Source organism: Nonomuraea sp. NPDC001636, assembly GCF_040298265.1.
Classification (GTDB): Bacteria; Actinomycetota; Actinomycetes; order Streptosporangiales; family Streptosporangiaceae; genus Nonomuraea.
In genome coordinates, this window is the sequence record NZ_JBEOZT010000002.1 from 112871 (window position 1) to 168973 (window position 56103).

At 72.4% G+C, this 56103-nt stretch carries 57 protein-coding genes (2 of these 57 only partly in view); 35 read left to right on the top strand and 22 right to left on the bottom strand.

Translation table 11 applies throughout. The features are described from left to right. Positions 1-409 carry the 3' portion of a MarR family winged helix-turn-helix transcriptional regulator gene (locus ABT158_RS04240; RefSeq protein WP_352350725.1) on the top strand. The gene continues 20 nt to the left of window position 1, outside the view, so only the last 409 of its 429 coding nucleotides appear in the window; its start codon lies beyond the left edge, outside the window; its stop codon occupies positions 407-409. Between the two features lie 48 nt (positions 410-457). Here the strand turns inward: ABT158_RS04240 and ABT158_RS04245 are convergent, their stop codons facing one another. Next, complete coding sequence (locus ABT158_RS04245; RefSeq protein ID WP_352350727.1) at positions 458-676, bottom strand: hypothetical protein; 219 nt, start codon at positions 674-676, stop codon at positions 458-460. A 200-nt stretch (positions 677-876) separates the two neighbouring features. Between ABT158_RS04245 and ABT158_RS04250 the strand changes: the two genes are divergently transcribed. Together ABT158_RS04250 and ABT158_RS04255 are read left to right on the top strand one after the other, a co-directional pair. Then, positions 877-1374, top strand: coding sequence for a hypothetical protein (locus ABT158_RS04250; RefSeq protein WP_352350729.1), 498 nt, complete (start codon positions 877-879; stop codon positions 1372-1374). A 2-nt stretch (positions 1375-1376) separates the two neighbouring features. Beyond that, entirely contained in the window at positions 1377-1643 is a 267-nt protein-coding gene (locus tag ABT158_RS04255; RefSeq protein ID WP_352350731.1) for a hypothetical protein, read from the top strand. 511 nt (positions 1644-2154) lie between these two features. Here ABT158_RS04255 and ABT158_RS04260 read toward each other — a convergent pair. Together ABT158_RS04260 and ABT158_RS04265 are read right to left on the bottom strand one after the other, a co-directional pair. After that, on the bottom strand, positions 2155-2772 hold the full coding sequence (locus ABT158_RS04260) for an ATP-dependent Clp protease proteolytic subunit (protein ID WP_352350733.1): 618 nt from the start codon (positions 2770-2772) through the stop codon (positions 2155-2157). 2 nt (positions 2773-2774) lie between these two features. Beyond that, positions 2775-3338 (bottom strand): ClpP family protease, encoded by a 564-nt coding sequence (locus tag ABT158_RS04265; protein WP_352350735.1) that lies wholly within the window; start codon positions 3336-3338, stop codon positions 2775-2777. Between the two features lie 144 nt (positions 3339-3482). Here ABT158_RS04265 and ABT158_RS04270 point away from each other — a divergent pair, with 144 nt between their 5' ends. Continuing rightward, on the top strand, positions 3483-4823 hold the full coding sequence (locus ABT158_RS04270) for a sensor histidine kinase (protein WP_352350737.1): 1341 nt from the start codon (positions 3483-3485) through the stop codon (positions 4821-4823). Positions 4824-4978: 155 nt separating this feature from the next. Continuing rightward, on the top strand, positions 4979-5617 hold the full coding sequence (locus ABT158_RS04275) for a response regulator transcription factor (RefSeq protein ID WP_352350739.1): 639 nt from the start codon (positions 4979-4981) through the stop codon (positions 5615-5617). Here the strand turns inward: ABT158_RS04275 and ABT158_RS04280 are convergent. After that, a complete protein-coding gene (locus ABT158_RS04280; protein ID WP_352350741.1) occupies positions 5587-6459 on the bottom strand; it encodes a DUF2268 domain-containing putative Zn-dependent protease in 873 nt (290 codons plus the stop codon). The two genes, ABT158_RS04275 and ABT158_RS04280, sit on opposite strands and share 31 nt — an antisense overlap. Positions 6460-6502: 43 nt before the next feature. Further along, positions 6503-7264: a hypothetical protein gene (locus tag ABT158_RS04285; protein WP_352350743.1), complete on the bottom strand. Its 762-nt coding sequence runs from the start codon at positions 7262-7264 to the stop codon at positions 6503-6505. A 55-nt stretch (positions 7265-7319) separates the two neighbouring features. On the opposite strand from ABT158_RS04285, the gene ABT158_RS04290 reads away from it, so the two are divergent. From ABT158_RS04290 to ABT158_RS04320, 7 genes are all read left to right on the top strand, one after another. Beyond that, a complete protein-coding gene (locus ABT158_RS04290) occupies positions 7320-8321 on the top strand; it encodes an AAA family ATPase (protein WP_352350745.1) in 1002 nt (333 codons plus the stop codon). Further along, positions 8318-9250 carry a DUF58 domain-containing protein gene (locus tag ABT158_RS04295; RefSeq protein WP_352350747.1) on the top strand — a complete coding sequence of 311 codons (933 nt, stop codon included), beginning with the start codon at positions 8318-8320 and terminating at the stop codon, positions 9248-9250. Before ABT158_RS04290 ends, ABT158_RS04295 begins: the two co-directional genes overlap by 4 nt. After that, positions 9247-10194: a VWA domain-containing protein gene (locus ABT158_RS04300; RefSeq protein WP_352350749.1), complete on the top strand. Its 948-nt coding sequence runs from the start codon at positions 9247-9249 to the stop codon at positions 10192-10194. Before ABT158_RS04295 ends, ABT158_RS04300 begins: the two co-directional genes overlap by 4 nt. A gap of 11 nt (positions 10195-10205) precedes the next feature. Next, entirely contained in the window at positions 10206-10796 is a 591-nt protein-coding gene (locus ABT158_RS04305) for a class I SAM-dependent methyltransferase (RefSeq protein WP_352350751.1), read from the top strand. After that, positions 10793-11332 carry a TrmH family RNA methyltransferase gene (locus ABT158_RS04310; protein ID WP_352350753.1) on the top strand — a complete coding sequence of 180 codons (540 nt, stop codon included), beginning with the start codon at positions 10793-10795 and terminating at the stop codon, positions 11330-11332. Before ABT158_RS04305 ends, ABT158_RS04310 begins: the two co-directional genes overlap by 4 nt. A gap of 34 nt (positions 11333-11366) precedes the next feature. Beyond that, on the top strand, positions 11367-12167 hold the full coding sequence (locus tag ABT158_RS04315; RefSeq protein ID WP_352350755.1) for a glycerophosphodiester phosphodiesterase family protein: 801 nt from the start codon (positions 11367-11369) through the stop codon (positions 12165-12167). Positions 12168-12314: 147 nt separating this feature from the next. Next, positions 12315-13748: an MFS transporter gene (locus tag ABT158_RS04320; RefSeq protein WP_352350757.1), complete on the top strand. Its 1434-nt coding sequence runs from the start codon at positions 12315-12317 to the stop codon at positions 13746-13748. Positions 13749-13754: 6 nt separating this feature from the next. On the opposite strand, the gene ABT158_RS04325 is transcribed toward ABT158_RS04320, so the two are convergent. Together ABT158_RS04325 and ABT158_RS04330 are read right to left on the bottom strand one after the other, a co-directional pair. Further along, positions 13755-14201: a hypothetical protein gene (locus ABT158_RS04325; RefSeq protein ID WP_352350759.1), complete on the bottom strand. Its 447-nt coding sequence runs from the start codon at positions 14199-14201 to the stop codon at positions 13755-13757. A gap of 113 nt (positions 14202-14314) precedes the next feature. Then, complete coding sequence (locus tag ABT158_RS04330) at positions 14315-14794, bottom strand: winged helix-turn-helix transcriptional regulator (RefSeq protein WP_352350760.1); 480 nt, start codon at positions 14792-14794, stop codon at positions 14315-14317. A 33-nt stretch (positions 14795-14827) separates the two neighbouring features. Between ABT158_RS04330 and ABT158_RS04335 the strand changes: the two genes are divergently transcribed. The 3 genes from ABT158_RS04335 (at position 14828) to ABT158_RS04345 (ending at position 16549) form a co-directional block, all read left to right on the top strand. Continuing rightward, positions 14828-15322 (top strand): nuclear transport factor 2 family protein, encoded by a 495-nt coding sequence (locus tag ABT158_RS04335; protein ID WP_352350763.1) that lies wholly within the window; start codon positions 14828-14830, stop codon positions 15320-15322. Between the two features lie 114 nt (positions 15323-15436). Continuing rightward, a complete protein-coding gene (locus ABT158_RS04340; protein ID WP_352350765.1) occupies positions 15437-16051 on the top strand; it encodes a hypothetical protein in 615 nt (204 codons plus the stop codon). 153 nt (positions 16052-16204) lie between these two features. Then, positions 16205-16549: an RNA polymerase-binding protein RbpA gene (locus ABT158_RS04345; protein WP_043625492.1), complete on the top strand. Its 345-nt coding sequence runs from the start codon at positions 16205-16207 to the stop codon at positions 16547-16549. Positions 16550-16604: 55 nt separating this feature from the next. Here the strand turns inward: ABT158_RS04345 and ABT158_RS04350 are convergent, their stop codons facing one another. The 4 genes from ABT158_RS04350 to ABT158_RS04365 are packed head-to-tail and all read right to left on the bottom strand — an operon-like array spanning position 16605 to position 22164. After that, the gene (locus ABT158_RS04350) at positions 16605-17588 is read right to left on the bottom strand and encodes a DUF2804 domain-containing protein (RefSeq protein ID WP_352350767.1); all 984 of its coding nucleotides are present in this window, start codon (positions 17586-17588) and stop codon (positions 16605-16607) included. Continuing rightward, positions 17575-19281: a glycoside hydrolase family 2 protein gene (locus ABT158_RS04355; RefSeq protein ID WP_352350769.1), complete on the bottom strand. Its 1707-nt coding sequence runs from the start codon at positions 19279-19281 to the stop codon at positions 17575-17577. Before ABT158_RS04355 ends, ABT158_RS04350 begins: the two co-directional genes overlap by 14 nt. Further along, positions 19278-20897 (bottom strand): alpha-amylase family glycosyl hydrolase, encoded by a 1620-nt coding sequence (locus tag ABT158_RS04360; protein WP_352350771.1) that lies wholly within the window; start codon positions 20895-20897, stop codon positions 19278-19280. The genes ABT158_RS04355 and ABT158_RS04360 overlap by 4 nt, the downstream gene beginning before the upstream one ends. Positions 20898-20913: 16 nt before the next feature. Then, positions 20914-22164 (bottom strand): MFS transporter, encoded by a 1251-nt coding sequence (locus tag ABT158_RS04365; protein WP_352350773.1) that lies wholly within the window; start codon positions 22162-22164, stop codon positions 20914-20916. 74 nt (positions 22165-22238) lie between these two features. Between ABT158_RS04365 and ABT158_RS04370 the strand changes: the two genes are divergently transcribed. The 9 genes from ABT158_RS04370 to ABT158_RS04410 all read left to right on the top strand — a co-directional run bounded on the left by ABT158_RS04370 (position 22239) and on the right by ABT158_RS04410 (position 31426). Next, entirely contained in the window at positions 22239-22874 is a 636-nt protein-coding gene (locus ABT158_RS04370; protein WP_352351776.1) for a TetR/AcrR family transcriptional regulator, read from the top strand. Between the two features lie 76 nt (positions 22875-22950). Next, positions 22951-24075: a zinc-binding dehydrogenase gene (locus ABT158_RS04375; protein ID WP_352350775.1), complete on the top strand. Its 1125-nt coding sequence runs from the start codon at positions 22951-22953 to the stop codon at positions 24073-24075. Positions 24076-24105: 30 nt separating this feature from the next. Further along, the gene (locus ABT158_RS04380; protein ID WP_352350777.1) at positions 24106-25464 is read left to right on the top strand and encodes an ABC transporter substrate-binding protein; all 1359 of its coding nucleotides are present in this window, start codon (positions 24106-24108) and stop codon (positions 25462-25464) included. Next, entirely contained in the window at positions 25461-26345 is an 885-nt protein-coding gene (locus tag ABT158_RS04385) for a carbohydrate ABC transporter permease (protein ID WP_352350779.1), read from the top strand. Before ABT158_RS04380 ends, ABT158_RS04385 begins: the two co-directional genes overlap by 4 nt. After that, positions 26339-27157, top strand: coding sequence for a carbohydrate ABC transporter permease (locus ABT158_RS04390; protein WP_352324937.1), 819 nt, complete (start codon positions 26339-26341; stop codon positions 27155-27157). The genes ABT158_RS04385 and ABT158_RS04390 overlap by 7 nt, the downstream gene beginning before the upstream one ends. Before the next feature lie 7 nt (positions 27158-27164). Further along, entirely contained in the window at positions 27165-28325 is a 1161-nt protein-coding gene (locus ABT158_RS04395) for a mandelate racemase/muconate lactonizing enzyme family protein (protein WP_352350781.1), read from the top strand. 14 nt (positions 28326-28339) lie between these two features. Then, positions 28340-29005, top strand: coding sequence for a GntR family transcriptional regulator (locus tag ABT158_RS04400; RefSeq protein ID WP_352350783.1), 666 nt, complete (start codon positions 28340-28342; stop codon positions 29003-29005). Then, complete coding sequence (locus tag ABT158_RS04405; protein ID WP_352350785.1) at positions 28998-30401, top strand: NAD-dependent succinate-semialdehyde dehydrogenase; 1404 nt, start codon at positions 28998-29000, stop codon at positions 30399-30401. The genes ABT158_RS04400 and ABT158_RS04405 overlap by 8 nt, the downstream gene beginning before the upstream one ends. 11 nt (positions 30402-30412) lie before the next feature. Beyond that, positions 30413-31426: a DUF2804 domain-containing protein gene (locus tag ABT158_RS04410; protein WP_352350787.1), complete on the top strand. Its 1014-nt coding sequence runs from the start codon at positions 30413-30415 to the stop codon at positions 31424-31426. 6 nt (positions 31427-31432) lie between these two features. Here the strand turns inward: ABT158_RS04410 and ABT158_RS04415 are convergent, their stop codons facing one another. From ABT158_RS04415 to ABT158_RS04430, 4 genes are all read right to left on the bottom strand, one after another. Then, complete coding sequence (locus ABT158_RS04415) at positions 31433-31951, bottom strand: FxsA family protein (protein ID WP_352350789.1); 519 nt, start codon at positions 31949-31951, stop codon at positions 31433-31435. Positions 31952-32026: 75 nt separating this feature from the next. Then, positions 32027-32773 (bottom strand): polyprenol monophosphomannose synthase, encoded by a 747-nt coding sequence (locus ABT158_RS04420; RefSeq protein ID WP_352350791.1) that lies wholly within the window; start codon positions 32771-32773, stop codon positions 32027-32029. Continuing rightward, entirely contained in the window at positions 32770-34479 is a 1710-nt protein-coding gene (lnt, locus tag ABT158_RS04425; RefSeq protein WP_352350793.1) for an apolipoprotein N-acyltransferase, read from the bottom strand. The genes ABT158_RS04420 and lnt overlap by 4 nt, the downstream gene beginning before the upstream one ends. A gap of 519 nt (positions 34480-34998) precedes the next feature. Beyond that, positions 34999-37317, bottom strand: coding sequence for a HelD family protein (locus tag ABT158_RS04430; protein ID WP_502911487.1), 2319 nt, complete (start codon positions 37315-37317; stop codon positions 34999-35001). 188 nt (positions 37318-37505) lie between these two features. Here ABT158_RS04430 and ABT158_RS04435 point away from each other — a divergent pair, with 188 nt between their 5' ends. The 6 genes from ABT158_RS04435 (at position 37506) to ABT158_RS04460 (ending at position 44164) form a co-directional block, all read left to right on the top strand. Then, a complete protein-coding gene (locus ABT158_RS04435; protein ID WP_352350797.1) occupies positions 37506-38702 on the top strand; it encodes an ROK family transcriptional regulator in 1197 nt (398 codons plus the stop codon). Positions 38703-38767: 65 nt separating this feature from the next. Next, entirely contained in the window at positions 38768-40099 is a 1332-nt protein-coding gene (locus ABT158_RS04440) for an ABC transporter substrate-binding protein (RefSeq protein WP_352350799.1), read from the top strand. Positions 40100-40105: 6 nt separating this feature from the next. After that, positions 40106-41047, top strand: coding sequence for a carbohydrate ABC transporter permease (locus ABT158_RS04445; protein ID WP_352350801.1), 942 nt, complete (start codon positions 40106-40108; stop codon positions 41045-41047). Further along, complete coding sequence (locus tag ABT158_RS04450) at positions 41044-41934, top strand: carbohydrate ABC transporter permease (protein ID WP_352350803.1); 891 nt, start codon at positions 41044-41046, stop codon at positions 41932-41934. Before ABT158_RS04445 ends, ABT158_RS04450 begins: the two co-directional genes overlap by 4 nt. Then, positions 41931-43190, top strand: a complete 1260-nt coding sequence (locus ABT158_RS04455; RefSeq protein ID WP_352350805.1) for a family 4 glycosyl hydrolase — start codon at positions 41931-41933, stop codon at positions 43188-43190. The genes ABT158_RS04450 and ABT158_RS04455 overlap by 4 nt, the downstream gene beginning before the upstream one ends. Then, on the top strand, positions 43190-44164 hold the full coding sequence (locus ABT158_RS04460) for an N-acetylglucosamine kinase (protein WP_352350807.1): 975 nt from the start codon (positions 43190-43192) through the stop codon (positions 44162-44164). Before ABT158_RS04455 ends, ABT158_RS04460 begins: the two co-directional genes overlap by 1 nt. A gap of 73 nt (positions 44165-44237) precedes the next feature. Here the strand turns inward: ABT158_RS04460 and ABT158_RS04465 are convergent, their stop codons facing one another. The 5 genes from ABT158_RS04465 to ABT158_RS04485 all read right to left on the bottom strand — a co-directional run bounded on the left by ABT158_RS04465 (position 44238) and on the right by ABT158_RS04485 (position 48483). Next, the gene (locus ABT158_RS04465; protein ID WP_352350809.1) at positions 44238-44723 is read right to left on the bottom strand and encodes an Lrp/AsnC family transcriptional regulator; all 486 of its coding nucleotides are present in this window, start codon (positions 44721-44723) and stop codon (positions 44238-44240) included. Positions 44724-44746: 23 nt separating this feature from the next. Beyond that, positions 44747-45340 carry a GTP-binding protein gene (locus ABT158_RS04470; RefSeq protein WP_352326803.1) on the bottom strand — a complete coding sequence of 198 codons (594 nt, stop codon included), beginning with the start codon at positions 45338-45340 and terminating at the stop codon, positions 44747-44749. Between the two features lie 248 nt (positions 45341-45588). After that, positions 45589-46455 (bottom strand): terpene synthase family protein, encoded by an 867-nt coding sequence (locus ABT158_RS04475; protein WP_352350811.1) that lies wholly within the window; start codon positions 46453-46455, stop codon positions 45589-45591. 143 nt (positions 46456-46598) lie between these two features. Beyond that, on the bottom strand, positions 46599-47363 hold the full coding sequence (locus tag ABT158_RS04480) for a protein phosphatase 2C domain-containing protein (protein ID WP_352350813.1): 765 nt from the start codon (positions 47361-47363) through the stop codon (positions 46599-46601). Positions 47364-47367: 4 nt separating this feature from the next. Next, positions 47368-48483 carry a M24 family metallopeptidase gene (locus ABT158_RS04485; protein ID WP_352350815.1) on the bottom strand — a complete coding sequence of 372 codons (1116 nt, stop codon included), beginning with the start codon at positions 48481-48483 and terminating at the stop codon, positions 47368-47370. Between the two features lie 176 nt (positions 48484-48659). Between ABT158_RS04485 and ABT158_RS04490 the strand changes: the two genes are divergently transcribed. Together ABT158_RS04490 and ABT158_RS04495 are read left to right on the top strand one after the other, a co-directional pair. Then, on the top strand, positions 48660-49904 hold the full coding sequence (locus ABT158_RS04490; protein ID WP_352350817.1) for a PP2C family protein-serine/threonine phosphatase: 1245 nt from the start codon (positions 48660-48662) through the stop codon (positions 49902-49904). A gap of 10 nt (positions 49905-49914) precedes the next feature. Further along, positions 49915-50808 carry a 5'-3' exonuclease gene (locus ABT158_RS04495; protein ID WP_352351778.1) on the top strand — a complete coding sequence of 298 codons (894 nt, stop codon included), beginning with the start codon at positions 49915-49917 and terminating at the stop codon, positions 50806-50808. Here ABT158_RS04495 and menD read toward each other — a convergent pair. Together menD and ABT158_RS04505 are read right to left on the bottom strand one after the other, a co-directional pair. Then, entirely contained in the window at positions 50798-52459 is a 1662-nt protein-coding gene (menD, locus tag ABT158_RS04500; RefSeq protein WP_352350819.1) for a 2-succinyl-5-enolpyruvyl-6-hydroxy-3-cyclohexene-1-carboxylic-acid synthase, read from the bottom strand. The genes ABT158_RS04495 and menD overlap by 11 nt on opposite strands. Then, positions 52456-53349, bottom strand: a complete 894-nt coding sequence (locus ABT158_RS04505; RefSeq protein ID WP_387675592.1) for an o-succinylbenzoate synthase — start codon at positions 53347-53349, stop codon at positions 52456-52458. The genes menD and ABT158_RS04505 overlap by 4 nt, the downstream gene beginning before the upstream one ends. A gap of 82 nt (positions 53350-53431) precedes the next feature. Between ABT158_RS04505 and ABT158_RS04510 the strand changes: the two genes are divergently transcribed. The 3 genes from ABT158_RS04510 to ABT158_RS04520 form a co-directional block, all read left to right on the top strand. Then, complete coding sequence (locus tag ABT158_RS04510; protein ID WP_352350823.1) at positions 53432-54577, top strand: AMP-binding protein; 1146 nt, start codon at positions 53432-53434, stop codon at positions 54575-54577. Between the two features lie 46 nt (positions 54578-54623). Then, positions 54624-54974 carry a hypothetical protein gene (locus tag ABT158_RS04515; RefSeq protein ID WP_352350825.1) on the top strand — a complete coding sequence of 117 codons (351 nt, stop codon included), beginning with the start codon at positions 54624-54626 and terminating at the stop codon, positions 54972-54974. A 171-nt stretch (positions 54975-55145) separates the two neighbouring features. Beyond that, positions 55146-56103 carry the 5' portion of an RNA polymerase sigma factor gene (locus tag ABT158_RS04520; RefSeq protein WP_352350827.1) on the top strand. Its footprint extends 368 nt past the window's final position, so 958 of the gene's 1326 nt are visible here — the first part of the coding sequence; its start codon is at positions 55146-55148; the stop codon falls past the right edge of the window.

A 56103-nucleotide genomic window follows, 5' to 3' on the forward strand; every position in this document is an offset into this window, starting at 1 on the left:
GCCCGTGTCGAGCACCTCCATCGTGGTGCTGACGCTGGCGCGGCGGGTCGAGACGGAGCTCTCCGCCGAGCTGGCGCCGCTTGAGCTGACGATCAGCCGCCTGGGGCTGCTGGGACACATCGCCGGGGTGCCCGGCGCGTCCTTCAGCGATCTTGCCCGCATGTCGGGCATCTCGGTGCAGAGCGTGCATACGGCGGTCAAGGGGCTCGTCCAGGCGGGGCTGGTGCGCGACCGTACGGCGCGGGCGGGGTCGGCCTCCACCATCGAGCTCACCCCCGAGGGGCAACGCCTCCTGCGGGAGGCCGCCCAGGCCATCACCAAGGTCGACGAACGTCTCTTCGGCCCCGACGCCGACCCGATCCACCAACAGGTGGGCGAAGCCATCCGCACCGCCTTCCCCGCCCCCTGACCTCCTGGCCCCCTCCGCCCCACCTCCCTTGCCCTCACCGTCGCCGCATCAGCGGTAGAGCTTTGCGACGGCCGCCAGCACCCGCTCGCGGGCGGCGGTCGCGGAGGTGACGCCGGTGCGCACGTAGGCGGCCAGCCCTTCGTCCGGCCCCACCAGGGCGAGCGCCGTGCCGGACGGGCCGAGGGAGGCGGGGATGCGGCCGGCCTGCCGGTCGCGGGTGATGAGGCCGGCCATCCGGCGCTGGAAGTCGGCATACAGAACGCGCAACCGGGCCGCGACGGCCTCCCGGCAAAGGCGCGGGCGCGAAGGCGCGGGCGCGAAGGCGCGGGCGCGAAGGCGCGAGTGCGAAGGCGCGAGCGGGGGCGGGGGCGGGGGCGGGGGCGCCGGAGTCTCGCATGGCAGGTCGGCTTTCAGGGTGACTGAAGGTTTCGCTAGGCTTCAGCCACCCTGAAGGTTGGAGGCGATCCATGAATCATGTCCTGTTGTCCATCCATGTGCTGGCGGGGATCGTGTTCGTCGGCGGTTCGGCGGTCGCGTCGAGCTTGTTCCCCCGTTACGCCCCTCTCGCCGCCACGACCCCCGTCACCACCTCCAACTCCGCCCCCGCGGCCGCCTCTGCGAAGGCCGCCGGAGCGGAGCGCAGTACCGCCGCAGCCGCTGTGCTGCACCGCATCACCGGTGGTTACGCCGCGTTCGGGTTGATCGTTCCGGTGGCCGGGATCGTGCTGGCCAGTATGCAAGGACGGATGGGGCAGACCTGGATCATCGTGGCGATGATCCTCACCGCCGTCGCGGGCGCCCTGCTGGCCACCCAGATCCACCCCCGCCAGCGCCAGGCCCTCGACGCCCCCGACGACGGCCGCCGGCTCCGCACGCTGACGATGCTCACCGGCGTCTACAACCTGCTGTGGGCGGCCGTCGTCGTGCTCATGATCGTCCGCCCTGGTGAGCAGACGGAAGCCTGAGCGTGCTGACCCTGCGCATCGCCGCCGCCGCCGAGGCCGCCACGCTGGCGGTTCTGCTGACCAACCTGCTCACCGTGCACGCCAAGGCGATCACGACCTACGCCGGTCCGCTGCACGGCATGGCCTACCTCGTCGTCATCGCCACGGCGGCCATGACGCCCAGGGCGCAAAGCACGCCCGGGGCACGCTGGAGCGCGCTCGTCCCCGGGGTCGGCGGCCTACTGGCCCTGCGACGCCTGCGCGCCGTACGAGACGACCGAGAGGGATGACCTCGAGGTCCGGACAGGTCCCCAAAGACGCCAGCAGGCCGGACCCCAAGCAGAACGCCGATGCCGGGATCCGGGCAGGACCCACAGCAGGGCTCCCTGAAGGGGCTCGGACAAACCCCGCCCGCAGAGACCCGGAGCTGGCCTGGACGAGCCCGGCAGGCCAGCCGGGCAGACCAGGGGATTCAGCGGGCAGGAGGCCCATGCGAACCAGCCCGCAGAGACACCGGAGAGACCAGCGCGGACCAGCCCGCACGAACCCGGGCAGACCACCCACAGGACCCGAGGGGATCAGCGGGCCAGGCCGGCCCGGACAGGCTAGCCCGGAGGGCTGCTCGGGCAGACCAGCGGACCGAAACCCAAAAAGACCAGCGGGCCAGGACCCAGGCTGGCCAGCTCCGGGCAGGCCAGCTCGCACGAGCCCGACAGGCCAGCTCAAGGTGGATCAGCGGGCCTGGGCCCGGACGGCGGGCCCCGGGGGACCCGTGGGCCCGGGCCGGGTTCGGGTGGTGGGTCAGTGGGCGGGGGCCAGGGTGCGCTTTCTGGAGGCGTAGATGTCGTCGATCAGCCGGTAGGTGCGCGCCTGCTCGGCGGTGAAGATGCGGTCGCGCTCGATGTCCTTCCTGATCTCCAGCACCCCGCGCCCGGTGTGCCGGGCCAGGATCTCCTCCTGCTGGTCACGCATGCGCACGATCTCCCTGGCGTGGATCTCCAGGTCGCTCGACTGCCCCCGGCCGCCTTCCGTGGCCGGCTGGTGGAGCAGGACGCGTGCGTGCGGCAGGGCGGCCCGCTTGCCCGGCGTGCCCGCCGCGAGCAGGACGGCCGCCGCCGAGGACGCCTCCCCGATGCAGACCGTGTGGATCTCCGGCCGGACGAACTGCATCGTGTCGTAGATGGCCGTCATCGCCGTGAACGACCCGCCCGGCGAGTTGATGTACATGTTGATGTCCTGGTCGGGATCGAGCGACTCCAGCGTGAGGAGCTGGGCCATGACGTCGTTGGCCACCGTGTCGTCGATCGGGGCGCCGATGAACACCACCCGGTCCTCGAACAGCTTGTTGTACGGGTTCATCTCCCGCACCCCGTAGGAGGTGCGCTCGGTGAACGAGGGCAGCACGTAGCGACCGCTCATGGTCAGTTCATCCCTTCGGCGATGTGGTCGACGAACCCGTACTCCAGCGCCTCCTGGGCGGTGAACCACCGGTCGCGGTCGGAGTCGGCCTGGATGCGCTCGAGCGGCTGGCCGGTGTGGTGGGCGATGATCTCGGCCATCCTGCGCTTGGTGTAGAGCATGTTGTCGGCCTGGATCTGGATGTCGCTGGCCGAGCCGCCGATGCCGCCCAGCGGCTGGTGCATGACGACGCGGGCGTTGGGCAGGGCGTAACGCTTGCCCGGCGCGCCGGCGGTCAGCAGCAGCTGGCCCATGGAGGCGGCGAAGCCCATCGCCACCGTCGCCACGTCGCACGAAACGAACTGCATCATGTCGTAGAGCGCCATGCCGGCCGTCACGGAGCCGCCCGGCGAATTGATGTAGAGCGTTATGTCCCGATTGGGGTCTTCGGCTGCCAGCAAAAGCAGCTCACCGCAGAGCCGGTTGCAAATCTCGTCGTCGACCTCCTGGCCGAGGACTACGATGCGTTCCTTCAGCAGGCGCTGACTGAGCTGGTCAGGCCAGGCCGCGCGCTGGGTCTCCGTCATTGACGTCGCCTTTCTGCCGAAACTAATTCTGCGAAAAACGCTAGACCCGGCGGCGGTGAATTCCGGCCTATTTTCGCTGGGGGCGCATTTCACTCAAGGCGCATTACTCCCAGCGCGAAAAAGTATCGACATACAATCCCGGATGTGAGAAGGAACCTCCCCCGTCGTTGGGCGTGCCTCATCCTGGGCGGGGCGCTGCTGATGCCGTACATGATGGCCGGGGTGCTGGTCGCCGGGTTGTGGCGCGGCGTGTCGTCCGACCTGCTGATGCCGATCCAGGTCGGGGTATTCGTCGCGGTGCTGCCGGTGGTGGCGGTGACCGGGCTGTTCCTGCCGGTGCGCGCGCTGGAGGTGAACGCCGCCCAGGGGCTGCTCGGGGCCCGCGTGGAGACCCCGCCGCGGCAGGCCCGCCGGTCGTGGCAGGAGCGGCGGCGCACCGCCGCGTGGTTCACGCTGCATCTGGCGGTGGGCGGCGTGGTGAGCGGGTTCACGCTGGCGGTGGTGCCGTTCACGGTGTTCACGATGGCGCTGCCGTTCATCGGGGAGCCGATGCCGGTGCTGGGCGTCACGGCGGAGCCGGGGTGGCCGTCCCTGCTGTGGGCGGCGGCGGGCGTGGGGGCGCTGGCGTTGCTGGTGGCGGGCGCGGCGGGCGCGGGCGCGCTGCTGGCCGCCCTGGCTCCTCCGCTGCTCGGCCCCACCCCCGCCGAGCGGCTGGCCGCCGCCGAAGATCACGCCCGTACGCTGGCCGAACGCAACCGGCTGGCCCGCGAGCTGCACGACTCGGTCGGGCACGCGCTCAGCGTCGTCACCCTGCAGGCAGCCGCGGCCGGACGCGTCCTCGACCGCGACCCGGCCACCGCCAGGACCGCGCTGGCGGCCATCGAGCAGTCGGCCCGCGCCGCGCTGGAGGACCTCGACCACGTTCTCGGCGTCCTGCGCGAGGACGCCCGCACGGACACCCGCGAAAACGGGCGCGCGGACGGGCATGAGGACGGGCGCGACGACGCAGGCGAGGGCAGGCGGGAGGGGCGCCGCGAAGGCCACCAGGAGGACGGCGAGGAGGGGCGGCGGGCGCCGCAGGCGACGTTGGCCGACCTCGCGGCACTGGTGGCGGGCTCCGGCGCCGAGGTGCGGCAGGACGTGGGCGACCTGTCCGGCGTGCCCGCCGTCGTCTCCAGGGAGGCGTACCGCATCCTGCAGGAGGCGCTGACCAACGCGATCCGGCACGGCGGCGGCACAGTCCGGCTGGCCGCCGCCGTCCAGGGCGGCGACCTGCGGCTGGAGGTCAGCAACCCCGGCGGGAGGCACGATGGGAGGCGCGCTGGGAGCCACGGCCGGGGCGACGGGCGGGGCGACGGGCGGGGCGGCCGGGGCGTGGCGGGCATGCGCGAACGCGTACGCCTGCTCCGCGGCGATCTGCGCGCCGGCCCCGACGAGGACGGCTGGACGGTCTCGGTCCGCCTCCCCCTGCGCCCGAGCCCCTGACCGCCGCACCCCCGCACCCCGAACCCCGCAGCCCGCACCCCGAACCCCGAACCCCGAACTGTCTCCAGGCAGGTCCTCCCGAGGCAGGCCCCCGCCAACGTCGGCCCAGGACGCCCCCGAACCCTCCCCGCCCACGGGCCGCTACGGTCAGGGGCATGACACTCAAGGTCGTGATCGCCGACGACGAGGACCTCATCCGCGCCGGGCTGCGCGTCATCATCGACGCCGAGCCCGGCCTGCGCGTGGTCGGCGAGGCCGGGGACGGCGCCGCGGTCCTGCCGGTCGTCCGCCGCGAGCGCCCCGACGTCGTCCTGATGGACGTCCGTATGCCCGCCATGGACGGCATCCAGGCCACCCGCCGGCTCGTGACGCTCGACGACCCGCCCAAGGTCCTGGTGGTGACCACGTTCGAGAACGACGACCACGTCTACGACGCCCTGCGCGCCGGGGCGAGCGGCTTCCTGCTCAAACGCACCAGGCCGGACGACCTGATCCAGGCGATCAGGCTGGTGGCGGCCGGCGAGTCGCTGCTGTTCCCGGCCGCGATCCGCACCCTGGCCGGCCGCCGCCCGCGCGCGCACGTGCCGGGCATCGACCGGCTCACCGGCCGCGAGGGCGACGTGCTGCGGCTGATGACCAGGGGCATGTCCAACACCGAGATCGCCGCCGAGCTGGTCGTCAGCCAGGAGACCGTCAAGACGCACGTCGGCAACGTCCTGGCCAAGCTGGGCGCGCGCGACCGCACGCAGGCCGTGATCGCCGCCTACGAGTCCGGGTTCGTCTCCCCCAGCTGATCGAGCAACTGCGCGGCCGGCAGCAGGGTGGCCTCGGCGGCGCTCAGGCCCTTCGCGGCCAGGGCCCGGTCCACCAGCCGCAGCCCCACCGCGTAACCCGCCATGTCGGGAATGCCGCGGGGCTCCTGGCCGAAGCGCCGCATGGCCCTGTCGCCCAGCACGTACGCCGGGGTGTTCCCCATGCCCTCCAGGTCGAACGCGTCCATGATCAGCTCGTGGGCGCGCTCCAGCTCCTCCCCCGTCACCATCCGCGACCAGGGCCCCATGGCCTCCGGCCCGGACAACTCCCGGACGAACGCCTCGGCCAGCCCCTCGGCCACCACGTGCTCGCCCACGGTGACCTTACGCGGGTCCCACTCGACGTTGGTGTGGCGCACGTTGTGGTGGAACTCGTGCACCGCGCAGTGCGCGATCCGGCCGATGACCTCCTCCGACGGCCAGCCCAGCAGGTACAGCCAGCCGGGCGAGCCGCCCATCCCGTAGTAGCCGCCGCTGACCTGCATCAGGTGCTCGTCGCCGGGGTCGCCGAGCACGAACATCACCTGCAGCGAGGCCGCCTGCCTGGCCTCCTTCAGCGCGTGGGAGGCGCGCTCCAGCTCCTTGCGCACCTGGCCGAGCACGTCGGCCTCGATCATGGCCCGGACGGCGGGCAGGTAACGGGCGTCCTCGGCGTCGACGCGGAAGCCGCCGCCCTGGTGGTGGATGTCGACGATGTCGCCGGGCACCGGGATCGCCGGCCGGATCGGCGCCAGCATCTCCCGCAGCGCCTCCGGCCGGTCGGCGAGCGGCCGGGTGAGCAGGTCCGCCATGGCCGTGAGCGTGTCGTGAACGATGAACTCCATGCCGCGGACGCTAAAGCCTCACGTGACGTGAGGCTCAAACGCATCAAAGCGGCGACTCGCCCAGTTCGTCGCCCGGCGACTGCCCCGGCGTGCCGGGACCGGTGCGCGTCGGCGACGGCGACTGCGACGGAGAGGGCTCCGGCACCGGCGTGGCGGGCGTGGGCGGCGGCGTGGGCACGAACACCGTCGGCGGGAGCTGCCGGGGCATCGGCTCGCTGTCGCGCCTGCCGAACAGCAGCAACAGCAGGATCGTCGTGACCAGCACCAGCAGCAGCGCCAGCGCCAGCGCGGCCAGCAGCACCCGCCGCCGCGTCTCGGTCAGCGGCAGCCGCCGCGTCAGCGGCCCCGGCAGCGCGGGCGCGCGGTCGGTCAGCCAGTACGGCACGAAGTCCGGCCCGTGAGCCTGCCCGATGAACGTCCCGCCCACCATGACGGGGTCCAGGAACCGTTCGGCCCCCGGCTGCCCCGGCGCGTACGGCACCGCCACCCACGGCGCCGGCCCGTCCTGCACGTCGAGCACCTCGGGCGTCCCGTCGAGCACCGACGCGCGCGCCCGGCCGAGGCCCAGCCATCCGCGCCCGCCGGACCGCCCCGGCGCCTCCTTGATCGCGGTCAGGAACCGGTCGCGCGCCGCCGCGTCGAGCGCGGCGCCCCGCGTGAGCACGGCCAGCGACACCGCGCGCCCGTCGGGTCCCTGTCCCAGGTAGACGAACCCGGCCGGAGCCGTGTGCAGGCGGGCCTGCACGACGTAGCGCCCCAGCTGGGGCGGATCACCGTACTGCAGGGGACTTGCCACGTTTGCCATGAAAGCACAGACGTGGCGTCGTGCACGTTCGCGGCGCGTTTGGTGGAATGGCGTCATGAGCGTCGCCGAAGAGTTGCCAGGCGGAAACGACGCGGCAGTGCTGCGTCGAAGTCTCGACGAGGTCCGGCGTGTCATCGTGGGACAGGAGCACATGGTCGAGCGGCTGGTCGTGGCCCTGCTGGCCCGCGGTCACTGCCTGCTCGAAGGTGTGCCGGGAGTCGCCAAGACCCTCGCCGCCTCCACCTTGGCCACCGTCGTGGGCGGCACGTTCGCCCGGATCCAGTTCACCCCCGACCTCGTGCCGAGCGACATCGTCGGCACCCGCGTCTTCCACCCCTCCAACGAGAAGTTCGACGTCGAGCTGGGTCCGGTGTTCGTCAACTTCCTGCTGGCCGACGAGATCAACCGGGCCCCCGCCAAGGTGCAGTCGGCGCTGCTGGAGGTGATGGCTGAGCGCCAGGTCACGCTGGCCGGCGTCACCCATCCGCTGCCCAGGCCGTTCATCGTGCTGGCCACCCAGAACCCGATCGAGTCCGAGGGCGTCTACCCGCTGCCCGAGGTGCAGCGCGACCGTTTCCTGTTCCGCGTGCGGGTGCCGCACCCCAGCGCGCACGAGGAGCTGGAGATCCTCCACCGCATGAGCGTCACGCCGCCCGTGCCCGACCGCGTGCTCGACCCGGCCCGGCTGCTGGCCCTGCAGCAGGCCGCCGAGCAGGTCTCGGTGCACCAGCTCGTGGCCGACTACGTGGTGCGCCTGGTCATGTCCACCCGCGCGCCCGCCGACTACGGGCTGGCCGACCTGGCCGAGACGATCGAGATCGGCGTCAGCCCCCGCGCCACGCTCGGCCTGGTCTCGGCCGGGCGCGCGCTGGCCCTGCTGCGCGGCCGCGACTACCTGCTGCCCGACGACGTGCGCGACGTGGCGGTCGACGTCATGTCCCACCGGCTCATGCTGACCTTCGACGCCCTGGCCGACGGCGTCGATCCCGAGCAGGTCGTCAAGCAGATCCTGCACGCCGTGCCGCCGCCCCTGGTCGTCTGGAACCAGAACCGTTGAACACCGCCGAGCAGGCGCTGCGACGGCTGGAGCTGACCGTCACGCGGCGGCTCGACGGCCTGCTGCACGGCGCCCACCAGGGGCTGCTGCCCGGCACCGGCAGCGAGACCGGCGACAGCCGCCTGTACGTGCCCGGCGAGGACGACGTGCGCCGCATGGACTGGGCCGTCACCGCCCGCACGACCGTCCCGCACGTCCGGGACCTGATCGCCGACCGCGAGCTGGAGACCTGGGCGCTGGCCGACCTGTCGGCCAGCATGGACTTCGGCACCGCCGACACCGACAAGCGCGACCTGGTGGTGGCCGCCGTCGGCGCGATCGGCTTCCTGTCCAGCCGCATGGGCGACCGGTTCGGCGCGCTGGTGCTGCACGAGGAGTACATCCACCGCATGCCCGCCCGTACCGGCCGCCCGGCCCTGTACGGGCTGCTCAACTCCCTCATGGACGCCCCGCGCGGCCGGGCCGTGCCCGACGCCCCCGACCTGGCCGAGGGCATCGACGTGCTGGCGGCCACCCGCCGCCGCAGGGGCCTGCGCCTGATCGTCTCCGACTTCCTCGACGACCGCCCCGAGCTCGACCCCGACGCCGAACGCCCCTGGGAACGCCCGATCAGGCGGCTGGCCGCCCGCCACCAGGTGCTGGCCGTGGAGGTCATCGACCCGCGGGAGCTGGAGCTGCCGGACGTCGGCCGGGTGGCGTTCACCGATCCCGAGACCGGGAACGTACGTGAAGTGCACCTTTCTCCCAAAGTCCGGCAAGCATATGCAGAGGCCGCCGCCCTCCAGCGTGAGGGCACCCGGCTCGCCCTGCGCCGCGCCGGGATCGCCCACCTGGTGCTGCGGACCGACCGGGACTGGGTGTTCGACGTGGCGCAGTTCGTCCTGCGCCAGCGCCGCATGAGCCACCTCGCCCACCGGAGACCCGTATGACGTTTCTCGCGCCCGGCTGGTTGTGGCTGTTCGTGCTGGTGGCGCTGCTGGTGGCCGGATACGTCGTGGCGCAGTTCGCCCGCCGCCGCTACACCGTGCGCTTCACCAACCTGGCGCTGCTCAACCTCGTCGCGCCCGCCGGGCCGGGCTGGCGCCGGCACGTGCCCCCGGCGCTGTTCATGGTCATGATGTCGTTCCTGGTGGTCGGCGCCGCCAAACCCGCCGACCAGGTACGCGTCCCCCGCGACCGCGCCACCATCATGATCGCCCTCGACGTCTCCCTGTCCATGGACGCCGGCGACGTCCAGCCCAACCGGATCAGCGCCGCCAAGGCCGCCGCCCAGGCATTCGCCAGGGAGCTGCCCGACCGCTTCAACGTGGGCGTGGTCTCCTTCGCCCGCTCGGCCAACGTCGTCATCTCCCCCACCACCGACCACCAGGCCGTCGTCACCGCCATCGGCAACCTCACCACCCGGCCCGGCACCGCGATCGGCGAGGCGGTCTTCAACTCGCTCGACTCGGTGCGCTCCTTCGACCAGCAGGCCGCCACCGACCCGCCGCCCGCCGCGATCGTGCTGCTGTCCGACGGCGACAACACCTCCGGCCGGTCGGTGAACGAGGCCATCGAGGCCGCCCAGCAGGCCCACGTCCCGGTCTCCACCATCGCGTACGGCACCCAGGAGGGCACCGTCGACATCGACGGCAGGCCCGTGAACGTCCCGGTCAACAAGCAGACCCTGCAGTCGCTCTCCGACGGCACCAGCGGCCGGGCCTACGCCGCCGAGTCGGGCAGCGAGCTGCGCGACGTCTACGAGCAGATCGGCACCTCGCTGGGGTTCAAGCTGGTCAGCCAGGAGATCACCCAGTGGTTCATCGTGGCCGCGATCGTGCTGGGGCTGCTGGTGGCCGGCGCCGCGGTCTTGTTCGGCACCCGCATCCCGTAACGTTTTCCCACGTGGCCCACTACTTCTCCGAACGTCCCGAGACCGCGAGCAGGCCGGGCTCGGTCGACCTGGTCCTGCCCGACCTGCACCTGCGGCTGGAGACCGACCGGGGCGTGTTCTCACCCGACCGGGTCGACGTCGGCACGCGCGCGCTGCTGGAGTCGGTCCCGCCGCCGCCGCAGGAGGGCGACCTGCTCGACCTGGGCTGCGGCTACGGGCCCATCGCGCTGACGATGGCCTCGCGGGCGCCTGGGGCGACGGTGTGGGCCGTCGACGTGAACCGGCGCAGCCTGGAGCTGACCGGACGGAACGCCCAGGCCGCCGGCCTTTACAAAGTAAGACCTGTTCATGTTGATGAAGTGCCGGATGACGTGAAATTTCGGGCCATCTGGTCCAATCCCGCCATCCGGATTGGCAAGCCGGCTCTGCACGAGATGCTCACCAGGTGGCTCACCCGGCTGACGCCCGACGGCGTCGCCTACCTGGTCGTCCAGAAACACCTCGGCTCGGACTCCCTGCAGCGCTGGCTCGGCGAGCAGGGCTGGCAGGCCTCCCGCGAGGCCTCCCGAGCCGCCTACCGCATATTGAAGGTGGCCCGATGAGAAGGCAGCTGCGCCCCACCGACGTCAAGCGGCTCAACCGCACCTGGCGCAGGAACACCGACAACCGGCTCGCGCTGATCCTGGAGTCGGTGACGGGCCCGTTCAACGTCGGCTCGATCTTCCGCAGCGCCGCGGCGTTCGGCGTCGACCAGATCTGGCTGGCGGGCAACGCCACGCCGCCCACCAACCCCAAGGCGGGCAAGACGGCGCTCGGCACCGAGCGCCTGGTCACCTGGCACGAGCCGGTCCCGGCCACCGAGGCGGTCAAGGCCGCCAAGGACGACGGCTACGCCGTGCTGGCCATCGAGCTGACCGGCGAGGCCGTGCCGCTGCACCGCGCCGACCTCGGCCGCGACGTGTGCCTGGTGGTCGGCAGCGAGGACCACGGCTGCTCCCCCGCCCTGCTGGAGGCCGTCGACGGCGTCTGCTACATCCCGCAGGTCGGGCGGGTGGGCTCGTTCAACGTGTCGGTGGCCGCGGCCATCGCGCTGGCCGAGGCGCGCCGCCAGGAGTGGGAGAATCTCCCCGAACCGTGACCGAACCGTCCACCATCGGAAGGGACACCGGGTCGTGCTCAGCCGTCGTTTCGCCTTTCTCGACCATCCGGGGCCGCTGGCCTTCGCCCACCGCGGCGGCGCGCTGGAGGGCGCCGAGAACTCCCTGGCGGCTTTCGAACGCGCGGTCGCGCTCGGCTACGACTACCTGGAGACCGACGCGCACGCCACCGCCGACGGCGTGCTGCTGGCCTTCCACGACCACACCCTCGACCGGGTGACCGACCGGCGGGGCCGCATCTCCGAGCTGCCCTACCGGGAGGTCCGGCAGGCCCGCATCGCCGGCGTGCACGAGATCCCGCTGCTGGAGGACCTGCTCGGCACGTGGCCGCAGGTGCGCTTCAACATCGACGTCAAGGAGGCGGCGGCCATCGCGCCGCTGGCCGAGGCGGTCCGCCGCACCAATGCCTACGACCGCGTCTGCCTGACCTCCTTCTCCGACGAGCGCCTGGTCATGGCCAGGGCCGCCATGGGCCGCGAGGTGTGCTCGGCGCTCGGCCCGCGCGGGGTGGCCGCGCTGCGGGCCGCCGCCACCACCTCCGGCTACGGCCGGCTGCTGGCCCGCCTGTCGCGCTCCGGGATCCCGTGCGCGCAGGTGCCGGTCGGCTTCCGCGGCCTGCGCGTCACCACCCGCCGCCTGGTCCGCACGGCCCACGCCATCGGCATGCAGGTGCACGTGTGGACGATCAACGACACCGTCCGCATGGAGCACCTGCTCGACCTCGGCGTCGACGGGATCATGACCGACAACGTCACCGGCCTGCGCGACGTCCTCGAACGGCGGGGCCTGTGGCACCCGCGCGGCATGGCGGCCTGACCCGCCCGGCGGCGGCCACCTTCCTCTCCTGAGGTGATCACTGTAAGGTCATGGGCACGACACGTGGACGTGACCCACGACCTGCGAAGATGGGCACTTCGCCAGGCATGACCCCACCCCGTGGCCGCAGAGGAGCGACACGACACCATGGCCTCCACCGCACCCCCCGCGGCCCTCGACGACTCCCCCGCGGCACGCCGCCGCGAGCAGCGCGGCTGGTACTTCTACGACTGGGCCAACTCGGCGTTCTACACCACGATCATCTCGGTCTTCCTTGGCCCGTACCTGATCCCGGTCGCCAGGACCGCGGCCTGCGCGAAAGACTTCCCCGACCTCGCGCCCGAGACGTGCGCGTCCCAGTTCGACGCGCTGGTCCTGCGCCACCCCGGCCTGGGGTATGTCGACGTGCTCGGCGCCGACATCCGGCCCGCGGCCTTCTTCGGGCTGACGCTGACGGTGGCGGTGTTCCTGCAGATCGTGTTCCTGCCCATCGTGGGCGCGCTGGCCGACCACACCGGCCGCAAGCGGGAGCTGCTCGGCGGGTTCGCCTACGTCGGCGCGCTGGCCACCATGGGCCTGTACTTCGTCGAGGGCGACCGCTACCTGCTGGGCGGCGTGCTGTTCGTGGTGGCCAACCTGGCCTACGGCTCCTCCGTGGTGGTCTACGACTCCTTCCTGCCGCAGATCTCCACCCCCGAGGAGCGCGACGGGGTCTCCTCGCGCGGCTGGGCGATCGGCTACCTCGGCGGCGGGTTGCTGCTCCTGCTCAACCTGGCGCTGTTCCTGCAGCACGACAGCCTGGGGCTGAGCGAGGGCATGGCGGTGCGCATCAGCATGATGTCGGCCGGCCTGTGGTGGGCGACGTTCACGGTCATCCCGCTGCTGCGGCTGCGCAACCGTCCCGTGGCGGCGCACGAGACCACGGCGCTGCGCTCGGTGCGCGGCAGCTTCCGCCAGCTCGGCCGTACGCTGGCCGAGCTGCGACGCTACCCGCTGACGCTGCTGTTCCTGGTGGCCTACCTGGTCTACAACGACGGCGTGCAGACGGTCATCGGCAACAGCGCGGCCTTCGCCTCCGAGGCGCTCAAGCTGGACAAGACCGTACAGATCACGGCGATCCTGATGGTGCAGTTCGTGGCGTTCTTCGGGGCGCTGCTGCTGGGGTGGCTGGCGCGCAGCTTCGGCACCAAGCGCACGGTGCTGGCCAGCCTGGTGTTGTGGACCGGGATCGTGGTGGTGGCGATGTTCGTCGGCGAGGGGCAGGCGCTGCAGTTCTACCTGATGGCCTTCGCGATCGCGATCGTGCTGGGCGGCACGCAGGCGTTGTCGCGGTCGTTGTTCTCGCAGGTGATCCCGAAGGGGCGGGAGGCGGAGTACTTCAGCCTGCTGCAGATCAGCGACAAGGGGTCGGCGTTCATCGGGTCGCTGACCGTGACGATCGCGCTGCAGGTCACCAACAGCTACCGGATCGCCATCGTGTCCATGATCATATTTTTCGTGGTGGGCTTCGTGCTGCTCGCCCTGACGAACCTGCCCAAGGCCATCAGGGCGGCCGGCAACGAGGTCCCCTCGCGGATCTGACCCCCGTCAGGGGCCGTACCGGCGCGAGAGCCAGTACGAGGTGCCCACCAGGGCGCCGGTGCCCAGGATGGCCAGCAGCACCAGCGGGCCGACGTGCCCGCCGCCGGTCATGGTGCCGCTCTCCAGCCGGATCTCGGCCCGCCCTGGAGCCTCGGCCGGGCGGGTGACGGGCTCGGGGGGCCGTGAGTCGCGGGCCTCCAGGCCGGGGATGGCCTCGACGTCGTCGTCCCGGCGCGGGGCGTGGGCCTGTTTCCTGGCCGGTTCGCGCCGCCCGGACCGGGGGGCCGGGCGGTCGTCGTCATCGTCATCATCGTCGCCGTCGTCGTCATGGACGGCCTGGAGGAGCGCCGGAGGTGGCCCGGCCGCCGCCTGGGCCGGGAGCAGCATCCCTCCCCCGGCGAGGACGAACGCGAGCGCGGCGGCCGCCGCGGGCCAGCGTGGCATGAGATCCATCTACGCCTCCTGATCGACGTCGCGGTCCCCTCAGCCTGCGGGGCCGCCGTGGGGCGGCCGTGAGCGGGCCATGAGAGTCCTCTCACGAAGGGTCGCGCGTCAAACACGCAGCGTCACAGATCGGCGGCGAGCACCATGGTGCCCGGCCCCCGGGCGGCTCCGGGACCGGGCATCGGCAGCACGGTCTCGGCCGTGGCCTCGCCGCCGCAGTGGGGGCAGGTGACGACGGGCGTGAACTCCCGCCCGCAGGAGTGGACGAGCAGCGCGGGCGGCCCTCCGGGCGGGGTGGACCACCGGTCGCCCCAGGCCATGAGCGTCAGCAGGGCGGGTACGACGTCACGCCCGGCCTCGGTCAGCAGGTATTCGTGGCGCACCGGACGCTCCTGGTAGGGCCGCTTCTCCACGACGCCGGTGGCGACGAGATGGTCGAGCCGGCGGGCCAGCAGGTTGCGCGAGATGCCCAGGTCCTCGGCGAGGTCGTCGAACCTGCGCAGGCCGAGGAACAGGTCGCGCAGGATCAGCGGGGTCCACGGCTCGCCGATGACGCCGACGGCCTGGGCGATGGAGCAGTGCATCTCACCGAACCTGTTCATGCACCCATGATAGTGGGTTGATAATGTGAACCCATGACAGTTCACATTCAGGACTCACCCGCCGGCGCGTACCGCCGGGCCGGCGAGGCGCACGACGCCCAGGCGCTCAAGGCCACCCTCGCCGACGACGTGGTGTTCCACTCCCCGCTGAGCTTCCGGGCCAGGTTCGAGGGCCTCACACAGGTCGGAACACTGTTCGAAGCCGTCTTCGACGTGCTGTCGGACCTGCGCTACCAGAGCGACATCGGCGACGGCCGCACCCGCATGCTCACGGCGACCGCCCGGGTGGGCCGCCAGCCGCTGCACGAGGCGGCCCAGCTCGAACTGGACGACGACGGGCTGGTCCGGGAGATCACCATGTGGATCAGGCCACTGCCGGGACTGACCGCGCTGATGGCCGCCCTGGGCCCCCGCATCGCCAGGGACAAGGGCAAACCGGGCCTTCCGCTGCTGGTGGGGGCGGCCTCCGCGCCTCTGGCCGCGATGACGAGGTTCGGCGACCGGACCCTGGTGCCGCTGCTGGCCTGACCACCAAGCTGCGGCCATCGCTCTGAAGAGAGAGCAGTGCTCTTGACACAGGGACCCCTGTCACGAGAGCATTGCTCTCACAACAGAGCAACGCCCTCAGCCAGGAGTTACCCCATGACCTCCCCCCGCCTCACCTCCGCCGCCTTCGCCCTCGGCGGCGTGCTGCTGTTCGTCTACCCGCTCGTGCGGCCGTCCGGCGACGACGCCGTCGCCATGGCCTCGACCGCGTGGGTCACCGGCCATCTGGCCGCGATGCTCGGGTTCGTGCTGCTCGGGCTGGGCACGCTCGGGCTGCACCAGGTGCTCGGCGACCGCCTGTCACTGCGCGCGGCCGCGGTGACCTGGGTCGGCGCCGGCCTGACACTCCCCTACTACGGGGCCGAGGACTTCGGCCTGCACGTGATCGCGCAACGTTCCCTGCGCGACGGCGCGCCCGCGCTGATGGAGCTGGTCGAGCAGTTCCGCTTCGACCCGCTCGCGATCACCTTGTTCGCCGCCGGGCTTGCCCTGCTGGGCGTCGGCGCGGTGATGGCGGCCGTGGCCGTGTGGCGTTCGGGGATCCTGCCCAAGGGGGCCGGGACGGCGCTCGCGCTGGGTCTGGCGCTGTTCATCCCGCAGTTCTTCAGCCCGTACCCGGTGCGGATCGCGCACGGCGCGCTCATCATGATCGGCGGGTTGTGGCTGGCGGCGAGCCTGCTCAGAGCCCCGCGGACGGCCGCCGCGGCCTGAGGACGGGGCGCCGCTGCGAGCGGGCTCGAATACCCGAGGCCCCAAGCGCGATTGGATCACCCCGCGGGTGGGAATCCCATCACGGTACCAAGCGTTAGACACCGTGGGAGACAGACCCCCCACGTATGGGGGCCCTGTAGGAGGCATTTAGACATGGGCGAGCGCGCGCTTCGTGGCACCCGGCTCGGGGCAACCAGCTACGAGAACGACCGTAACACGGATCTGGCCCCACGCCAGGAGGTGTCCTACACCTGTCCTAAGGGCCATCGCTTCGAGGTTCCGCTTGCCGCCGAGGCCGAGATCCCCGCGACCTGGGAGTGCCGCATGTGCGGCGCGACCGCGGTGCGGGTCGACGGTGAGCAGCCGGAGTCGAAGAAGACCAAGCCCCCACGGACTCATTGGGACATGCTGCTGGAGCGGCGGTCCATCGAGGATTTGGAAGAGGTGCTCAACGAGAGGCTCGCGGTCTTGCGCGCCCAGCGCCGCAAGAGCGCCTGACCACTTCTCACGGTGAAAACCCCCGGGCGACGCCCGGGGGTTTTGCTGTGCCCGGCTACCAGCGCTGACGCGCCTCCTCGGCCCAGCCGGTGAGGCCGTCGAGGTCCACCCACGCGCCGTCGTCGTCCTGGACGCGGCCGGAGAAGTGGCCGAAGCACTGGTGGGTCTCGCTGGCCACCACGCCCAGCTGGGTGCGGGCCACCTTCTCGTGGAACGGCCGGAACTCCACCTCGACCCGCGGGCCGGTGATGTGCCAGGGGCGCAGCCAGTCGCCGCGGTCGTAGGTCCACTCCAGCTCGTCGCCGATCTTGTGCAGCCGGCCGCCGGTGAACAGGGCGTTCTCGGTGACGCCGGTGCCGTCGGTCCACTTGCCGCCGAGCTGGACGGACCGGCCGGGCCCGCTGCCGGCCGCCCAGTTCCAGGTCACCGCGTACGGCCACTTCCCCCGGCCGTGGTCGAGCACCGCGAAGGAGTCCGCGGGGTCGATGGCGAACTCGTCCCGGTCGAGGCACAGGCGTCCGCGTGCCGGGCGGCCGACGTCCTTGACCGTGTACTGGAACCGGTTCGGGCCCCAGGGGACCACGACGCCGAGCGACTCGTGGCCCTCCGGCAGCGGCACCTCCAGGTCGATCCGCACGCCGGGGGCGGCGGCGCGGATGACGGTGGCGGCCGGGTCCTGCCGGATGTCGATCGCCAGCCCGCCGCCGCGCACGGACACCGTGCCGGCGCCGCTGCGGTCGGGGAAGGAGGCGCCGCGGGCCAGCGGCACGACGACGTCCTTGGCGAACTCCGCGCCGGTGGCCCGGTCGAGCACGTAGACGCCGTGCACCCCGGCGTAGTCCAGCGAGGAGGCCACCAGGCCGATGATGTGGGAGGGGGTGACGACGCCCCAGTACTCCCAGCGCTTGCGCCGTCCCCAGCCGCGCAGGTTGGCCCGGTGCAGCGGCGTGCGGGTCCAGCCGACCGCGGCGGGGTTCAGCCGCCCGCCGGGCAGGCACAGGTCGGCGGGGGCGGTGAGCTCCCGTTCATGGGTGGTCATGGAAGGCGAGCCTCCTCGTGACGGAGCGGATGAGGTCGGCGGGCAGCTTCAGCTCGGCCCGGTCGTAGGTGAGCAGGCCGTTCAGCTCGTCCTCGACGTCGGAGAGCTGGGTGTAGACGGTGGCGCTCAGGCCCTGGCGGATGGCCGGGACGATCTGCTCCTCGTGCAGCCGGACGAACGCCGCGCCCAGCTCGTCGGCGGTGCGGTAGCGCCGGTAGCCGAACTCCTTCTCGCCCCAGGTGTGGCCCTCGACGGCCAGGCTGTAGCCACCGTACTCGGTCAGGGCCAGGACGCGGCCGTCCGGGCGGGGCGGGCGGAAGCGGCGGAAGTAGACGTGCAGGCTGAGCAGGTCGCCCGCGCCCTGGTCGTGCCAGCCGCTGGCGTGGTCGATCGTGCGGGTGGGGTCGAGCCGGGCCAGCTCGGCGGCGATCCGCGCGGCGTCGAACTGGCCCCAGCCCTCGTTGAACGGCACCCAGACCGCCAGACCGACCACGTTGCGCAGGTGCTCGACGGTCTCGCGCAGCTCGGCCTCGAACGCGGCCCGCCCGGCGGCGTCGGCCCGTCCGAAGCGGTGGTGGCGGCGGTCGTCCAGGCGCAGCGGCAGCAGCGCGGGGGTGGTGACGACCAGCGGACGGTAGGTCTGGCCGCCGTTGACCAGGTCCTGCCAGACGAGCATGCCGAGCCGGTCGCAGTGGTGGTACCAGCGCAGCGGCTCGATCTTGATGTGCTTGCGCAGCATGGTGAAGCCGAGCTGTTTCATCATGACGATGTCGTCGACCATGGCCTCGTCCGAGGGCGGGGTGTAGAGGCCGTCGGGCCAGTAGCCCTGGTCCAGGATCCCGGCGTGGAAGTACGGCCGGCCGTTCAGCAGCAGCCGGGGCACGCCGTCGGCGTCGGGGCCGACGGAGAAGGAGCGCATGCCGAGGTAGCCGCGGACGCGGTCCTCGCCGAGCGAGACGGTCACGTCGTACAGGAAGGGGTCCTCGGGGGTCCACGGGCGCGCGCCGGGCAGCGGGACGCGCACCGGCCGCCCGGCGGGGACGGTGGCCCGGCCCGCCACCCGGCCGTCGGCGAGGATCTCGACCTCGGCCTCGCCGCCCGCGGCGTGCACGGTCACCTCGACGCACTCCTCGGCGAGCACGGGCGTCAGCGTGAGCCGTTCCACGTGCGGATCCGGCACGCGCTCGGCCCAGACGGTCTGCCAGATGCCGGACTGGGCGGTGTACCAGATGCCGCCGCGGCGCAGCCGCTGCTTGCCGCGCGACTGCCAGCCGGTGTCGCTGTCGTCCTGGACGGCCACGTCGAGGGTGTTGCCGCCCTCGGTCAGCGCGTCGGTGACGTCGAAGGAGAACGGCAGGTAGCCGCCGCTGTGGCCGCCCACCTCGACGTCGTTGACCCACACCCGGCAGGTCTGGTCGACGGCGCCGAAGTGCAGGAGCACCCGCCCGCCCGCGGGCCCGGCGGGCGGCTCGAACGTGCGGCGGTACCACAGGGTCTCCCCCGGCAGCAGCTGCCGGCCGACGCCGGACAGCGGCGCCTCCGGCGAGTACGGCACGAGAATGTCGCCGTCGTACGACGCGGGCCGCGAGCCGTCGTTGATCGCGTATCGCCAGCGGCCGTTGAGGTTGACGTAGCTGTCGCGGACGAGCTGGGGCCGGGGGTACTCCGGCAGCGGGATCGGGTCGCCGGTCACGAGAGCCACACCGCCGTGTCGGCGGGCAGGGCGCCGCCGTCCAGGGGGCCGCTGGCCAGCAGGACGGCGTGGTGCGGGGGCAGCGGCACCGCGTCCGGGCCGAAGTTGACCATGAGGGTGAAGCCGGGCTCGCGGCTGAGGGCCAGTACGCCGGGCGGCGCGTCGAGCCAGGTCAGGTCGCCGTCGCCGAGCGCGGGATGCTCGCGGCGCAGGGCGATGGCGGCGCGGTGGAGGTTGAGGGTGGAGCCGGGGTCGTCCCGCTGGGCGGCGACGGTGAGGTGCGCCCAGCCGGCCGGCTGGGGCAGCCAGGTGCCGCCCGTCCCGAACCCGTACGGCGCGGACGTGCCCGACCAGGGCAGCGGCACGCGGCAGCCGTCCCTGCCGATGAAGGCGCGGCCGGTGCGCTCGAACATCGGGTCCTGCCGCGCCTGCGCCGGCATGTCGAGGTATTCGGGCAGGCCGAGCTCGTCGCCCTGGTAGAGGTAGGCGGCGCCGGGCAGGGCGAGCAGCAGCAGCGTCGCGGCGCGGGCGCGCCTGAGGCCGAGCTCGCGGTCGACGGCGACCTTGCCGAGCAGCACGTCGGCGGTGGGGGCGCGGACGAGGTCCTGGTCGATGCCGAACCTGGTCGCCATCCGCGGCACGTCGTGGTTGCCCAGCACCCAGGGGATCGAGCCGCCCGTCTCGCGGGCCAGCCGGTGGGACTCCTCGATCACCGCGCGGAACTCCGCGGCCGACCACGGCAGGGGCATCAGCCGGAAGTTGAACAGCTGGGCCAGGCCGTCGCCGGTGAGGTAGGGCCGGGCCTGGGCGGGGTCGGCGAACCAGATCTCGGCCACCGTGCCGCGCGGCCCGGGGTAGGCGGCCAGGATCTTGCGCCAGGACCGGTACAGCTCCAGCAGCTCGGGCTGGTGCTCGTACGGCACCGCGGACTGTCCGGGCGCCAGCGGCGCGCCCTGGCTGCCGGGGACGACGTCCGGCAGGCCGTCCTCCTTGAACAGCATGGCGGCGACGTCGATGCGGAACCCGGACACGCCGCGGTCCAGCCAGAACCGCAGCACGTCCTCGAACATGGCGGTGACGCCGGGGTGCCGCCAGTTCCAGTCGGGCTGGGCGGAGTCGAACAGGTGCAGGTACCACTGGCCGTCGGGGGCCTGGGTCCAGGCGGGGCCGCCGAACATGGACTGCCAGTTGTTGGGCTCGTCGCGGAAGACGAACCAGTCGCGCTCGGGGCTGCCGGGGCCGGCCGCCAGCGCCTGCCGGAAGCGGGGGTGGGCGGCGGAGCAGTGATTGGGCACGATGTCGACGATGACCTTGATGTCCCGAGCGGTGGCCGCGGCCAGGAAGGCGTCGAAGTCGGCCAGCGTGCCGTAGCGGGGGTCCACGTCGGTGTAGTCGGCGACGTCGTAGCCGCCGTCGGCCAGCGGCGAGGGGTAGAACGGGCTCAGCCAGACGGCGTCCACGCCCAGGTCGGCCAGGTGGTCCAGGCGGGCCAGCGCGCCGGGCAGGTCGCCCTGGCCGTCGCCGTCGGCGTCGGCGAAGCTGCGGGGGTAGATCTGGTAGACGACGGCCTCGCGCCACCAGGCGTCGCGGTCGAAGACTGCGGATCCGTCGGACACTGCTTTATCGGACGCTTTATCGGACACTGCGGATTCTCCAGATGAGGCAGGCGCCGAGCGCGGCGAAGGCCGCCGCGACGGCGTACATGAGCGGGTAGCCGCCCGCGGAGGTGACCAGGGGCGCGGCGATGACCGGCCCGAACGTGCTGGAGGCGGAGTTGGCCAGGCTGACGATCCCCAGGTCCTTGCCGCGGTCGGCGTCGGCGGGCAGGAGCTGGGTGACCATGGCCTGGTCCACGGCGGCGAACATGCCGTAGCCCGCGCCGAGCAGGACGCTGGCGGCGATCGCGGCGGGCCAGCTGGTCAGGAAGGTCAGCACGAGCCCGGAGGCGGCCATCGTGAGGCCGCCGACGAAGACGGCCGTGCGGCGGTTGCCGAACCGGTCCGACAGCCAGCCCGCGACCAGGGTGGGCGCGACGCTGCTCAGCGTGAAGACCGCGACGAGCACCACGACGCCCTGCTCGACGGTGGAGCCGGGGAAGAGCGCCTCGTAGCCGACGCCGTCGCGCAGGTAGTACTGCAGGTAGCCGATCGCCATGGCGAGGGTGAGGGTGATCAGGAAGCGGCTCAGCCAGGCCCAGGCGAAGTCGGGGTGCCTGCGCGGGCTCACCTTGAAGCTGCGCAGCAGCGAGCGCGGCCCGAACGGCGGCAGGTCGGCCGGCGCGCTCGCGGGCTCCTTGGTGAACAGGCTGAACGGCAGCACCAGCAGCAGCACCAGCACGGCCATCGCGACGAACCCGGCCTGCGACCCGGTCGCCACGACGGTGACCACGACGCCGCCCAGCAGCGGCCCGGCGAGCTGGCCCACGCCCGCCAGCGCCGAGGCCTTGCCGCGCTGGCTGATCGGCACCTGGTCGGGCACGGTGGCGATGGCGGTGGCGAGGGCGGCGGTGAAGGCGAGCTGGGCGACCGCCCAGCCGACGACCAGCCCGGCCAGGGAGTCCTGGCGGGAAAGGAAGACCAGGGACGCGGCGCAGACCAGCGCGCCGCCCGCGATCCAGGGGCGGCGCCGGCCCATCCGGGCGCGGGTGCGGTCGGACAGGGCTCCGAACAGCGGGTTGGCCACGATCGTGCAGACGGCGGCGATGGCGAAGACCACCGCCAGCGACGCCTCCTTGTGCTGCGGATCGATGCGTGCCACGTGGGAGGGGAGCAGGATCTGGTTTCCGACGGTCATCGCCATGATGACCCCCATCTGGGCCAGCGCCAGCAGGGACATCCAGCCCGCGGACACCCGTCTGTCAGGCGCGAGGCGCGTTTCGGCCATGCAGGTCCTCCCTGGGGGGAACGTGAGAGGATGTCACGTTAGAACATGACAGGTCGTTATGTTAAGACTTGTTCGTGGAGAACCCCGGCATCCGGCGGCGACCGGTCCAGCGGCGCAGCATCGACAGGGTCGAACGCATCCTCGACGCCTGCGCCCGCCTGCTGGACGAGGTCGGCCTGGACGCCCTGACGATCTCCGACGTCGCCAGGAGCGCCGGCGTGCCCTCCGGCACGATCTACCAGTTCTTCGACGGCAAGCCGGGGATGCTGCGCGAGCTGGCGCTGCGCAACCTGGAGGTGCTGCTGGCCCGGCTGCGGGCCAAAGTCGCCGAGGAGCCGCCGCTGACCTGGCCGCGGGCGGCGGAGCTGGTGCTGGCCGAGACGGTGGAGATGCGCAGGAGCGTGCCGGGCTTCACCGTGGTCGACTTCGCCGACACCCGGCCGGGCGGCCCTTCGTTCCTGCCCGCCGGGCGGGTGCGGGAGAGCGGGGACGTGCTGGCCGAGCGGCTCTACCACTTCGCGCTGGAGGAGGCGGGGCTGCCGGCGCTGCCGGATCCGTACCGGGTGATGCGGCTGGCGATCCAGTCCACGGCGGCGGTGTTGTACCTGACGTTCTCCGCGACGCCGCAGGGCGATCCGGCCATGATCGAGCAAGGACGCAGGCTGTTGCGGGCCTACTTCGTGGACGTGGCCTCAGAAACATTCCGGTAACAAGGATTGACCGTTCAAAACCGGACGAACTACCGTCTTCCACATTCTATAGAAAGCAGAATGCAGGAGGCGGTGCATGGACGCGACGGCACGCGCGGCGATCGTCACCGACGTCGCGGGAGCGGTGGAGGTGCGCGAGTACGGCCTGCCGCAGCCCGGTCCGGGAGAGTTCGTCCTGGAGGTCGAGCTGTGCGGCATGTGCGGCACGGACGCCCACATCTACCGGGGCCGGCTGGCCAGCGTGCGTTTCCCCGCGCTGCTCGGGCACGAGATCGTCGGCCGGCTGGCCGCGCTCGGCGACGGCGTCGCGACCGACCACGCGGGGCGGCCGGTGGCCGTCGGCGACCGGGTGGGCGTCTTCCCGGCGCTCAGCTGCGGCCGGTGCTTCGAGTGCCAGGTGCGCCGCAGGCCGGGCAGCTGCCCGGACCGGCGGCCGTCCTACGGGTTCGCCTCCCCCGCCGACCGGCCGCCGTACCTGACCGGCGGCTTCGCCACCCACCTGTACGCCTCGAACGCGGGAACGGTGTTCTACCGGACCGAGCTGCCCGCCGAGGTCGCCGTGCTGCAGGAGCCGCTGTCGGTGGCCCTGCACGGCGTGGAACGTTCCGCGATCCGGATCGGCTCCACCGTCGTGGTCCAGGGCGTCGGCGCGATCGGCCTGATGGCCGTGGTCGCCGCCCGCGCCGCCGGGGCGGCCAGGGTGGTCGCCGTCGGCGCGCCGGGCGCCCGGCTGGAACTGGCGGCGCTGCTCGGCGCGGACACCGTCGTCGATCTCGGCGAGGGAGCCGCCGGGCGCCGCCGGGCGGTCTTCGACGCGCTGGGACGCGCCGGCGCCGACGCCGTCATCGGCACCGCGGGCTCGCCCGAGGCGTTCACCGAGGCGCTCGGCCTGGTCGCCGACGGCGGCGTGCTGGCCGAGCTGGGCAACTTCACCGACCGCGGCGCCGTCCCCTTCAACCCCTACAGCGACCTGCTGAAGCGGGACCTCACGATCGCCGGCGTCTACGGCGCCGGCCCCGACATGCAGCGCCGCTACCACCAGGCGCTGACGATCCTGGAACGCGGCGGCAGCCCCTTCGAGCGCGTGGTCAGCCACCGCGTGCCGCTCGGCCGGGTCCGCGAGGCGCTCGAAGCCCTGGGCTCGGGCCATCCGCTGGACGGCCGGGACGTCGTCAAGCTCGCCGTCGACCCCTCCGCCTGAAATCCCCCATTCCCCTCCGGGAGGACACCCGTGTTGAACAACACCCGGCTCGTCACGGCCGCGGCCGTGCTCGCGCTCAGCGTCGCCGCCTGCGGCTCGTCGTCGCCGGAGGTCGCGGCCGACGGCGGCGGCCTCGGCACGGCGCAGGCCCCGGTGTCGATCCGCGTGATCGCCAACGACGCCTTCGCCAAGCAGTGGCAGGACAAACTCGTGCCGGAGTTCGCCAAGAAGTACCCGAACATCAAGGTCACCGTCGACGGCATCCCCTACAACGACCAGCTGCCCAAGACGATGCTGGAGCTGACCGGCACCACCGCCACCTACGACGTGGTGCTCGCCGACGACCCCTGGCTGCCGCAGCTCGCCAAGACCGGCGCCCTGTACGACCTCAAGGGCCCCGAGCTGGCCAAGTGGAACGACCCCGGCTACGACTGGGCCGACTTCAACCCCTCGCCGCTGGCCGCCGGGGAGTGGGAGGGCAAGCAGTACGCCGTGCCCGTGCGCTCCAACCTGCTGCTGATGTTCTACAACAAGTCGCTGTACAAGAAGGCCGGCGTGGCCGAGCCGACCGCCGAGACGACCTGGGAGCAGTACTTCAAGGACGCCCCCAAGCTCGTCCAGGACACCGACGGCGACGGCAAGACCGACTCCTGGGCCGTGGGCACGTACTTCACCAAGGACCCGCTGACCCCCACGGTGTGGCAGACCGTGCTCAACTCCGACGGCGGCAAGATCCTGGACGGCACGAAGGTCGCCTTCGGCGGCCCGGCGGGCGTCAAGGCCCTGCAGACGCAGGTCGACCTGCTCAAGTACGCGCCGCCCGGGGCGAGCACGTACCAGTTCAACGAGCCGCTGGAGGCATTCCGGCAGGGCAAGACGGCCACCATGTTCATGTGGGGCAGCGTCTACAAGGGCACCGCCGTGGACAAGGAGACCACCACCCTGACCCCCGAGCAGGTGGGCCTCACCACCCTGCCCGCGGGATCGACCTCGCCGGGCGCCCACCGCGGCATCTGGACGGCCGGCATCTCCAAGAAGTCCACGCACCCGGCCGCCGCCTGGACCTGGCTGCAGTGGGTGACCTCCAAGGAGGGCGAGCAGTTCACCGGCAAGGCGTTCGGCACCTTCCCCGCCCGCAACTCCAGCCTCGACGGCACGCCGCCGGCCGAGTGGGCCGTCCCGGTCTACAAGGCGCTCAAGGACGGCTACGAGGTCGTCTCCAAGGGTGAGATGTGGCGGCCCAGGCTGCCCGAGTCCGACGCCGTGCAGCAGATCCTGGCGCTGCAGACCAGCCGGGCCATGTCCGGGCAGGCCACCGCGCAGCAGGCGATCGACCAGGCCGCCAAGGAGATCGGCGACCTGCTGACGGCCAAGGGCTACAACCAGTGAGGCGTGCCCGACTGGGAGAGCCGGGCACGGCCTGGCTCTTCCTGGCCCCCGCCCTGCTGCTGCTGGCGGGCATGCTGCTCTACCCGATCCTGTACACGGCCTGGGTGAGCGTGTCCGACTTCGACCTGGCCTCCTTCCAGCCGTCCGGATGGGTCGGCTGGCGGCACTACGAGGCCGTGCTGCGCGATCCGGGCTTCCTGGACTCGCTCCGGGTCACCGGCGTCTACCTGGTGATCGCGCTGCCGCTGCAGATGGTGCTCGGGTTCGCCATCGCGTTCCTGCTCAACGTCGCCTGGCGGGGGCGGGGCGTGCTGCGTGCCCTGTTCCTGATTCCGATGGTGGTGGCCCCCGTGGTCGCCGGCGGCGTGTGGCGGATGTTGCTCGACCCGCTGTGGGGCGTCGTCAACTACGCCCTCGGCCTGGTCGGCGTCGGGCCCGTCGAGTGGATCGGCGACCCGACGCTGGCCATGGTCAGCCTGATCGTCATCGACACCTGGCGCTGGACGCCGTTCGTGGTGCTCATCGCCTCGGCCGGGATCATGGCCCTGCCCGGCGACGTGTACGAGGCCGCCAAGTCCGACGGCGCCGGGCGCTGGGCCATCCTGCGGCGCATCACGCTGCCGCTGCTGGTGCCGGTGATGGCCGCCGCGTTCGTGGTGCGCTGGCTGGGCGCGGTCAAGATGTTCGACATCGCGCTGGCCGCCACCAGGGGCGGGCCGGGCAACTCGACCAACGTCATCAACCTCTACATCTACGAGAAGGGGTTCAGGAGCCTGGAGTTCGGCTCGGCCTCCTCGATGGCGACGATCGTCCTGGTCCTGACGATGCTGATCACCTTTGTCCTGTTCCGCGTGACCCGGCGTCTGGAGAACCGATGGTGAGACGGTACGCGGCCGTCACCGGGGCCGTCCTGGTGACGCTGGCCTTCCTGTTCCCCGTGCTCTACATGGTGTCGATCTCGTTCAAGCTGCCCAGGGACATCTTCACGGTGCCGCCGCGCTGGCTGAGCGAGTTCACCCTCGACAACTACGTCAGCTACTTCCAGCAGGCGCGCATCCTGCCCCGCATGGTCAACACGGTCATCGTGGCGGCCGGCGCCTCGGCCATCTCCATGGTCGCCGGCTCGATGGCCGGGTACGCGCTGTCGCGGCTGCGGATGCGCGGCGCGGGCGTGGTGGGCGGGCTGATCCTGGCCTCGCGCGCGGTGCCGCCGATCGCGCTGGTGGTGCCGCTGTTCCTGGTGGCCAGGAAGCTGGGGCTGACCGACCAGTACATCACCGTGATCCTGGCGTACGTGACCTTCCTGGTGCCGTACGTGGTGTGGCTGATGCGGGCCTTCTTCCGCGGGCTGCCCAAGGAGCTGGAGGAGGCGGCGATGATCGACGGCTGCTCGCGGTTCGGGGCGTTCTTCCGGATCATCGTGCCGACGAGCCTGACCGGCCTGGTCTCGACGTTGATCTTCTGCATCATCCTGGCCTGGGAGGAGCTGCTGTTCGCGCTGATCCTCACCAACGACCGGGCGGTCACCATCCCCGTCGCCATCGCCGGGATCGCGGCCGACACCGAGAAGGGCGGGATGTGGGGGCCGCTGGCCGCGGTCGGCGTGCTGACCGTGCTGCCCGTGGTGGTCTTCGCGCTGCTGGTGCAGAAGTACCTGATCAAGGGTCTCGCGGACGGCGCGACCAAGGGGTGAGGAGCCGATGAGGATCACAGACGTCCGCGCGCGGGTCATCGAGCTGCCCTATCCCCGGCCGTTCGTGCCGTCGTGGGCCCCGGAGGGCGCGCACCGGGCGATGTCGGCGGTCATCGTCGAGGTCGAGACCGACGAGGGCATCGTCGGGGTGTCCGGCGGCGACATGGGCCACGGCACCGGGCCGATGCTGCTGGAGGCGATCCGCGGCTGGATCCGCCCGCAGCTGGTCGGCCTGGACGCCTTCGACACCACGCACGTGGCCAACCGGCTGAGGTACGTGGCCGAGTACGTCTTCCCCCGGCCGTGGGTCGTCGGCGTCGCCGTGTGGGACGCCGTCGGCAAGGCCTGCGGGCAGCCGCTGTACAAGCTCTGGGGCGGGCACTCGGGAGCTGTCCGCGCGTACGCGAGCTTCGGTGAGCTCCGCGACCCGGCCCAGCGGGCCGAGGACGCCCTGGCCGCCGTCGAACGGGGCTTCCAGGGGATCAAGCTGCGCGTGCACGCGGCCACGATCGCCGAGGACGTGCGGCAGGTCGCCGCCGTGCGCGAGGCGGTCGGCCCCGACGTGGCGATCATGGTGGACGCCAACCAGGCGGCCGCCCGCTGGCGCTACGCCCCCGACGGCACCCGCCTGATCTGGGACTTCGAGCGCGCCCTCACCACCGCCAGGGAACTGGCCGGGCTCGGTGTGGCGTGGCTGGAGGAGCCGCTGCCCCGGCACGACTACCGCGCCCTGTGCGAGCTGACCGCGGCCTCGCCGATCCCGATCGCGGGCTGCGAGCACAACCGGGGCATCGGCCAGCTCGTGCGCATGCTGGAGGATGGTTGCTTCGACATCTTTCAGCCCGACGCGAACGAGAGCGAGGAGATCGGCGCCCTGCGCGACTTCGGCGCCATGGCCGCCGCCCGGCAGCGCAAGGTCATCCCGCACGCCTGGGCCACCGGGCTCGGCGTGGCGGGCAACCTGCAACTTTGCGCCTCGCTGCCGAACTGCGACTGGCTGGAGTACCCCTACGATCCGCCGGTGATCGTCCCTGAGGTGTTCCACGCCATGCTGACCGAACCGCTGCTGCCCGACTCCCGCGGTCTCGTCGCCGTTCCGGCGGGGCCCGGAATCGGTGTAGAGCTGGACCACGCGGCGATCGAGCCGCTCACCGTCCAGCGGGTCTGAAGGGCTCCCCAACCATGGCCGAATCGCGTTCCCCCTTCCGCACCAAGGCGGATCTTGCGGCGGAGCACATCAAACATCTGATCATGAGCGGCGCGGCGCCTCCCGGCACGAAGATCACCACCAGGGTGGTGGCCGAGGCCGTGGGCATCAGCGAGACGCCCGTGCGCGAGGCGATCAAGCAGCTCTGCTCCGAGGACTGGCTGGTCGAGCGCCCGCACGTCGGCGCCGTGGTCGCCGAGCTCACGGTGGCCAACGTGCGCGAGCTCTACAGCGTCCGGGCCGCGCTCACCGCGCTGGCGCTGGAGCTGGGCGGCGTGCCGCTGGAGGGCGCGCGGCTGGCCGAGGTCGACGCGGTGCTCGCCGAGTGCGAGACCGCCGTCGCCCGCGAGGACGTCGCCGCCTTCGCCCGCCTCAACCGGCGCTTCCACTCCCTGCTGTGCGACACCGAGCACAGCAAGCTCACCCACCGCATGCTGCAGAGCCTGTGGGCCCGCACGGAGACCGCCCAGCGCGGCTTCCGCCTGGTGCCCTGGCGGCTGCCCAAGTCGCACGCCGAGCACATCGCCATCAGGAACGCCCTGGTCGAGGGCGACATCCCGCTGGCGGGCAGGCTGCAGCACGCGCACGAGATGGCCGCCATGAAGGCCCTCATCGAAGGAATCCAGGAGACACATGGCTGACACCCGCAGGGCTCTCGTCGGAGCCGCATGGCAGGAGGCCGACCAGACCTTCACCGTCCGCTCCCCCGCCACCGGCGAGCCGCTGGCGCAGGTCGCCGACTGCGGCCCCGAACTGGCCACGCAGGCGGTCGACGCGGCCGCGGCGGCGCTGCCCGGCTGGCGGGCCATGCCCGCGCACGAACGCGCCGACCTCATGCGGGCCGCCGCCCGCGAGCTGACCGCGCGGGCCGACCGGATCGCCGCGATCATGACGGCCGAGCAGGGCAAGCCGCTCGCCGAGGCGACCGGCGAGGTGCTCTCGGGCGCCGACCACCTGCTGTGGGCCGCCGAGGAGACCCGCCGCCTGTACGGCGAGACCGTGCCCGGCGCGCACGAGGGCAACCGCATCTGGCTGCTGCCCGAGCCGGTCGGCGTGGTCGCGGGCATCACGCCGTGGAACTTCCCGGTCTCGATGATCACTCGCAAGCTCGGCCCGGCGCTGGCCGCCGGCTGCACGGTCGTGCTCAAACCGGCCGAGCAGACCCCGCTGTCGGCGATCGCGGTGGCCGAGGCGTTCGTCGCGGCCGGGCTGCCGCCGGGCGTGTTCAACCTGGTCACCACGTCCCGGCCGGCCGGGTTCGGCCAGGCGGTGATGACCGACCCGCGGGTGCGCAAGGTGTCCTTCACCGGCTCCACCGAGGTCGGCCGCGAGCTGATCAGGCAGAGCGCCCACGACGTCAAGCGGCTCAGCGTCGAGCTGGGCGGGCACGCGCCCGTGCTGGTCTTCCCCGACGCCGACCCGGTCGCCGCCGCCCGCGCGGTGGCCCGCAGCAAGTTCCTCAACGCCGGGCAGGCCTGCACCTCGCCCAACCGGATCTTCGTCCACTCCTCACTGGCCGCCGCCTTCACCGACGAGCTGGTACGCCAGGCGCGGGCGGCCGAGCTGGGCCCGCTCATCGACGAGGCGGCCGTGGCCAAGGTGAGCAGGCACGTCGAGGACGCCGTCGCGAAGGGCGCGGCCGTCCTGACCGGCGGGCGGCGTCCGGAGGGGGCGGGCACGTACTACCCGGCGACCGTGCTGGGCGGGGTGAGCGAGGACATGCTGGTCTGCCGCGAGGAGACGTTCGGGCCGGTCGCGCCGGTGCTGGAGTTCGACGACTGCGACAAGGTCGTCGAACGCGCCAACGCCACCCCGTACGGGCTGACCGCCTACGTGTGGACCAACGACCTGACCAGGACCCTGCGCGTGGCCGAGGAGCTGCAGTTCGGCATGGTCACCGTGAACGGCGGCCCGCTGGCGCCGCCGCAGGCGCCGTTCGGCGGGATCAAGAGCAGCGGCTACGGGCGCGAGGGCGGCCACCACGGGGTGGCCGACTACCTGGAGTACAAGTACCTCAGCGTGGGGCTGGGACGATGACGGAGAGCACGATGAAGACGAGCCCGCGCACGGTCGCCGAGCGCGAGATCACCCACCGGGTCGACCTGTGCCTGCCCGACGGCCGGCTCAACCCGGCCGCGGTCGGCTGGAGCCGCACCCCGCTCCACCGCGCCAACATCCGCGGCTGGGGCCGCACCATGCGCTGGGACTACTGGTGCGTCACCAGCCCCGGCCACGTGTTCGCCTTCAGCGCCAGCAGCCTCGACTACCTGGCCGGCGAGTCGGCGTTCTTCCTCGACCGGCGCACCGGCGAGCAGGTCTCCAGCCGGGGCCTGCTCGTCCCGGCCAGGGGCGTGTCCTTCTCCGAGCGCGGCGGCGAGGGCAGCGTGCGCATCGGCGCCGGCCCGGTCCGCATCAGCGTCGACGAGACCGCCGACGGCACCCGGCTGCGGCTGAAGTCCGCCGAGATCGCCGCCGACGTGCTGGTGCGCCGGGTGCCGGGCCGCGAGAGCCTGTCGGTCGTGGTGCCCTGGGGCCCGCGCCGCTTCCAGTACACGGTCAAGGACGTCGGCCGGCCCGCCGAGGGCACCGTCCGCGTGGGCGGGCTGACCTACGAGTTCGACCCCGCCGACGCCCTGGCCACGCTCGACCTCGGGCGCGGGCGCTGGCCCGGCGACATCCGCTGGAACTGGGGCGCCGCCGCCGGACGGCCCGGCGGCCGCGACGTCGCCCTGCAGATCGGCGGCAAGTGGACCGACGGCACCGGCAGCGTGGAGAACGGCCTGATCCTCGACGGCCGGCTGCACAAGATCAGCGAAGAGCTGGTCTGGCGGTACGACACCACCGACTGGCGCGCGCCCTGGCGCATCGAGGGCGAGCGCGTGGACCTGGAGTTCGTCCCCGAGCACGTGCGCGAGGCCGACGTGCGGCGCGCGTTCTACATGCGCAGCCAGGAGGCCCAGGCGTTCGGCCACTACCGCGGCACGGTCGTCGCCGACGACGGCGAGCGCGTCACGGTCGACGGCCTGTACGGCTGGGCCGAGGAGGTCTACCGGCGCTGGTAGCGCCGGTCAGGCGTCGCGGTCGTCGCGGATGACCTCACCGTGGATGACCTCGCCGTGCACGACCTTGCCGCCCTGCGGGGCCCGGTCCACGCCGGGCGCCGGCGGGAACATGTTCGCGTACGGCGAGGCCGCCGCCATCCGCTTGACCCGCCGGTCGAAGAACGACGACGCCAGCCGCCGCATCAGCGGCCGGGTGAAGGGCAGCACGAAGACGAAGCCGACGAGGTCGGTGAAGAAGCCCGGGATCATCAGCAGGGCGCCGCCGGCCAGCACCAGCCCACCGTCGGCCAGCTCACGGTCGGGCACCCGGCCCTCCGACAGCGCCGCCTGCAGCCGCCGCCACACCCGGCGGCCCTCGCGGCGCACCAGCCAGGCGCCCAGCAGGCTGCCCGCGACGAGCAGGCCGACGGTCGGCCATCCGCCGATCATCGATCCGACCTGGATCAGCAGCCAGACCTCCAGCACCGGGACGCCCAGCAGGGCCAGGAACAGCAGCAGCCGCATCGTTTCCTCGATTCCGCGCACACGTACATCAGGAACAACGTCCGGCGGGCCGCGCGCGTTCCTGGACGCGGATCCTCGGCGCCCGTCAGCCGCCGCTCAGCCGCGGGTGCGGCGCAGGCGGCGGGGCAGGCCGGTGACGCCCCACATGCCGATGCGCCACAACGCCTCGGACATGACCTTGCCGTTCATCTTGCTCTTGCCGACCGTGCGCTCGACGAACGTGATCGGCACCTCCACCACCCGCAGCCCGTGCCTGGACGTGCGGAGCGTGAGGTCGACCTGGAAGCAGTAGCCCTGCGACTCGACCCCGGCCAGGCCCACCTTCTCCAGCGTGGCGGCCCGGTAGGCGCGGAAACCGGCGGTGGCGTCGCGCACCGGCAGGCCGAGCATCACCCGGGTGTAGATGTTGGCGCCCTTGGACAGCAGCTCGCGCCGGTGGGGCCAGTTGACCACCTTGCCGCCGGGCACGTAGCGGGAGCCGATCGCCAGGTCGGCGCCGTCGGCCAGCGCCTGCAGCAGCTTGGGCAGCTCCTCGGGCTGGTGGGAGCCGTCGGCGTCCATCTCGACCAGCACGTCGTAGCCCTCGCCCAGGCCCCAGCGGAAGCCGGCGATGTAGGCCGCGCCGAGCCCCTGCTTGCCCGGCCGGTGCAGCACGTGGACGTGCTCGTCGGCCTCGGCCAGGGCGTCGGCGACCGCGCCGGTGCCGTCGGGGCTGTTGTCGTCGGCCACCAGCACGTGGGCGTCCGGCACGGCGGCGCGCACCCGCTCGACGATCGCGGGCAGGTTGTCGCGCTCGTTGTAGGTCGGGACGACGACGAGCACCCGGCCGACAGTCTCCATCATGAGCCGTTCCCCATTCGGTCGCCTCGCCTGCCGCGCCGTGCGGCGACTCCCACAGCCACCGCTCCCATCAACATCAATGCCCATTCAGGAAGCTCGCCCACCTTTGTGGCGATCGTTTCCTGGGTGCGTACGGGCACCTTGACCACGTTCATGTCAGGGACAAGTTCACGGGTCTGCCAGGAGACCTTACCGTCAGGCGTGACATATGCGGAGATCCCGGTCGTGGCGGCCGTGACGACGGCCCTGTTGTGCTCGACGGCCCGCAGCTTGGACATCGCGAGCTGCTGCGGGGGCAGGTTGGACAGCGCGTAGCTGGCGTTGTTGGTCTGCACCACCAGCGGGGTGCCGCCGGCGCGCACGGTGCCGCGCACGGTGTCGTCGTAGGCAACCTCGTAGCAGTTGACCGCGCCGATGGTGACCGGGCCGAGCTTCAGGTCGCCCGGCCTGGTGCCCGCGACCGACTGCCGGCCGACCAGGTTGGCCCGCTCCCACAGGGCCAGCACGATCTCCTTGAACGGCGTGTACTCCCCGAACGGCACCAGGTGCTGCTTGTCGTAGTAGGCGCCGGGACCGCTCACCGGGTCCCACACCAGGCTGCGCGTGGCGCGGTGCTCGTCGCCGATGGCCACGACGGCGCCGACCAGGGTGGGGACGCCGACGTACTTGACCGACTCGTCGATGACCTGGCGGGCGAAGGCGCTGGTGTAGGGGTCGATGTCGGTGGAGTTCTCGGGCAGGACGACGATGTCGGGCCTGGGCAGCGCCCCGGCGCGCACGGCGTCGGCCAGGCGCTTGGTCTCCTCGGCGTGGTTGCGCAGGACGACGGCCGGCTCGTCGCCGAGCGGGTGCATGCCCCGCCCCGGGACGTTGCCCTGCACGATGCCGACGTTGATCGACCGGCCCTCGTCGCCCGGCCTCGGCAGGGCCGGCGCGAGCAGCGGCACGGCCAGCGCCACGACCACCGGGACGGCCCTGCGCACGGCTCTGTTCACGGCCTTGTCCGTGGCTTTTTCCGTGGCTTTTTCCGCGGCTTTTTCCGCGGTGGCGGCGGGACGCACCAGGACGGCGTGGGCCAGCAGGGCGCCGCACAGCGCGACGGCGAAGGACACCAGCGGCGCGCCGCCCAGCGCGGCGTAGGGGGTGAACAGCGACTCGCCCTGGCTGAAGGCCACCCGCGCCCACGGGAAGCCGCCGACGGGCACCAGGCCGCGGGCCCACTCCATCGTCACCCACAGCGCGCCGAACCACAGCGGCCACAGCCGCAGCCGGAACACCAGGGCCGCCAGGGCGGCCATGACGGCGTAGAACACGCTCTCGGTGGCCACCAGCATGACCCAGACGTCGTCGCCGATCGTGCGCACCCAGGCCAGGGCCGGGAACAGGAACACGGCGGCGCCCAGATACCCCAGCCACGCGGCGCGCCGGGGACGGGCGCGGTAGAGGCCGGCGACGATCAGCCCGATGCCGACCGGCGCGCACAGCCACCAGTCGAGCGGCGGGAAGGCGGTGAAGAGCAGCAGCCCGCCGGCGACCACGGCCGCGACCCGCGCGGCGAGCACCCACCGGCCCTCGCCCTTGGCGCGACCGCCTTCACCCGCGGAGGAGGCGGTGTCGGTCTCGGTGTTGGTGTCGGTGTCGGCGGCGTCCGCCTCGGGAGCCGGTTCGCGCCCGGGGACGGGCGGAACGCTCGTCTTGTCCTGAACCACGCCGGGTCTCCTCGCAAAATCGCACGCCTGCTTGCGAAAACGCTACCGCCCCGGGGCCGCGCTCAAGCCAGCGGCGCACGCGGAGATCGAAAACGGCCGCTCACAGGCGGCCGGCTGGGTGATCCCGTTGGGACGGGATCACCCGGCGCGATCCGCGATCCAGCGCACGAGAGCGGGAAGAGGGCCCGGAAACCCTTCGGACCGGACCCGTCTCGTCGGCGGCGAGCGCGGAATTCCGTTGTCTACTGGGCTCCCGGACCCGTCCCGGGTCCAACCCCCCAACCGGTTGGGGTGCCCCGACTCGACGGACCGACGGCCCTGCACCTGGCTGTGTGGACGAAGTCACGCTCCGTCACGGACGCAGGATCCGGCGATGTCAGAGACGGCCAACCGGCCAAGTCCCGTGCTGGACTGCGCAGCAAACTACCGACTCCACCTCAGATGTCAACCGTGTCCCGATCAGCGGGAACATCAAGTTTCCGCAGGTGGGACATGTTCGGCCTGCCGTCGTAAAGCGGGTCAAAGCCCATTTGCCGACGTCGGGGACCTGCCCGGCAGGCCCGACAGCGCCTGCGACAACGGCCCTTCGTGGACGACGCCCAGCCGTTGCGTGGCACGCGTCAGAGCAACATACAGGTCGCTCGGCCCGCGTGGCGACTGGGCGGCGATGAGGTCCGGCTCGGCCACGATCACCGAGTCGAACTCCAGGCCCTTGGCGTCGGCCACGCCCATCACCGCCAGGGGCGCGTCGAGGGCGGCGGCCCCGGCGGCCCGTCCGGCGCCGGGCGTGACCACCGCGGCGCCCTCCACGGCCGCGACCAGCCGCGCGCCGAGCGTGTCCAGCAGCGCGTCGGGCACCACCACGGCGACCTTGCCGCCCTCCCCGACCTCGGCCCCGGCCAGCTCGGGCAGCGCGGACAGCGGCGCCGACCAGGGCCGCGCGCCGAGCTCGCGCACGGACGTCGGCGCCTCCAGGGCCGGGTCGATGGTGGCCAGCACCCGCGCGGCCACCTCCATGAGCTCCACGGGCGTGCGGTAGTTGACCGTCAGCCGCTCCTGACGCCAGCGCCCGGCCACGTACGGGTCCAGCACCTGCGCCCACGAGCGCGCCCCCGCCGCCGAGCCGGTCTGGGCGATGTCGCCGACGATCGTCATCGACCGCGTCGGGCAGCGCCGCATGACCGCCCGCCAGGCCATCGGCGACAGCTCCTGCGCCTCGTCCACGATCACGTGGCCGTAGGCCCAGGTGCGGTCGGCGGCGGCGCGTTCGGCGGTGGTGAGGTAGGGGCCGTCGCCGCGCTGGCGCTCGGCCAGCCGCTCGGCCTCCATGACGTCGGACAGGCCGGTCAGCTCCAGCACCTCGCGCGCGTAGGCCAGCTCGGCCTCGCGCTGGTGCTCCTCGGCCTGGCGGGCCGCGGCCAGTTCCTCCTCGGCCTGCATCGCCGAGGCGCGCAGCACGTGCTCGTCGATGTCGCCCAGCAGTTCGGCGGCCTCGTCCAGCAGCGGCACGTCGGCGTCGGTCCATTCGGCCGAGTCGCGGCGCAGCAGCGCCCTCTCCGCGGGGCTGAGGACGCCCCCCGCCGCGTCCAGCCGCTCGGGCGACCCGTACAGGCCGAGCAGCAGCCGCTGGGGCGTCAGGTACGGCCACAGCCGGTTGAGCGCCGCCTTGACCACCGGCTCGGTCCGCAGTTCCTCGCGCAGGTCGGCCAGCTCGTCGTCGTCGATGAGCCCCTTGCCGATCTTGCGGGCCTGCTGCCGGGCCAGCGCGTTCAGCAGCGACCTGACGAACACCGCGCGCGCCTGGTTGTGCGGGCGGCGCGAGCGCACGGCCTTGTTCTTGGCCGCGTCGAGCATGGCGCGGTCGACGGTGAGCGTCAGCCGGCCCATCGCCAGCTCGATGGGCTTGCGCGGCACCTTCTGCCGCTCGCGCACCGCGCGCTCGATCACCTGGGCCATCCGCGCGTCGCCCTTGACCGCGGCCACCTCCGGACGGTCGCGCCGGGTGGCGGTCACGCCCGGGTACAGCTCGCCCACGGTGGACAGCAGCACGTCGGTCTCGCCGAGCGAGGGCAGGACCTGCTCGATGTAGCGCAGGAAGGTCAGGTTGGGGCCGAGGATGAGCACGCCGCGGCGCTCCAGGCGCTCCCGGTGGGTGTAGAGCAGGTAGGCCGCCCGGTGCAGGGCCACGACGGTCTTGCCCGTGCCAGGGCCGCCCTGCACGACCAGGACGCCGTTGAGGTCGCTGCGGATGACGCGGTCCTGCTCGGCCTGGATGGTGGCGACGATGTCGCGCATCCGCCCGGTGCGGCGCTCGTCGAGGGCGGCCAGCAGCGCGGCCTCGCCGTTGAGGGTGGCGCGGTCGTCGTCGGTGAGCGCGTCGAGGTCGAGCAGGTCGTCGTCGACGCCGACGACGCTGCGCTCCCTGGTCTGCAGGTGGCGGCGCCTGGTCACGCCCATGGGCGCGGCGGGGGTGGCGCGGTAGAACGGCTGCGCGACGGGCGCGCGCCAGTCGATGAGCAGGCGTCGTTGCTCGTCGTCGGTGAGGCCGAGCTTGCCGATGTAGAGCCGGCCCTCCTCGACGTGGTCGAGCCGGCCGAAAACCAGGCCGCGCTCCACCGCCCAGAGCCGGGCCAATCGCCCGGCGTACATGTCGGCGAAGGAGTCGCGCTCGGATCTGTTCTGCATCGTGCCGACGGCGCCTGTGGCCAGCACCTCCTTGAGCCGGCGCTGGGTGCGCTCGCGCAGCGCGTCGAGGCGGTCGTACAGACCGGTGACGTAGGACTGCTCTTTGGCGAGCTCCGTTTGACGAGTTGCCGCCTGACCATTATTGTGGTTAATGGGACACTCCGGGCCATTCTGCTTGTTGTTGCGACAAACGATGACATTAGCACGCCTGTCGAGGCACTCCCATCTTCCCTTCCCCCTTCCGGGTCACGGCTTGGTTTCGCCCTCTTGACCAGCATGGGAGAACTCCCTATGTTCACGAGTTAGGAAAGTTTCCTAACTTCGTCGAAGGAGTCCTCCTGATGAGCGGTCCGGTTCCGGGAACGCCCAGCCTGCTGCGCGCGATCAACGACCGCGCGGCCCTGCGGGCGCTCCTCGAGCGCGGGTCGCTGACCCGCCCGGAGCTGGGCGCCCTGACGGGCCTGTCCAAGCCCACCGCCTCGCAGCTGCTGTCGCGCCTTCAGGACGCCGGTCTGGTGGTCCTGGACGGCATCAGGGAGGGCCTGCCGGGCCGTACCGCCGAGGTCTACCGGATCAACCCGGCGGCGGCCTACGTGGGCGCCCTCGACGTCACCCCCGACCGCATCGAGGCCCGCGTCGCCGACATCACCGGCACGGTCGTGGGCTCGTACACGCTGCCCACGCCCCGGCGGCCGGGCGGCGAGCTGGTCGACCGGCTGGGCGCGGCGCTGGCCGGCGCGAACCCGCCGGACAAGCTGCGCCGGGTCGTGATCGGCGTGCAGGCGGCGATCGACCCGGCCACCGGCCGGCTCGGCTACGCCGCCGCCAAGGACGTGCCCGGCTGGCAGATCGACGACCTCGTGCCCACCCTCAGCGCGGGTCTCGGCACGGCCGTGGACGTGGAGAACAACGTCAACCTCGTCGCCCTGGCCGAGCAGGCGCACGGCGCGGCGCGCGGGCATCCCGACTTCGTGCTGCTGTGGGCCGACGAGGGCATCGGCTCGGCCATCGTGCTCGGCGGTCGCATGCACAGGGGCGCGACCGGCGGCGCGGGCGAGGTGGGGTACATGCCGACCCCGGGCGCGCCGACGGCCCGCGAGGCCGGCCGCTACGCCAACCACGGCTACCAGGCGCTCACCGGCGGCCCGGCCGTGCTGCGGCTGCTGCGCTCCTACGGCGTGCACGGCACCGACTTCCGCCAGGCCATCGCCAAGGCGGTGCGCGTGGCGGAGGGCTCGGGGCAGAAGGCCGACGACGCCAAGGCGGGGCTGCGCGACATCGCCGCCCGCCTGGCGGTGGGCCTGGCGGCCATCACCTCCGTCATCGACCCCGGCCTGATCGTGCTGACCGGAGGCGTCGTGCTGTCGGGCGGCGAGCCGCTGCGCGAGCTGGTCGAGCACGAGCTGCACGCGCTCACCATCCCGCGCCCCGTCGTGCGGCTGTCGCACGTGGAGGGCAACCCGGTGCTGGCCGGCGCGCTCGACCTGGCCCTGGACACCGTGCGCGACGAGGTCTTCAGCTCGACCGTCCCTTCCTAGAGCCTCTTTCTCCATCCCGTTCCACCCTCCCTTCATGATCCCCCCAGCGGTAGGAGGCACCCCCCGTGCGCTTCGTCCCCCTGGCGGCCGTCGCGATCCTCGCGCTCGCCGCCTGCACCGCCGGCAGGGAGGCCGGGCCCTCGCTCGGCTCCCAGCCCAGACCCTCGGGCTCGGCCTCCGCGGCCCTCCCGGCGGCCACGATCCAGCTCTGGCACGGATTCTCCACCGACGCCGAGGTCAAGGCGTTCGAGGAGGCCATCGCCGGGTTCCACGCCAAGTTCCCGCAGATCACCGTCAAGGCCACCAAGGGCGTCCAGGACGACCAGATCACGCAGGCCATCCGGGGCGGCAACGCGCCGGACGTGGCGGCGTCGTTCACGACGGACAACGTCGCCCAATGGTGCAGGTCGGGATCGTTCCAAGACCTCACCCCGGTCATCAAGCAGGACGGCATCGACCTGTCGGTGCTGCCCGAGGTGGCACGTTCCTACACCGGTTTCGGCGGCCGGCAGTGCACGCTGCCGCTGCTGGCCGACGCGTACGGCCTCTACTACAACAAGGCCCTGATGAAGGGCAACCAGCCGCCCAAGACGCTGACCGAGCTGGCCGAGCTGGCCAAGAAGCTGACCGTGCGGGACGCGAACGGCGACATCAAGGTGGCCGGGTTCGTCCCCAGCACGCAGTACTACGAGAACAGCCCCAGCCACCTGGCCCCCATGGTCGGCGCCACCTGGTACAACGCCGACGGCACCTCGGCCATCGGCACCGACCCGGCGTGGAAGGCCCTGCTGCGCTGGCAGAAGGACCTCATCGACTGGTACGGCTACGACAAGCTGGAGAAGTTCCGCAAGAGCCTGGGCGACGAGTGGAGCGCCGACCACCCGTTCTACAAGGGCAAGATCGCGATGGTCCTGGACGGCGAATGGCGCAACGCCATGATTGCCAACGACGCCAAGAAGCTCGACTACGCCACCGCTCCCCTGCCGGTCGCCGACGACAAGCCCGACCTGTACGGCAGCGGCTTCACCGCCGGCACCGTCATCGGCGTCCCCAAGGGCGCCAAGAACCCGCAGCAGGCCTGGGAGCTGGTCAAGTACCTGACCACCGACACCAGCTCGCTGGTGACGCTCTCCAACGCCCTGCGCAACGTGCCCACGACCAAGGCCGCGATGGAATCGCCCGACCTGGCCAAGGACGCGAACTTCGCCACCTTCCTCGACGTCTTCTCCCACCCCAAGACCTCGACGCTGCCGCCGAGCGTCAACAGCGTGTTCAACCAGGAGGCGCTGGCGACCTTCGTCGTCAAGTGGGAGAAGGGCGCGGTCACCGACCTCGACGCCGGGCTCAAGGGCGTGGACAAGCAGATCGACGACAAGCTGAAGCTGTCCGGGGGCTGATCGGCGATGGCCTCCTCCCCCCACGCCGCGCCGCCGAGGCGGCGCGGCGAGGGCCTGCGCGCCCTGCTGTGGTTGTCGCCGTGGATCGTCGGAGTGTCGGTCTTCTTCGTCTATCCGCTGCTGTCCACGGTGTACTTCTCCTTCTACCGCTACGACATGACCAGCACGCCGGAGTTCATCGGGCTGGACAACTACGCCTACCTGCTGCACGACCCGCGGGTGGCGATGTCGGCCAAGAACACGCTGTGGCTGGTGGCGATCATGGTGCCGGCCACGGTGCTGTTCTCCCTGGCCCTGGCGCAGCTCGTGGTCCGGCTCAAGGCCGGCGTCGGCGTGCTGCGGACGATCTTCTACCTGCCGTCGCTGGTCCCGCTGGCGGCCGGGACGATCACCTTCGTCTTCCTGATGAACCCGGCCACCGGGCCGTGGAACAAGTTCCTGGCCCTGTTCGGCATCCACGGGCCCGACTGGTTCGGCGACCCGGCCTGGTCCAAGCCGAGCCTGACGCTGCTGTCGCTGTGGAGCTGCGGCCAGCTCGCCGTGATCTTCATGGCGGCGCTGCTGGACGTCCCCCGGCACCTGTACGAGGCCGCCGCCATCGACGGCGCCGGGGCCTGGCGGCAGTTCCGCAGCGTGACGCTGCCGACGATCGCGCCGGTGCTGATGTTCGCCCTGGTCACCAACGTCATCTACGCCCTGCAGTACTTCACCCAGGCGATGATCGCCTCCCGGGTGGCCTCGGGCTCGACCGACTCCCCCGGCTCCGCCTTCACCCCCGGCTACCCGGACGAGTCGCTGCTGACGCTGCCTCAGTGGCTCTTCCAGTCGGGCTTCCGCGACTGGACGATGGGCTACGCGTGCGTGCTGGCGCTGCTGCTGTTCGTCACGTCGATGATCTTCACGTTGATCCTGCTGCGGCAGTTCCGCCGGGCCGAGGAGGCGATATGAGCGCGACCATGACCGCCCCCGCCCCGCCCGCGGCCCCCGCGCGGCGGCAGGGGGTCAGAGCGAGGCGGCGGCGCACGCTGATGTGGATCGCCACGCACGCGACGGCGATCGTGCTGGCCCTGATGTTCCTGGCGCCGGTGGTGTTCCTGACGCTGACCGCGCTGATGACCGACGAGCAGGCGCTGACCGGCGACCTGTGGCCGCGCACGTGGAACTTCGACAACTTCGTGGTGGTGTTCGAGAAGTCGAAGCTGCTGCGCTGGGGGATCAACACGCTGCTGTACGCGGGCCTCGGCACGGTCTTCACGCTGGCCTCCTCGATCCCGGTGGCCTACGCGCTGGCCCGATTCCGCTTCCGCGGGCGGCGGGCGGCGTTCCTGCTGGTGATCACCGCCATGATGCTGCCGCCGCAGGTCATCGCGGTGCCGATCTACCTGGTGTGGGCCCGGCTGGGGCTGACCGACAGCCTGTGGCCGCTGATCCTGCCGATGTTGTTCGGCGACGCGTTCTCGATCTTCCTGCTCCGCCAGTTCCTGATCACCATCCCGCGCGAGTACATCGACGCGGCCAAGGTGGACGGCTGCTCGGACTTCAGGACGCTGGTGCGGGTGATCCTGCCGATGGCCCGTCCGGCGGTCGCCGCCGTCGCCCTGTTCCAGTTCTTCTACTGCTGGAACGACTACTACGGCCCGCTGCTGTACGCCGGCGTCGAGCAGGAGGGCTGGACGCTCTCGCTCGGCCTGGCCACGTTCAAGGCGTTCCACAGCGTCCAGTGGAACCTCACCATGGCCGCCACCCTGCTGGTGACCGCCCCGGTGATCATCGTGTTCTTCCTCGCCCAGAAAGTCTTCATCGAGGGCGTGACCTTGACAGGAGTGAAGGGTTGAAACTCGCCGTGGTCGGGGGCGGCTCGACGTACACGCCGGAGCTGGTCGACGGGTTCGCGCGGCTGCGTGACGAGCTGCCCGTGACGGAGATCGCCCTCATCGATCCGGATCCGTCCCGTCTTGAGCTGGTGTCGGGGATGTCGCGGCGCATGCTGGCGCACGCCGGGCATCCGGCGCGCGTGCTGGCCACCTCCTCGGTGGCCGAGGGGGTCGCGGGGGCCCAGGTCGTGCTGTTCCAGCTCCGGGTGGGCGGGCAGGCGGCCAGGAACGTCGACGAGACGCTGCCGCTGGAGTGCGGCTGCGTGGGCCAGGAGACGACCGGCGCGGGCGGCCTGGCCAAGGCGCTGCGCACGGTCCCGGTCGTGCTGGAGCTGGCCGAGACCGTACGCCGGCAGGCCCCGGACGCCTGGATCATCGACTTCACCAACCCGGTCGGCATCGTCACCAGGGCGCTGCTCGACGCCGGCCACCGGGCCATCGGGCTGTGCAACGTCGCGATCGGCTTCCAGCGCCGCTTCGCCGCCGGGCTGGGCGTCGAGCCCAGCCGCATCTCGCTGGGGCACGTCGGGCTGAACCACCTGAGCTGGGAGCGCTCGGTCCATCTCGACGGCCGGGACGTGCTGCCCGACATCATCGACCGGGCCGGCGAGGAGATCGCCGAATCCCTCGGGCTGCGGGTGGAGCTGATCCGGCGGCTCGGCGTCATCCCGTCGTACTACCTGCGCTACTTCTACGCCCACGACGCGGTGGTGCGCGAGCAGCGCGCCAAGCCGTCCAGGGCCGCCGAGGTGGCCGAGATGGAGACGCGGCTGCTGGAGATGTACGGCGACCCGTCGGTGGTGACCAAGCCGGAGCTGCTGGACCGGCGGGGCGGCGCGTTCTACTCCGAGTCGGCGGTGGCGCTGATCGCCTCGCTGCTCGGCGACCGGGGCGACGCGCAGGTCGTCAACGTGCGCAACCAGGGCACCCTGCCCTTCCTGGACGACGACGCCGTCATCGAGGTGCCCGCGGCCATCACCGCCGCCGGCGCCGCGCCGCTGCCGGTGCCGCCCGTCGAGCCGCTGTACGCGGGGCTGATCGCGCACGTGTCGGCGTACGAGACCCTGGCCCTGGACGCCGCCCGCCGGGGCGGCGCGGACCGCGTGCGCGACGCCCTGCTGGCGCACCCGCTGATCGGCCAGGACGACGTCGCCGAGGAGCTGACCGGCCTGCTGCTGGCGGCCAACCGCGAGCACCTGCCCTGGACGGTGGGCTAGTGGCGGGCCCCCGGCTGCTGCTGGCCGTGGACGGCGGCAACAGCAAGACCGACGTCGCGGTGGTCGCGGACGACGGCGAGGTGGTCGCGACCGGCCGGGCGGGCCCCTTCGAGCCGCAGAGCGCGGGCGTGGCCGCGGCCGTGGACGTGGTGGCCGAGGCGGCGGCCCGCACCGGCCTGCCGGCCCAGGCGTTCTGCCACGTGTCGGCCTGCCTGGCCGGGGCCGACTTCCCGGTGGAGGAGGAGGCGCTGGCCGCCGAGTTCGCCGCCCGCGGGTTCGGCGACGTGGTGGTGCGCAACGACACCTTCGCGCTGCTGCGGGCCGGCACGTCGGCCCCGTGGGGGGTCGCGGTGGTGTGCGGCGCGGGCATCAACGCGGTCGGCGTCTCCCCCGGCGGCCAGGTCGCCCGCTTCCCCTCGCTCGGCCGGATCAGCGGCGACTGGGGCGGCGGCCAGGGCGTGGCCGAGGAGGCGCTGTGGCACGCCGTGCGCGCCGAGGACGGCCGCGGCGCCCCGACGGCCCTGGCGGAGCTGGTCACGGCCCACTTCGGCACGGCCACCGTCGAGGAGCTGGTCCTCGACCTGCACTTCGGGCGCGTGGACGAAGGGCGGCTGCACGAGCTGGCCCCCGGCGTGCTGGCCGTCGCGGCGGCCGGGGACGCGGTCGCCCGGTCGCTGGCCCAGCGGCAGGCCGAGGAGGTGACCGTGATGGCCGAGGTGTGCCTGCGGCGGCTCGGCCTGCTGGGGACGCCGGTCGAGGTGGTGCTCGGCGGCGGCATGCTGACGGCCCGGGACCCGCTGCTGACGCCGCTGCTGGAGGCGGCGTTCGCGGCCAGGGCGCCGCGGGCCGAGCTCGTGGTGGCCGAGCTGCCGCCGGTGGCGGGGGCGGCGCTGCTGGGGCTGGAGCACCTGGGGGCCCCGGAGGCCGCGCTGGCCCGGCTGCGCTCGCACTTCGCGCTCCCGGTCACCCGCTGACCCGCCCGCCGACGTCCGTGTCCGGCTTGCCGGGTACGGGCGCCGGTCCTGCGGGGGCGGCGCCCGGCGGGCTTCAGGCGGAGGCGTTCTGGTCGGGCTCGGCGGGCGTGACGTCGGGGGCGACGACGGGGGCGCGGTGCTCGTAGGGCGTGCTCAGCACCACGGTGGTGCGGGTGGAGACGTTGGCCGAGGCGCGGATCTGCTGCAGCAGGTCCTCCAGCGCCACCGGCGAGGCCACGCGGACCTTGAGGATGTAGCTCTCGTCCCCGGCGACGCTGTGGCAGGCCTCGATGGCGCTCAGATGGGCCAGCCGCTCGGGGGCGTCGTCGGGCGCGGCGGGGTCGATCGGCTTGATCGACACGAACGCGGTCAGCGGCAGCCCGATCGCGTCGTGGTCGATGACGGCGGCGTAGCCGCGCACGACGCCGCGCTTCTCCAGGCGGCGTACGCGCTGGTGGACCGCGGAGACGGAGAGCCCGGTCTCCCTGGCCAGGTCGGTGAAACTCATGCGGCCGTCGTGGGCGAGCAGCGTGACAATCCGGCGGTCGATCTCCTCCATCGGTCAAAGGTAGCCGGTGATGGTCACGACATGGTCCCGACGGGAGCGACCCCTCGGTTCATCGCGTGCTCGACCAGGGTGATGAGCACCTGGCGGCCGGAGTCGCGCCTGCGGGCGTCGCACAGCACGATGGGCACGTCGGGTTCCAGCCCGATGGCCGAGCGCACCTCGCCGACGGTGAACGGGCGGGTGCCCTCGAAGCAGTTGAGCGCGATGATGAACGGCTGCTCGCGCTTCTCGAAGTAGTCGACGGCCGGGAAGCAGTCGGCCAGGCGGCGGGTGTCGGCCAGCACCACGGCTCCGAGCGCGCCCATGGCCAGCTCGTCCCACACGAACCAGAAACGTTCCTGGCCCGGGGTGCCGAACAGGTAGAGCATGTAGTCGTCGCGGATGGTGATGCGGCCGAAGTCCATCGCGACGGTGGTGGTGAGCTTGCGCTCGACGCCCGACAGGTCGTCGACGTGCGTGCCGACGTGGGTGAGCGCCTCTTCCGTGCGCAGCGGGCGGGTCTCGGAGACGGCGCCCACCATGGTGGTCTTGCCCGCGCCGAATCCGCCGGCGATCAAGATCTTGATCGCGGTCGGCAGCCGCCAACGGTCGACGCGACCGAATTCCATCCAGCACCGCCCGTACAGGTCCCGCGCACGTCGTGGCCTTCGCGCATGGTCAGTGAAATCTGTCAAGGCGCGTGGTGAAGGCCGTCCGGCGTGCCTGGCATCGAGCCACCCTAGCAACGCCACATTTTCCACTCAAGACGAATACTTTTACAACGAACCAAATGTCACGATTTATCGTCGCTAGTCCCATAAATCGCCTGACGGGCGACGGGCGGTCAAGAGACTTGTCAGCTTGTTCGACGAGATCGTTAGGTTGCGGGGCCCAGGTCCGAAATTCCGGTGAAGCCGGCGTTGAAGCCGATCCGCCGGCCCAGGTAGGCGGCCGTCCGCGGGCTGCAGCCGCGCAGCGCCTCGATCGAGCCGGTCGCCTCGCGGGCCAGGCCGGCCATCGCCGTGGTGACCTCGCCACCGGTGACCCCGAGCGCCAGGACGTTCAGGTCGCCCCAGCTCAGGTCCCTGCGGTAGGAGGCGACGTCGCCGAGCAGGTGCAGGTACCGCTGCACCTGGCGGCTGACCGTCCGCAGCTCCTCCAGGTGGCCCGTGGTCCAGCCGTCACCGGTGTAGATCCAGTGGGACAGGTCCACGAAGCAGGAGCCGCGGCTGTCGGCGTTGTCGAGGTAGCGCTCCAGGGTGGGCACGGCGCCGGTGTCCCGCCACACCCAGGCCCTGGCCATCCCGGCCAGCGTCCGGGCGAGCTGGTCGTGCCAGAGCCGCCGCGCCGGCCCGAACCCCTCGACGGTGGCCAGCTCGTCACGCAGGTCGGCCAGGAAGCGGGTGACCGGCGACCGCGGCACCGCGCCGCCGGCGACCTCCATGCACTCGCCCGTCAGCCGCTCGACCTGCTCGCGGGTGGTGGCGGTGTGGTCGACCAGACGGCCGACGGCCAGCACCCACAGGGCGCTGCGGTTGACCGCCTTCAGCCCGCCCGCGCCCGCCCAGGGGGCGCTGAAGGCGGTGCCGAGCGTCAGGGCCTGGTAGAACTCGGTGTCGAAGGCGGCGCCGGGGAACAGGCCGTCGTACAGCTGGGCGCAACGCCGCAGGTCTCTGCCGCACTCGGCGGCCAGGGCGCAGGTGCGGCCGAGCCGGTACGCCTCCTCCAGCTCCTCGCCGGGCACCCTAGGGCCGCCCGCACGGCACACAGCTCATGGCGACGCCCCCCAACAGCCGGCCGGACGCATGCACCTGCGGAAGAATTCTTTCATGATCACATACACCCATCAAGCCGTCCCCGCCTCCGCGAGCCGGCGGAAGGGCGGCGTCAGACGGAAGGGAAGGCGGCCCAGAGGGCGGTGGCGTCGTCGTGGGGCTTGCCGCGCACCGCCCCGCGTTCGACCTCCAGCCCCCGTACGGCCGAGATCACCGCCCCCGGCCCCCCGCCCACCAGCTCGGCCAGCACGGACTCCCAGCTCCACCCGTACCACTCCACCAGCCGGGTCACCCCGTCGGTGAACAGCCCGGCCCCCAGCAGCCCGGACGCCTCCACGACCCCGCTGACCGCCTGACCGGCGGCCTCGGGCCGGGTGGAGGCCACCCAGAACCCGCCCTCGGCGTTGCGCAGGCGCCGCACCAGCTCCGGCGAGTACGGGCGCCCGCCCGGCAGCCGCTCCACCCGGTCGTCGCCGATGACCTCGGCCCCGCCGTCGGCCCGCGCGAGCACCACCGGGGAGTCACCCAGCACGAGGTACTCCACCACTCCCCCGCCCAGGCGCATCATGGCCACGGTCGTGGACGGCGAGTCGGGGTCGCCCAGGTCGCACGTGCCCGCATGGGCGCCCATGGTGACGGAGATGGCCTCGGCCAGGATGTCGGCCAGCGGCGAGCGCCCGCCGGCGGCCAGCCCGGCGGCCAGCGCCCCGCCGAGCCGCCCGACCAGCCAGGCGACCCCGTGGGCGCAGCCGCCGCCTGCCCCGGCCGCCGCCGTGGCCCCGTCGAGGACGACCGCCCACGAGGGCCCGGCCACCGCCAGGTCCTCGTTGGGCCGCGCCGACCCGGGCCGGGTGGCGTACCTGACCTCGGCGAACATGCCGTTACGGCTGGACGGTCACCAGCTCGCGCGGCGTGTTGTTCAGCCGCTCGCCGCCGGTCTCGGTGCAGACGACGATGTCCTCGATGCGGGCGCCGTGGCGGCCGGGCAGGTAGATGCCGGGCTCGACGGAGAAGGCGAACCCGGCCTCCATCGGCTCGTCGTTGCCCGCGACGATGTAGGGCTCCTCGTGCGTCTCGATGCCGATGCCGTGGCCGGTGCGGTGGATGAAGTAGTCGCCGTAGCCCGCCTCGGCGATGACCTCGCGGGCCGCCGCGTCGATCGACTCGCACGACACGCCCGGCCGCACCGCGGCGCAGGCGGCTTCCTGGGCGCGGCGCAGCACCTCGTAGTAGGCGGCGAACTCGGCGGGCGGCTCGCCCACGCTGTAGGTGCGGGTGGAGTCAGAGCAGTAGCCGTTGTGCAGCTGGCCGCCGATGTCGACCACGACCGGCTCGCCGGCCTGGATCACCCGGTCGGACACGTCGTGGTGGGGGCTGGCGCCGTTGGGCCCGGAGGCGACGATGACGAAGTCGACCGTGGCGTGGCCGGCGGCCAGGATCGCCTCGGCGATGTCGCGGCCCACCTCGCGCTCGGTGCGACCGGCGCGCAGGAGCTCGGGCACCTGCCGGTGGACCGCGTCGATGGCCTCGCCGGCCTCGCGCAGGGCCGCCACCTCGGCCGGCGACTTGCGCATGCGCAGGTCGCGCAGCACCGTGCCGGCCAGCACCTGCTCGGCCTGCGGCAGCACGTCGCGGAAGCGCAGCGACGACATGGCCCACATGCGGTCGGCCAGCCCCACCTTGGCCACCCGGCCCAGCCGGGAGGCGGCGATGCTGTAGGGGTCGTCGGTCTCGTCCCAGGCCACGAACTCCAGCCCGAGCCGGGAGGCGGGCGAGGCCTGCGCGGCCGGCAGCTCAAGGCGGGGCACCATCATGTACGCCTCCCCCGAGGCGGGCACCACGAGGCAGGTCAGCCGCTCCAGCGGCTTGGCGTCGTAGCCGCTGACATAGCGCAGGTCGGGCCCGGGGGTGAGCAGCAGGGCGTCGAGGCCGGCCTTGGCGGTGGCCTCCTGCGCGGCGGCAAGACGGGACACGGGATACAGGTCTGAGGACGTCACGAGCCAAATCTACTCGGACGCCCGGTGGCCCCACTCCAGCAGGCCGCTTGTCCGCCGAGGGCTAAAATCCGCGAAAACTTCTCACAACATGAGAGCCCATAACTACACTCCGTTCCACATTGATCACGTAGTGTGGGACCAATTGTCCAGTTCCACTGCACTTTGAGAGTGAGGCCATGGTCGACTTCGCAGGCGCGGCAGAGCTGGTCAGGGAGGCCCCGCACGGGCGGGCGCGCGGGGCGGGGGCGGAGCTGCTGGCCGTCCGGCTGGCCCACGCCGAGCGGCTGGGCAACATGGGCTGGGCCGAATGGAACCTGCGCACCGGGGCCGCCATCTGGTCCGACCAGGTCTACGCGATCTTCGGAAGAGACCGTGAGGAGGGGCCGCTGTCCCTGCCCGACCTGGCCGCCATGGTCGAACCGGCCGACCTCGACGCGCTCGACCGGCTGCTGTGGCACGTGGTGGAGGGCGTCGAGCCCGTGCACGCCGAGTTCCGCGTCAGGCGCGGCACCGGCGAGCTGCGCGACCTGCGCGTCGTGCTCGAACCGCTGATGTCGCCCGGCGGCCCGGTCGGCATGCACGGCGTCATCCAGGACATCACCGGCCGCCGCAGGGCCGAGCGCATGATGTCGGAGTCGCGCCGCCAGCTCCTGGAGGCCCGCGAGCAGGCGGCCGAGGAGCGCAACGTGATGCTGGCGCTGCGCGAGGCCATCCTGCCCGCGCCCACCGGCTGCCTCGACCTGCCGGGGGCCAGGATCGCCGTCCGCTACGTGCCGGCCGAGAAGACCGCCAGCCTGGGCGGCGACTGGTTCGAGGCCGCGACCACGCCCGACGGCCGCCTGCTGCTGGCCATCGGCGACGTGTCGGGCCACGGCCTGCCCGCCATCGCCCACATGGCCCACCTGCGCCACGCCCTCGTCGGCCTCACCATGACCGGCCGGCCCGCCGACCGCCTGCTGTCGTGGCTCAACGACCTCGTCCTGCACCAGCTGAAGGACACCACCGCCACGGCCGTCATCGGCCACCTCGACCCCGAGACGCTGCTGTTCACCTGGGGGCAGGCGGGCAACCTCGACCCGATCCTGGTGCGCGGGGGCCGGGCGACCCTGCTGGGCAGGCCGCGCGGCGTGCTGCTCGGCGCGGTCTCCGGCCGCCCCTACGAGCTGGCCCACACCCGGCTGCGCCCCGGCGACCTGCTGCTGATGTTCACCGACGGGCTGGTCGAGCGGCGCACCCGCGACATCGACGTCGGCCTGGAGCTGGTGCTCGCCGCCGCCGCGAGCCTGTCCCCCCACGACCTCGAAGCCGGGCTCGACCGCCTCCTGGCCGACATCGGCGGCCCCAACCCCGAGGACGACGCGTGCCTGCTGGCCGTCGCCGTCCCGGAGCCGGACGGGAAGGCGGCGGGAGTGCGACCATAGACGGGTGCTCATGCTTCTGGACACACCGTCCCTCTACTTCCGCGCCTTCTACGGCGTGCCCGAGTCGGTCAAGGCGCCCGACGGCTCCCCGGTCAACGCGGTGCGCGGGCTCATCGACATGATCGCCACACTGGTCCGTCAGCATTCCCCGGCGGCGCTGGCCGCCACCATGGACGCCGACTGGCGGCCCGCCTTCCGGGTGGCGGCGATCCCGACCTACAAGGCGCACCGGGTGGCCCACGGCGACGTCGAGGAGGTGCCCGAGGCGCTGGTGCCGCAGATCGCGGTGATCAACCAGGTCCTCGACGCCGTGGGCATCGCCCGTCCCGAGTCGCCCGGCTACGAGGCCGACGACGTGATCGGCACCCTCACCCACCAGGCGCGGGGGGCCGTCGAGATCGTCACCGGCGACCGCGACCTGTTCCAGCTCGTCGACGACTCCCGCCCGGTCCGCGTCCTGTACACCGCGCGCGGCATCCGCAACCTGCAGTTCGTCGACGAGGCGTTCGTCACCGCCAAGTACGGCGTGCCCGGCCGCGCCTACGCCGACTTCGCCACCCTGCGCGGCGACCCCAGCGACGGCCTGCCCGGCGTGCCCGGCGTCGGCGAGAAGACGGCGGCGGCCCTGATCACCCGGTTCGGCTCGCTCGCCGCGCTGCTGGAGGCGCTCGACTCCGGCGTCACCGAGGGCTTCCCGGCCGGCAGCCGCAACCGCCTGGCCGCCGCCCGCGACTACCTCGACGCCGCGCCGGCCGTGGTCCAGGTGGCCTCCGACGCGCCGCTGCCCGCCGCCGACCTGACGCTGCCGGACAAGCCGCGCGACCCGGAGGCCCTGGTGGCCCTGGCCGACCGCCACGGCCTCGACAGCCCGCTCAACCGCCTGCTGGAGGCGCTCAGGAGCTGAGGAACTCCCGCACGGCGTCCTGGGCCGCCTCGCGCAGGCGGCCGTGCACGGCGGCGTTCTCCTCGCGGTCGGTGCGCACCTCCACCACCCGCGGCCCCTCGCCGCGCATCGCCTTGGACAGCTCGCTGACGTCCCCGAGCAGCGTGTACGGCGTCCCGCTCGCGGCGGCGGCGTAGGCCAGGTCCACGCCGTGCGGCGTGCCGAACACCCGCTCGAACGGGTCGCGCACCGCCGCCTGCGGCAGCAGCGAGAAGATGCCGCCGCCGTCGTTGTTGACGACCACCATGCACAGGTCCGGCCTGGGCTCGCGGGGGCCGAGGATCAGCCCGTTCTGGTCGTGCAGGAACGACAGGTCGCCGAGCAGCGCGTACGAGGGCCCGTTGTGCGCCAGCGCGGCCCCCATGGCCGTGGAGACCAGCCCGTCGATGCCCGAGGCGCCCCGGCTGGCCATCAGCCTGATGCCGCGCCGCGGCCGCATGAACTGGTCGAGGTCCCTGATCGGCATCGAGGAGCCGCAGAACAGCAGCGCGCCGTTGGGCAGCGCGTCGGCCAGGTCGCGGGCCAGGCGCGGCTCGGAGGTGCCGGAGACGTCCAGGACCGCGTCGAGGGCCGACCGGACGGCCGCGTCGGCCTGCCGCCAGGCGTGCAGCCAGCTGTCGTCGCCGGAGGCCACCGGGATCTCCACGGCCTGCGCGACCTGGGTGGCCGACCTGGTCGGGTCGGGCCAGCGGTCGAGGTCGGGGGCGACCACGATGTGCTCGTCCGTCCGCTTCAGCCAGGACAGCAGCGGCCGCGACAACCCGGGCCGGCCCAGCGTGACGACCACGTCGGGGCGGTGGGAGTCGGCGAACTCGGGCGTGCCGAGCAGGTAGTGGTAGCTGGAGATGGAGTGGTCGCCGTAGCGGGCGCCGCCGTTGGGCTCCGACAGCACCGGCCAGCCGGCCATGCCGGCGGCGGCCACGTAACGCCGGACGTTGGCCGCGCCGTCGCCGACGACCAGCACGCCGCGCCGGGTGGGCGGGATGTGCAGGGCGATGGGCGGGGGCGCGACGCGGGCCCGCACCCAGGGGCCGTTCGCGCCGCCGTCGAGCGGCTCGGACCAGCTCGTGTCGCCGTCGGGGATGAGCGGCTCCCGGAAGGCCAGGTTGAGGTGCACGGGGCCGGGGTTGGCCGCCCCGGCGGCCCGCTGGTAGGCGCGGCAGGCCAGCGAACGCCAGTAGGCGACCATGCCGGGACGGTCTTCCGGCACGCCGACCTCGGCGAACCAGCGGACGGCGGTGCCGTACAGCTTGACCTGGTCGATCGTCTGGTTGGCGCCGGTGCCGCGCAGCTCGGGCGGACGGTCGGCGGTCAGCACGAGCAGCGGCACGCCAGACTCGTCGGCCTCGATCACCGCCGGGTGGAAGTTGGCCGCGGCCGTGCCGGAGGAGCAGATCAGCGCCACCGGCCGCTCGGAGCGCTTGGCCAGGCCGAGCGCCAGGAAGGAGGCCGAGCGCTCGTCGATGCGCACGTGCAGGCGCACCCGCGACTCGGCGTGCAGCGCCAGGGCGAGGGGGGCCGAGCGGGAGCCGGGGGCGAGCACCACGTCGGTCAGGCCGCAGCGCACCAGCTCGTCGACGAGCACGGTGGCCAGCGCGGTTGCGGGGTTCAAAGTGACGCCTCCTGCATCCGGCCCAGCCACTGGGGAGATTCAATCTCAAATTCCGACAAATGCTGAAAATTCACCGAGGGGCGGCGCACCGGAAGCCATCCGTCCACGGGCACCAGCGAGTCGTCCACCACGTCGCCCGCCAGCAACGACATCGTGCCCAGCCCGCACGCGTACGGCAGCGACGGCAACGCCGCCGCCAGCGCGACCCCCGCGGCCAGCCCCACCGACGTCTCCACGGCGCTGGAGACCACGGCGGGCAGCCCGCACGCCTCCACCACCCGCAGCGCCGCGCGCACCCCGCCCAGCGGCTGCACCTTGACCACCGCGATGTCGGCCGCCTCGGCCGCCCTGACCTTCAGCGGGTCCTCGGCGCGCCGGATCGACTCGTCGGCCGCGATCGGCACGTCGACCGCCCTGCGCACCGCCGCCAGCTCCTCCAGGGTCGCGCACGGCTGCTCGGCGTACTCAAGACCGAACCGGTCGAGCCGCTTGAGCCGGGTGACGGCCTCGTCGACCTCCCAGGCGCCGTTGACGTCGACCCTCAGGCGCCCGGACGGCCCGAGGGCGTCACGCACGGCCTCCACCCGCGCCAGGTCGTCGGCGAACGTCTGGCCGCGCTCGGCCACCTTGACCTTCGCCGTGCCGCAGCCGGAGCGGCGCACCAGCTCGTGGGCCTGCTCGGCGTCGACCGCCGGGACGGTGGCGTTGACCGGGACGCGGTCGCGCACCGGCTCGGGCCAGCCGTCGAAGGCGGCCTCACGGGCGCACGCCAGCCAGCGGGCGCACTCGCGCGGACCGTACTCGGGGAACGGGGAGAACTCGCCCCAGCCCGCCGGGCCGTGCAGCAGCACGCCCTCCCTGACGGTCTGCCCGCGAAACCGCGTCCGCATCGGAATCCGGAAGACCACGGGAGAACGCGTCACGACCCTACCCTGCACCTGTGTCCGACCTGTCGCCATTAACCTTACGAGCATGTGGAGGAACCCGTCGCATCCGGACCGTCCGCTGCATGCCATTGTGCAGCCTCCCGGCCCCGGCCTTTTCACCGCGATCCGCGACGCCCTCTCCGGCGACGGCCCGGCCGTCCTGCCGCTCCAGCCGGGCCACGAGCACCAGGCCCTCCAGGCTCTGCGGCCCACCCACGCCGGCGGCCAGCCGCGGCCGGGCGGCGAGGGCGTCCCCGGCGACGTGGCGGTCGTCATCGCCACCAGCGGCAGCACCGGCACGCCGAAGGGCGTGCAGCTGTCGGCCGCCGCCCTGCGCGCCTCGGCGTCGGCCTCGCTGAGCAGGATCGGGGCCGACGAGGGCGACCGGTGGTTGTGCTGCCTGCCCGTTTCCCACGTCTCCGGCCTGCAGGTGCTGGTCCGCGCCCTGCTGTCGGGCAGCGAGCCGATCATCCACCCCTCCTTCGACGTGCGGGCCGTGCTGTCCTCCGGCGCCCACCACGTCTCCCTGGTGCCGACGCAGCTCCACCGGCTGGTCGAGACGGGCGCCGACCTGTCGGTGTTCCGCACGATCCTGCTCGGCGGCGCGGCGCCCAGGGCGGGGCTGGTCGAGCGGGCCGTGGAGCTCGGCGCCCGGGTGTTCACCACGTACGGGATGAGCGAGACGTGCGGCGGCTGCGTCTACGACGGCCAGCCCCTTTACGATGTAGATCTCAAAATCGGCGAGGACGGCCTGATCAGGATCGCCGGTCCCGTGCTCTTCTCCGGCTACCGCTTCGCCGGCCGGACCGCCTTCGACGGCGACTGGTTCGTCACCTCCGACCTCGGCGAGCTGAACGGCGGCCGGCTGCGCGTGCTCGGCCGCGCCGACGACGTCGTCAACACCGGCGGCGAGAAGGTCGTGGCCGCCGTGGTGAGCGCGGTGCTCGGCACGCACCCCGAGGTCGCCGACGTGGCCGTGGCCGGCCTGCCCGACCCGGAGTGGGGCGAGGCGGTCACGGCGTTCGTGGTGCCGGCCGACCCGGCCGCGCCGCCCACGCTGGCCGAGCTGCGCGCCTATTGCCGCGACCGGCTGCCCGCCCACGCCGCGCCCCGCGACCTGCGTCTCCTCCCCCGCCTGCCGCTGCTGCCCAACGGCAAGACCGATCTCGTCCGGCTGCGGACAGGAACCTGACGCGGCGCGGCTGCGTCATAACGGGGAGAGAAGGAAGGGAGCCTTCATGAACCAGACCCGCAAGATGTGGGCGTCCGCGGCGGTCGTCGGCGTGATCGTCGTCGGCGGCGCGTCGGTCGCGGCGGCCGCCTCGGCGGGCAAGCTCGACGCGGTCGCCAAGGAGACCCGGGCCGTGGTCGACCAGCAGGCCGATCAGCAGGTCAATCAGAGCGTCGAGCAGACGTCGCCGACCGGCCGTCCGGTGCCCTCGCCCGGCGACACCGAGGGCGTCGTGGTCTCCACGGAGGTCAATCCCGATCCACGCGAGGTCATCGACTACTGGACCGACAAGCGCATGGAGGAGGCCGAGCCGATGCCCATGCCGGAGGGGACCGGAAGCTTCGAGGTGGCGGAGTAGTTCCCGCCTTCCGGGGGGTGGCGCGCCCTCTGGGCGTTCCGCCCCTTTTTCAGCGCTCCGGGAACAAATAGCGATGGATGGCGTTATTGATACTGGTGCGCCGTGCGGAGTGACCACCGCCCCACCACAACCTGCCTGATCGCTTCGACTCCGTACGGAGGAGGTGTCCTCATGCCCAGAACCGCCGTGGCGACCCCACCCGCGACTCTCGACCAGCTCATTGAACGAGGGCGAGCCCAGGGTCACCTTTCTCTGGCGGAGCTGCGCGACGCGTTCGCCGAGGCCGGCATCAGCCCCTCTGAAGGCCGCACGATTCTGCGCGAGCTCTCCGAGGCCGGCGTGAGCCTGGCTGCCGAGAACGAGCCGTCGCTGGCCAAGACCGCCGCCAGGAAGACCACCCAGAAGACCGCCCCCAAGCCGAGGAAGGCTTCCGGGGCAAAGGCTACCGGCCGCACGGCCGCCGAGGCAAAAAACCCGGTGGACGGCAAGCCCGAGCACGAGGAGGACGTGGCCCCCGACGACCTCGAACTGACGGCCGAGGACGCCGAGATCGAGACCGAGGCCATGGACCTGGACGACAACCAGTCCGTGATGGGCGACTCGGTGCACACGTACCTGAAGTCGATCGGCCGTCGTACCCTGCTCACCGCCGCCCAGGAGGTCGAGCTGGCCCGCCGGATCGAGGCCGGCCTGTACGCCGAGTACAAGCTGGAGACGAACCCCGACGTGCCGCCGTCCGTGCGCGACGACCTGCACCTGGTCATCGAGGACGGCCGGCAGGCCAAGGACCACATGCTGGAGGCCAACCTGCGCCTGGTGGTCTCGGTGGCCAAGAAGTACACCGACCGCGGCATGTCCCTGCTGGACGTCGTCCAGGAGGGCAACCTGGGGCTGATCAGGGCCGTGGAGAAGTTCGACTACACCAAGGGCTTCAAGTTCTCCACCTACGCCATGTGGTGGATCCGGCAGGCCATCCAGCGCGGCTTCGCCGACTCCGCCCGGACGATCCGGCTGCCCGTGCACGTGCTGGAGATGCTCTCCAAGCTGTCGCGGGTCGAGCGGGACATGCACCAGAGGCTGGGCCGCGAGCCCACGCCCGAGGAGCTGGCCGTCGAGCTCGACAAGACGC

Bases quoted from the DNA above. Each gene is read 5' to 3' on its own strand.
- ABT158_RS04250 (WP_352350729.1), top strand. From the start codon at position 877: ATGAATCATGTCCTGTTGTCCATCCATGTGCTGGCGGGGATCGTGTTC.
- ABT158_RS04260 (WP_352350733.1), bottom strand. From the start codon at position 2,772: ATGAGCGGTCGCTACGTGCTGCCCTCGTTCACCGAGCGCACCTCCTAC.
- ABT158_RS04265 (WP_352350735.1), bottom strand. From the start codon at position 3,338: ATGACGGAGACCCAGCGCGCGGCCTGGCCTGACCAGCTCAGTCAGCGC.
- ABT158_RS04275 (WP_352350739.1), top strand. From the start codon at position 4,979: ATGACACTCAAGGTCGTGATCGCCGACGACGAGGACCTCATCCGCGCC.
- ABT158_RS04280 (WP_352350741.1), bottom strand. From the start codon at position 6,459: ATGGAGTTCATCGTTCACGACACGCTCACGGCCATGGCGGACCTGCTC.
- ABT158_RS04285 (WP_352350743.1), bottom strand. From the start codon at position 7,264: ATGGCAAACGTGGCAAGTCCCCTGCAGTACGGTGATCCGCCCCAGCTG.
- ABT158_RS04290 (WP_352350745.1), top strand. From the start codon at position 7,320: ATGAGCGTCGCCGAAGAGTTGCCAGGCGGAAACGACGCGGCAGTGCTG.
- ABT158_RS04300 (WP_352350749.1), top strand. From the start codon at position 9,247: ATGACGTTTCTCGCGCCCGGCTGGTTGTGGCTGTTCGTGCTGGTGGCG.
- ABT158_RS04310 (WP_352350753.1), top strand. From the start codon at position 10,793: ATGAGAAGGCAGCTGCGCCCCACCGACGTCAAGCGGCTCAACCGCACC.
- ABT158_RS04320 (WP_352350757.1), top strand. From the start codon at position 12,315: ATGGCCTCCACCGCACCCCCCGCGGCCCTCGACGACTCCCCCGCGGCA.
- ABT158_RS04325 (WP_352350759.1), bottom strand. From the start codon at position 14,201: ATGGATCTCATGCCACGCTGGCCCGCGGCGGCCGCCGCGCTCGCGTTC.
- ABT158_RS04330 (WP_352350760.1), bottom strand. From the start codon at position 14,794: ATGAACAGGTTCGGTGAGATGCACTGCTCCATCGCCCAGGCCGTCGGC.
- ABT158_RS04335 (WP_352350763.1), top strand. From the start codon at position 14,828: ATGACAGTTCACATTCAGGACTCACCCGCCGGCGCGTACCGCCGGGCC.
- ABT158_RS04340 (WP_352350765.1), top strand. From the start codon at position 15,437: ATGACCTCCCCCCGCCTCACCTCCGCCGCCTTCGCCCTCGGCGGCGTG.
- ABT158_RS04345 (WP_043625492.1), top strand. From the start codon at position 16,205: ATGGGCGAGCGCGCGCTTCGTGGCACCCGGCTCGGGGCAACCAGCTAC.
- ABT158_RS04350 (WP_352350767.1), bottom strand. From the start codon at position 17,588: ATGACCACCCATGAACGGGAGCTCACCGCCCCCGCCGACCTGTGCCTG.
- ABT158_RS04365 (WP_352350773.1), bottom strand. From the start codon at position 22,164: ATGGCCGAAACGCGCCTCGCGCCTGACAGACGGGTGTCCGCGGGCTGG.
- ABT158_RS04375 (WP_352350775.1), top strand. From the start codon at position 22,951: ATGGACGCGACGGCACGCGCGGCGATCGTCACCGACGTCGCGGGAGCG.
- ABT158_RS04390 (WP_352324937.1), top strand. From the start codon at position 26,339: ATGGTGAGACGGTACGCGGCCGTCACCGGGGCCGTCCTGGTGACGCTG.
- ABT158_RS04395 (WP_352350781.1), top strand. From the start codon at position 27,165: ATGAGGATCACAGACGTCCGCGCGCGGGTCATCGAGCTGCCCTATCCC.
- ABT158_RS04400 (WP_352350783.1), top strand. From the start codon at position 28,340: ATGGCCGAATCGCGTTCCCCCTTCCGCACCAAGGCGGATCTTGCGGCG.
- ABT158_RS04405 (WP_352350785.1), top strand. From the start codon at position 28,998: ATGGCTGACACCCGCAGGGCTCTCGTCGGAGCCGCATGGCAGGAGGCC.
- ABT158_RS04410 (WP_352350787.1), top strand. From the start codon at position 30,413: ATGAAGACGAGCCCGCGCACGGTCGCCGAGCGCGAGATCACCCACCGG.
- ABT158_RS04420 (WP_352350791.1), bottom strand. From the start codon at position 32,773: ATGATGGAGACTGTCGGCCGGGTGCTCGTCGTCGTCCCGACCTACAAC.
- ABT158_RS04435 (WP_352350797.1), top strand. From the start codon at position 37,506: ATGAGCGGTCCGGTTCCGGGAACGCCCAGCCTGCTGCGCGCGATCAAC.
- ABT158_RS04445 (WP_352350801.1), top strand. From the start codon at position 40,106: ATGGCCTCCTCCCCCCACGCCGCGCCGCCGAGGCGGCGCGGCGAGGGC.
- ABT158_RS04450 (WP_352350803.1), top strand. From the start codon at position 41,044: ATGAGCGCGACCATGACCGCCCCCGCCCCGCCCGCGGCCCCCGCGCGG.
- ABT158_RS04465 (WP_352350809.1), bottom strand. From the start codon at position 44,723: ATGGAGGAGATCGACCGCCGGATTGTCACGCTGCTCGCCCACGACGGC.
- ABT158_RS04470 (WP_352326803.1), bottom strand. From the start codon at position 45,340: ATGGAATTCGGTCGCGTCGACCGTTGGCGGCTGCCGACCGCGATCAAG.
- ABT158_RS04480 (WP_352350813.1), bottom strand. From the start codon at position 47,363: ATGTTCGCCGAGGTCAGGTACGCCACCCGGCCCGGGTCGGCGCGGCCC.
- ABT158_RS04490 (WP_352350817.1), top strand. From the start codon at position 48,660: ATGGTCGACTTCGCAGGCGCGGCAGAGCTGGTCAGGGAGGCCCCGCAC.
- ABT158_RS04495 (WP_352351778.1), top strand. From the start codon at position 49,915: ATGCTTCTGGACACACCGTCCCTCTACTTCCGCGCCTTCTACGGCGTG.
- ABT158_RS04505 (WP_387675592.1), bottom strand. From the start codon at position 53,349: ATGCGGACGCGGTTTCGCGGGCAGACCGTCAGGGAGGGCGTGCTGCTG.
- ABT158_RS04510 (WP_352350823.1), top strand. From the start codon at position 53,432: ATGTGGAGGAACCCGTCGCATCCGGACCGTCCGCTGCATGCCATTGTG.
- ABT158_RS04515 (WP_352350825.1), top strand. From the start codon at position 54,624: ATGAACCAGACCCGCAAGATGTGGGCGTCCGCGGCGGTCGTCGGCGTG.